The following is a 57,671-nucleotide window of genomic DNA, read 5'->3' on the forward strand; positions in this document are numbered from 1 at the left end:
CGGTCGCGTCGACGTTCTTCCTCGGCCTCTTCCTCGCGATCGTCTTCAACGACATGCGGATGCGCGGACGCAAGTACTACCGAGTGCTCATGATCCTGCCGTACGCGATCCCGTCGTTCCTGTCGGCCCTGATCTGGGCGGGCATGATGAACGAGAGCTTCGGGTTCATCAACCAGGTACTGCTCGGCGGGGCATCCGTGCCGTGGCTCACCGACCCCTGGATGGCCAAGCTCTCGGTGCTCATCGTGAACCTGTGGCTGGGCTTCCCCTACATGTTCCTCGTCTGCATGGGGGCGCTGCAGTCGATCCCCGACGAGCTGCAGGAGGCGGCGACGGTCGACGGCGCGCGGCCGTGGGCGGTGTTCCGGCTGATCAAGCTGCCGCTGCTGCTCGTGACCGTGGCGCCGCTGCTCATCGCGTCGTTCGCGTTCAACTTCAACAACTTCAACACCATCTACATGTTGACCGACGGGGGCCCGCGCGACTCGAACGCGCCGATCCCGGTCGGGTTCACCGACATCCTCATCACGATGGTCTACAAGGTGGCCTTCACCGGCCAGTCGCGTGACTACGGCCTCGCGAGCGCCTACTCGATCATCATCTTCATCATCGTCGCGGTGATCTCGATCATCGCCTTCCGTCGCACCAAGAGCCTCGAGGAGCTGAACTGATGGCCAAGGAGACCCAGCGCGGCGCATGGGCCGAGAACCTCGCCGTCGAAGGCGAGATCCTGGCCGCGGGGATCGACGCCGACGCGCGCGAGCGCGCCATCAAGGATGCGCAGAAGTCGGGCGGCGGCTATGTCGCCCCAAAGCGCCCGTTCGACTTCGGCCGGTGGTTCACGGCGACCGGATGGCGCCACGTCGTCGGCGTCGTCATGCTGCTGTTCGCGCTCTTCCCGATCGTGTTCGTCATCTCCTCGTCGCTGAACCCGCACGGTACGCTCACCGGATCGAACGCCCTGTTCTCGCAGTTCGGCCTCGACAGCTACGTGCGGATCCTCACCGACCCGCAGGTGCCGTTCCCGACGTGGTTCGCGAACACGCTGATCATCGCCGGCATCACGGCCGTCGGCACGGTATTCCTCGGCGCGCTCGCCGCCTACTCGTTCTCGCGCATGCGCTTCACCGGACGGCGGTTCGGGCTCATCTCGATCGTGGTCGTGCAGATGTTCCCGCAGTTGCTCGCCGTCGTCGCGATCTTCCTGCTGATGAGCGCGATCGCGGACTGGTTCCCGGCGATCGGCCTCAACACGCACATCGGCCTGATCATGGTGTACCTCGGCGGCGCGCTCGGCGTGAACACGTTCCTCATGTACGGCTTCTTCAACACGGTCCCCGCGTCGATCGACGAGGCGGCCAAGATCGACGGCGCCGGCCACGCGCGGATCTTCTTCACGATCATCCTGCGGCTCGCCGCGCCGATCCTGGCGGTCGTGGCGCTGCTGTCGTTCATCTTCTCGGTGAACGAGTTCGTCGTGGCATCCGTGCTGCTCATCGACACCGAGAAGCAGACCCTCGCGGTGGGCCTCACGAAGCTCGTGTCGAACCCGCGCTACGCCGACTGGAGCGCGTTCTCGGCGGGCGCGGTGCTGGCCGCGCTGCCCGTCGTGGCGCTGTTCCTGTTCCTGCAGAAGTACATCGTCGGTGGCCTCACGGCGGGCGCCGTGAAGTAGCCGAGCGGATGCCGCGTGGCCGACCTCGTGGTCAGCCGCACAGCTCTCGCGGAGGCAGCCCGCCGGCCACGACGGAGATCGTCACGATGGGGACCCCGTCACCCGCGTTCACTGCAGCGGTCTGGAAGGTGATCGAGCCTGGCGAGCCGTCGAGGGTGTAGTAGTCGACGTACGCCTGAGACGGAAGCAGACCGGGATAGGTGGCCTTCGCCTGAGCGATGGTCGAGCCGTTCCGGATCCCGTCGGCGGTCGCGGGCTTCGGGGTGTCGTGGAGGCTGATGAGCGCGAGGTTGCCGTCATCGCCCGAGGCGAGGGCGAACGACACGTCGGACAGGTCGGGGGAGTCGCTCCGCAGGAAGCGCACAGCCGGGTTCGGGCAGGTGCCGACGACGTAGCCGGGCATCGCCGCGACTGCCGCGTCGAGGGGCATGCCGAGACGCAGCGGTCCGATCCCCCCGGCGTCGATCAGCCAGGTGGACGGATCCGCGGGGTCGGCGCCCCCGCCGGGTGGGGGCGATGCCGGCTCCGTCGGCGTCGGCGTCGGGGTCGGGATGGCTGTCCCGGACGGAGACGGGGTCTTCGTCGGCTTCGCCGCATTGCCGGCCGTCGGCGTGGGCGTCGGGGCATCCGCCGCAACACACCCGGTGAAGGCGAGCACGGCGAGAGCGGCGACGGCGATGCCCGGAATCTTGCGCACGTGCCGAGCATAACCAGCTGCGATCGCACATCCCGTGCAGCCGCGGTCACGGTTCGGAAACGTCCTCCCGCGGGCCGGATCGTCGCTGTGAACAGGAGCCTCCGACGTCGCCCGGATCAGCTCCGCCGTCGATTCGGAGCAGGCCCCGCGAGGTGATATCCTCGTACGGTTGCCGAGTTCGGCACACGCCCCGATAGCTCAGTGGTAGAGCACTTCCATGGTAAGGAAGGGGTCGTCAGTTCAATCCTGACTCGGGGCTCTGGTTCTCCCGGCATCGCCGGCGAAACCTCCCGGCGGGGTAGCTCAGGTGGTTAGAGCACACGGCTCATAATCGTGGTGTCGCGGGTTCGAGTCCCGCCCTCGCTACAACAGCAGAATCTCGCGGACCTCAGACCGTTAGCCAACCGTCGTTCGTTCGAGTCGATCCGGTGGCGGTTCAGGCACCTTCGCCGGCGTCAACTGCCCGTCGCGGGCGAGGCGTCTCTGTTGAAGTGGTTTCGAATGTCCTGCGCGAGGATGTCGGGTTCCTCTACTGCGGCGAAGTGCCCGCCGTGCCGTGCCACCGTCCACTGCTGGATGTTGTAGAGCCGCGCGTACCACTCGCGGGGCGGCTCGCCTTCGGGTACGAACTCGTGGGCGAACACGGATACTGCCGTCGGCACGGTCACGTAGTCAGTGCTCGTCAGCGGCGTGCTGTGCCACCGCGAATCGTAGTAGTCCCGCATCGACGAGGTGATCGAGTTCGTGGACCAGTAGAGCGTGAGAACGGTGAGCAGGAAGTCGGTCCCGAAATGCCGGTCGACGTCGCCGTCGCTGTCGCTCCAGCTGCGCCACTTCTCGATCAACCAGGCCGCCAAGCCCGTGGGTGAGTCCGAGAGGCCGTACCCGAGCGTCTGCGGGCGGGTGGATTGGATGCTGCTGTATCCGCGCTCGGTGGCATCCCAGTGCTCGACGTGCTGAAGGTACGCCCGCTCGGCGTCAGTGAGCGCCGGAGCGTCCGGCGCGAGCGCCGGTCTCATTTCAGGTGTTGTGAGCAGGATTCCGGTCACGCGTTCAGGGGCCGACAGGGCCAGATGCGTCGTGACGGCCGCGCCGAAATCGCCCCCGATCGCGCCGAACCGTTCGTAGCCCAGACGGCTCATCAGCTCCAGCCAGAGACCCGCGGTGTGCACGGCATCGATTCCGACCTCCGCCGGACGGGAGGAGAAGCCGTAACCCGGCAACGACGGAACGACCAGATCGAACTCATCGGACAATCGGTCCACGAGCGGAAGCATCTCCACGAAGCAGCTCGGCCACCCATGCGTCAGCAGCAGCGGAGGTCTTCCGCTTCGTCGGTGGACGAAATGCACACGGGTGCCCGCGATGTCGGCGGTGAATTGCGGGTACGCATTGAGGCGATGCTCCTGCCGGCGCCAATCGAATCCGTCCGCCCAGTCGTCGGTGAGCCGCCGCAAGTAGGCCAGGTCGGTGCCTTGGCTCCACGGTGCCCCCGGCGCGCCATCCGGCCAGCGGGTGCTGCGCAGTCGGGCGCGCAGATCGCTCAAGACGTCGTCCTCGATGGCGATCGTGAACGGTTCGGGATCGACACTCATGCAGGAATCCTTTTCGAGCTCATGATGGTCGGTCGGGTGTCACGGACAACTGCACCGCTAACGGACCAGCGACCGCAACTGTCGGAGGGCGACCGACAGTACGGCGATGTCGGGGTCCGTCACGGCGCTCGCCGCGGCGAGGGAAGCGACCGCGCGCTTCGCGGGGATGCCACCCTCCTCGAGCCACCGTGCGAACCGCTGCTCGAGCTCCACGTCACCCGCGTGCGACTGCACCGAGGCGGTGAGCTCGACGAGCACGGCGTACAGGTCGTCGCGCAGCGAAGCGCGCGCCATCGACTGCCAACGGCCCTCCTGCGGGAGCCCCGAGACGCTGGTCAGCAGGTCGTCGAACCGGATCTCGCCCGAGAGCTGGAAGTATGTGCGGGCGACCTCGTCCAGGTCCCACCCGCGAGCCTGCGCGAGCTCGACGACATCGAGCAGGCGCAGGGCCTCGAGCAGGCGAGCGCCGCGGTGCGCCAGATCCTCGGGAACTCCCGCGGCGTGCAGCGCGGCCTTGCGGTTCGCGAACTGGTCTGCCTCCTCTCCGCGGAAGAACTCGGCGAGCCGGTCCGAGAGGATCGCGACCGGACCCGCGAACCTCGTGATCTCAGCCCCGATGTCCACCCGGTCGGACCGGCGCTGCACGAACCACCGGGCGGCCCGATCGAGTAATCGCCGGAAGTCGAGGTACAGCACGCTCTGCGTGCTCGTGTCGACGAGGGTGTCGGTGGCCTCGACCGCGATCACGAATCCGCGCAGGTCGAAGATCTCGCGCGCAGCGACGTACGCCCGGGCGATCTGCTCGGTGGTGGCTCCTGTCTCGGCGGCGGCGCGGTCGGCGAACGTGATCCCGCCGCGGTTGACCATCGAGTTCGCGACCGCGTTGACGATGATCTCCCGGCGCAGCGGATGCCGGTCGAGGTACTCCGAGAAGCGTTCCCGCAGCTCGGTCGGGAAGTACTCGGCGAGCGTCCCGCCGAACCACGGATCGTCGGCGAGGTCGGTCGCGGCGAGGTCGGACTTGAGCGCGAGCTTCGCATACGCGACCATGACCGCGAACTCCGGGCGGCTCAGCCCGTCGCCCCGCTGGATGCGCTCCGCGACGTCGGTGCGGTCGGGCAGGAACTCGATCTCGCGATCCAACTCCCCGCGCGCCTCGAGGGCCTCCATCAGCCGTTCGTGCACGGGCAGCATGACGGCCGCGTTCGCACGGGAGTTTCCGAGCAGCACGTTCTGCTCGTAGTTGTCGCGCAGCACCTGCGCGGCCACCTCGTCGGTCATCGACGCCAGCAGGGCGTTGCGGTCGTCGATCGTCAGGTCGCCCGCGCGGATGACCTCGCCGAGGAGGATCTTGATGTTCACCTCGCGGTCCGAAATGCCCACGCCGGCGGAGTTGTCGATGGCATCGGTGTTGATCTGCGTGCCGGCGCGCGCCGCTTCGATGCGTCCGCGCTGACTCACCCCGAGGTTGCCGCCCTCGCCGACGACCCGGGCGCGCAGCTGGACGCCGTCGACCCTGATTGCGTCGTTCGCCCGGTCGCCGATTTCGGCATTGGTCTCGGTCGACGCCTTGACGTACGTGCCGATGCCGCCGTTCCACAGCAGATCGACCGGGGCCAGGAGCACGGCCCGCTTCAGCTCGTTCGGCGTGAGCGCCACCACGCGGTCGTCGAGTCCGAGCGCCGCGCGCATCTGCGGCGACACTGCGATCGACTTCGCACTGAGCGGGAACACTCCACCGCCCGTGGAGATGAGCGCCGCGTCGTAGTCGGCCCACGACGACCCCGGCAGGTGGAACAGGCGCGTGCGCTCTCCGAAGGAGGCGGCGGAGTCCGGCTCCGGGTCGACGAACACATGACGGTGGTCGAAGGCGGCGACGAGTCGGATGTGCTCCGAGAGCAGCATCCCGTTTCCGAACACGTCGCCCGACATGTCGCCGATGCCGACGACCGTGAAGTCCTCGGCCTGCGTGTCGAGGCCGAGTTCGCGGAAGTGCCGCTTCACCGACTCCCACGCTCCGCGCGCGGTGATCCCCATCGCCTTGTGGTCGTAGCCCTCCGACCCGCCCGAGGCGAACGCGTCGTCGAGCCAGAAGCCGTACTCCTGCGATACGCCGTTCGCGATGTCGGAGAACGTTGCGGTCCCCTTGTCGGCGGCGACCACGAGGTACGGGTCGTCGCCGTCGTGGCGCACGACTCGCTGCGGCGGCACGATCCCCGCGGCAGTGCGGTTGTCGGTGATGTCGAGGAGCCCGCGGATGAACAGGCGGTACGCGGACGTGCCGGCTTCGAACCAGGCGCTCCGGTCGACCGCGGGGTCGGGCAGCCGCTTGCCGACGAACCCGCCCTTCGAGCCCGTCGGCACGATCACGGCGTTCTTCACCATCTGCGCCTTGACGAGCCCGAGCACTTCGGTGCGGAAGTCCTCGCGTCGGTCGCTCCACCGCAGGCCCCCGCGGGCGACCCTCCCGAAGCGCAGATGCACCCCCTCGACCTCGGGCGAGTAGACCCAGATCTCGGCCATGGGCTGCGGCTTGGGCAGGTTCGGGACGCGCTTGCTCTCGAGCTTCATCGACACCCACGACTTGGGGAGGCCTTCGACGTCGCGCTGGTAGAAGTTCGTGCGCACCGTCGCGTCGATCGTGCCGACGAAGGCGCGGAGGATGCGGTCGTGGTCGAGGCTGGGGACATCGTCCAGCGCACGCAGCAGCTCGTCGCGGACCTGCTCGTAGCCGGTGCCGCCGTCGGCCTTGTCGGGGTCGAACCTGGCCCCGAACACGCGGACGAGGCCCGCCGCGAGCGTCGGGTTCGCGGTGAGCGCCTGGTCGATGTACTCCATCGAGAAGGCGGAGCCGATCTGTCGCAGGTAGGCGCCGATCGCACGCAGGATGACGACGTCACGCCAGTCCACGCCCGCCCGCAGGACGAGCGAGTTGAGGCTGTCATCCTCGGCGGCGCCCGACCAGATCGCGAGGAACGCCTGCTCGAACGCCGCTGCACGGGCGTCGTCGTCCCACATCTCGGCGTCATGCAGGCTCAGGGCGAAGTCGGAGATGTGCCTCGTCGAGCCGTCCATGAGGGTCACATCCTGGGGGCGGTCGTCGAGCACCTGGACGCCGAGCGCGGTGAGCATGGGCAGCACCTCGGTGAGCGGCCGCGAGGCGGTGCTCACGACCCTGAGGAACCGCAGGCGGGGATCGTCGCCCGCGGCGTACAGGTGCACCGCTATTCCGCCGGAGTCGTCCAGCCGCTCGATGCGCCCGACATCCGCGACTGCCTCGTCAGGCGTCGTGGAGTCCTTGTACGACTCCGGGAAGGCGGCGCCGTATCGGGTGAACAGCCCGGCAGCCACCTCTTCGTCGTGCACGCGGTGCAGGGCGTCGACGAACTCGGAGTCCCACGTGCGGATCGCGGCTTCGAGGCCGGCGTTGAGCTCCTCGACGTCGACCGGAGGGATGTCGACGCCCCGCGGCATCCGCAGCGTGCAGTGCAGTTGGGCCAGCGGCGAATCCCCGACCTTCGCGGTGTGCTCGATGAACTCGGCGCCATAGGCCTCGGTGAGCATTGACTCCACGCGCAGTCGGACGGGCGTGTTGTACCGATCGCGCGGCATGAACACGAGTGCCGATACGAAGCGGCCGAACTCGTCACTGCGGACGAACACCTGTGAACCCCGTCGCTCCTGGAGCTTGCTGACCTGCGTCGTGACGTCGAGCAGGTGTTCCGGCGAGTCCTGGAACAGCTCGTCACGCGGATAGTCCTCGAGGATCTGCAGCAGGTTCTTCGCGGAATGCGAACCGCGCGCGTGTCCGGAAGCCTCCAGCACGGCGCTCACCTTGGCCGAGATGACGGGGAGCATCAGGACGGACGACGCGTAGGCCGTCGAGGTGAACAGCCCGATGAGGCGACGCTCGCCGGTGACGTTTCCCACCTCGTCGAACGTGCGGACTCCCACGTAGTCGAGGTACACGGCCCGATGCACCGTCGAGCGGGAGTTCGCCTTCGTGATGGTGAGGAGCCGGGGGGCTCTCGCTGTCGCCCGGGCTTCCGGGCGGAGATGCGCGACCCGGGTGGGCGCATGGCGGAGGATGCCGAGACCGCTGTCAGGAATGGGACGCAGCACGTCCTCGCCGTCGACCAGGTCGAGCGCGTACTCGCGATAGCCGAGGAAGGTGAAGTGGTCGTCGGCGAGCCAGGTGAGGAACTCGACGGTGCTGGCGACCGCTTCCGCGGCCACCGCGGCCGGAGGGGAGGTGCGCAGGTCGGCGACGATGCCGAGGCAGGTGCGCCGAGTGGCGCTCCAGTCGTCCACCGCTGCACGGACGTCGGCGAGAACGGATGCGATGCGCGCCTGCAGGGCCGCACGCCGCTCGTCCGTCGGGATGCGGTCCGTCTCGATGTGCATCCACGACTCGCGCAGGCCGTCCTCGGTGCCGATCCCCAGGAGGCGCCCGTCGGCGTCGCGGCCGGCCGAGAGGATCGGATGCAGCAGCAGGTGGACGGTGAGGCCGGCCTCGGCGATGGCCGCGGTGACCGAGTCCACGAGGAAGGGTGAGTCGTCGGTGCAGATCTGCACGATCGTGCGGCGCGACCTCCACCCGTTCTCGGTGAGTGTCGGCGTGTACACGGCCACGCGAGCCTCGCCGGGACGCCGGTCGTCGGCGAGTGCCGCCAACGCGGTGAGCGCCCCGGTGACGTCACGTGGCTCCCGACCTTCGAAGCCGTCCGATGGGAGCGCCCGACGAAGCTGCTCGGCCAGCACCGCGGTGGTCATGCTCGGCCTTCTGTCGCGGCGCCGGGGACCGCGACCACAGGGACAGGCGCGTACCGGATGATCTTGGTCGCGCTCGATCCGAGGAACACACGAGCCACCGGATGCGTCGCCGACGAGCCGACGGCCAGGATGTCGCCGTCCTCCCAATCGAGCGTCCTGATCGCCCGCGCCCAGTCGGGGCCCTCGGCGATCGCGAACTCGAGCGAGGTCTCGTCGAACCCCTGCGAGTCGAGGTAGGTCTTCGCCTCGCGCTGGGCATTCGCGGCCTGGGCCTTCCAGAGGTCGATCACCTGGGTCTCGGTGTGACTCGAACGGGCCGTGACCGGTCGGCGCGGTGGTGCCACGACGAACGTGGCCACGCGCAGGCGCGCCGAGGCCCGATGTGAGATCTCGGCGACGCGGGCCAGCAGGGACCAGCTCGCGTCATCGTCGCGGAATCCCACGGTCACCCGGGTCACGGGGTGATCGCTGCGATAGCCGCGAGGCGCGATCGCCACCGGGACGGGTGACGAGTGCACCAGGCGGTCGGTCTTGGAGCTGAGTCGGATGCGGCCGGGCTCGGCGTCGCCGCTGGAACCGACGACGAGCATCCAGGCATCGCACCGGCCCACCTCCTCGAGCAGGGCGTGGGGTACCGACCGGTCGCTCACCCAGGCGGCGGAGCCTTCGATGGTCGGGTGTTGGGCCAGATCGTCGCGCGCCTCGGCGGCGCTGAGCTCGCCTTCGCCTGCGGCCCACGCCTCGAACTCGCGGTCGGTTCCGCCCGCCGCCGGTGTTCCCCATCCCTGCGGAACCACGGAGATCGCGCGCACGTCGCCCGGCACTGAGCGGGCGAGCTGGCACGCGAGCTCGATCGCGCTGCGATCGTTGTTGTGCGGGCCGTACCCGACGACGTACGTCACCGCTCCTCCAGCTCGGGATGGATCGGCTCCGAGATCTCCTCTTCGGAGGTGTAGTCGTTCAGCACGGCGTGGCGCCTGCCGTACGCGAGGTAGAAGACGAACACGACGGCGAGCCACGTGAGGCAGATGATCCAGGTGATCGGGCGGAGACTCACGAGCACGTAGATGCACACGGCCACCGTGAGGATGGGCACCACGGGGTAGAGCGGCACCTTGAAGGGGCGCTCGAGTTCAGGATGCCGGCGCCGCAGCACGATGAGCGAGATCGCGACGACGCTGAACGCGACCAGGGTGCCGAACGAGACGCTGTCCCAGAGGTAGTCGGACGGCACGAATCCCGCCACGAGCGCCACCAGGATCGACACGACGACCGTGTTGTAGACCGGCGTGCCGTGCTTGGGGCTGACGGCGAGGAACTTCCTGGAGACCATGCCGTCGCGAGAGATCGAGAACAGGATGCGCGTCTGGCCGTACAGGGTCACCAGCGTGACCGAGAACACCGAGATCACTGCGCCGGCCGAGAGGATCGTCGCCCAGATCGGCGTGCCCGTGACCAGCTCCATGACCTTCGCGAGTCCGGCTTCGCCGGCCTCCGGGGTCGCGAACCACTCCACCGGCATCGCGGCGAGCCCCGCGATGCACACCAGGACGTACACCGTGGTGACGATCAACAGGGCGCCGATGATGGCGCGGGGGATCGCCTTCTGCGGATTGCGCACTTCCTCTCCGGCGGTCGCGACCGCATCGAGTCCGATGAAGGAGAAGAAGATCACTCCGGCCGCTCCACTGATCCCGGCGGCTTGGCCGAAGAAGTTGTCGAAGTGGTCGGCGTTGAAGGCGGAGAGTCCGATCACGATGAACAGGGCCAGCACGCCGAGCTTGATGCACACCATGATCGCGTTGATCGTCGCGGACTCCGAAGCACCGCGGATGAGGAGCAGCATGCAGAGGGCCACCAGCACGATGGCCGGCAGGTTGACGATGCCGCCGGTGGCCACGCCGTCGTCGCCGGGGATGAACGAGATCGAGAGCTCCGTCGGCAGCTGGAACCCGAACAAGAGGCGCAGCAGTTCGTTGAAGTAGCCGCTCCAGCCCACTGCGACTGCCGAGACGGCCAGACCGTATTCGAGCAGCACGCACCCGCCGACGAGGACCGCGACACCTTCGCCGAGTGCGTGGTACGAGAACGAATAGGTCGATCCGCTCACCGGGATCGAGGAGGAGAGCTCGGCGTAGCACAGGGCCGACAAGCCGGCCGCGAGGCCCGCGAGCAGGAACGAGATGATCACCGCCGGCCCGGCCACCGGGATCGCTTCGCTCAGCACGAAGAAGATGCCGGTTCCGACGGTGGCACCGACGCCGAACATCATCAGCTGGAACGTGCCGAGCTTTCGCGGGAGCTCCGTGCCGGGATGGAAATGATGCTGGAAGATGATCGGCTTGCGTCGCAGCAGCTGGGCACCGAGCCCGAGACGTTGATCGGACATGGACGCTCCCCCTTGAACGCTCTTGTCCGAGTTTCTCGCTCGGGAGGCTCGATGTCGAGCCCGGTGTCCCGTCTGTCATCCGGACGCCTCGATCCCATCCGAGACGTTTCCTACTGCTCGAGCGAGTGCTCCGGCGTGACGACGGCGGTGAACTGACGGAAGATGTCGGTCGCCGTCGGTGCGGACTGGTCACCGGCCTGGCTCGCGGTCGTGTAGACGACCATCGTCCAGCCCTCCTCGGGGATGGTGCCGCCGGCGCCGTAGTAGCCCGACAGGCCCGGGTTGAGGAACACCCAGCCATCGAGCTGCAGGAAGCCCATCGCCCAGTACTGCTGATCCGTCCACGGTCCGAGGCCCGCGGTGGTCGGTGCGAACTGCCGGTCATGGAGTTCTGGGCTCAGCAGCGAGCCGTCGCCGAGGGCGTCGAGGAACACGCGCACGTCATCCTGGTCGGCGCCGACCCCGCCGGCCGTGTACGTCCACGTCGGGCTCCAGTTGGTGACGTCCTCCCAGACGCCGCGCTCGTCGCTGTACCCGTGGAGCACGGGTGACGGCCAGTTCGCGTCGAAGGCAGCGGTCGAGTCGTCCATGCCGAGCGCGTCGAAGACGTCCTCCTGCAGCAGTTCGCCGGCGGGACGCCCGGTCACCTCCTCGATCACCTGCTGGAGGATGAGCGTGTTCGTGTCCGAGAACAGCCAGTCGGTGCCGGGGGTGAACACCGGTCCGCCGGCGACGCCGATGTCCACGAGGTCCTGGATTTCCCACTTCTGGAACGGGTTGGCCCACAGCCGATCGAGGAACGACTGGATCTCCGTGTAGTGCGGGTAGCCGCTCGTGTGGTGCAGCAGCATGTCGATCGTGACCTGGTCGGCCGCCGGCAGGTCCGGGAACCAGGTGGAGAGGGGATCGTCGAGCGACAATGCCCCCGCCTCGACCTGCTGCAGCACGACGGTCGTGAACATCGGCGTCGAGAGGTTGCCGAGGAGGTGGTGCATGTCCGCCGTCGCCGGCACGTCGGTCATCGACTCGCCGAGCGCGCCGACGAGCACCGGCTCGCCGTCGTGCCAGACGCCCGCGATGACGGCGTTCAGCTGGGCGTCGGTGAACTGCGAGTGCAGGATGCCACTGAGCTCGTCAGCGGTCGTCGAGTCGGCGAGGCAGAGGTCCTCGCGCGCGCTCGTTCCCGCGGGGCATCCGGCCGCGTCTGGCACCGGGGTCGAACTCGGCGTCGGCGTCGGCGACGGTGTGGGATCGGCCGTGCAGCCGACGAGCAGCAGCGCACCCAGGACGAGAACCCCCGCAAGCCTCATGTGGGAACTGTAGCGCTCGTCCGCCTGCGCGCTGCGGCGCAGTCGAGGCCGATCCGGCCGTCGAGGGCCTTAGGCCACCAGCGAATGCTCGGGGACGGCAGGGCGCTGCAGGATGCCCTGCGTGATGCCGCGGACGACCAGCCATGCCAGTGGCGCGGCCGCGAGCAGGAGGAGCTCGCCTGCGAGGCTTACCCACATCGCGAGACGGAACTGTTCGAGGTCCTCGGCGGCCGTGTAGATGCGGCCCGATATCTGGGTGACGACGTTGCTGACGACCATGAGCAGCCACCAGGCGATCTGCCACGAGGGCGGAGTGCGCCGGGCCGCCCGCCAGAGGTCCGAGACGTTCTGGTACGGGAACCAGAGGCTGATGATCGGCACGAACCAGGATCCGGCGTGCCAGCCCGCTGAACGCCGCGTCTGTCCCGTGACCTGCTTGGCAACCCGGTACTGCCAGGTGGCCCAGAGCACGCCGGCACTGACGAAGGACACAACAGACAGAATGCTGACCACGAACGCGGTCTGGTCGTACGCGTTGATCATGTCGATGGCCGAGTCGTCACCGTTGAGGTAGCCCGTGACCGCGCCGATCCCGAACGTCTCGATTCCGATCGTGGCGACGGACATGACGGCGCAGACGATCAGGAGCACCTGCGTTGCCGTCGCGAGCCCGGCGATGCCCCGCGATGCCGTGGTCGCCGCGAATTGCGGGCTGGGCTGCTGATCCGGCTGCGTCCATCCTGCGCCGTCCCACCACCACGTTCCCGACGATCCGTCTGGCGCTGGGTACCATCCGGCAGGAGGCGGCGTGGGGGTGTTGGTCATCGGCTGGCTTCCTCGGGGGTCGTCTTCGACACGTCGTGCGATCTGGACAGCGCTTTCGCTGGATCGCGTGCAACTCTAGCGATCCGCAGCACCCGTCAGGGCCACGAATCGCGTTCGTGTCGTCGCGGCGATCCGATCAGCTTCGGAGCCATGCGGTGCCGACGGCGTCACTCCTGACGAGGAGTGAGCTGGAAGACCGGGATTCGGCGATCGGTCTTCTGGAGGTAACCCCCGAACTGCGGCTCCTCGGAGGCGATCGCGCCGTACGCCTCCTGCCACGCGTCGCCTACGATCTCGGTCGCCGTCACCGGGACCGTCACGACCTCGCCGTCCACGAGCGCCTCGATCTCGAACGACGGGTTCGCCCGAAGGTTGTAGTACCACGCGGGATGCTCCGGCGCGCCACCCTTCGACGCCACTACCCGCCACCCGAGCTCGTCGCGGAAGCCGACGACGGGATTCAGATGCACGTCGCCCGTCTTCGCTCCGATCGAGTGCAGGACGATCAGCTTCGGACCCCAGTAGTTCTCCGTGCCATTGCTCCTGCGGAACGTCTCCACGACGTCGTCATTCCAGCCCATACAGCCGTCAACGCAGGTGCTCCCCAGAATCTTCCGACGCTCGCACCGAGTCCTCCACGAAACGAGGGCGGCATGCGAACCAGCCCGCGATCACGCCCGGGACGGCGGTCGCGGCGAGGACGAGGAGCGGCGCCGACCATGATCCGGTGGCCTCGTGCAGCAGGCCGAGGCCGATCGGGCCGAAGCACGCCAGCCCGTAGCCGATGCCCTGGACGAAGCCCGAGACCGCCGAGGCCGACTGCGGGGTCCTCGTTCGACGGTTGATGAGGGTCATGCAGAGCGGGAAGGTGCTCACGCCGATTCCGAGCGCGCAGATCCACAGCACGGTGCCCTCGAGGGGGGAGAGGAGCAGGCCGAGGTATCCGGCCACCAGGACGATCGAACACACGACGACGACGACGAACGGGTTCGTCATGCGCGTGGCCACGTGCGGGACCACGAGGGCAGCGACGACGCCCCAGACGGAGTAGAGGGCGACCATCGTGCCGCCCAGGACTGCACTGCCTCCCGCGTCGGTGAGCACGGCGGGGACCCAGGTGATGATCCCGTAGTTCGACAGCGACATCATCGCGAACAGGATCACCAGGCCCCAGACGGTCGATGATCGGCTGATCCTGGGTCTCGCTTCTCCCGTCGTCGGGGCCGCGGGAACGTGTTCGGCGCGCGCAATGAGTGTCAGGACGAGCCAGACCACCGCAGCCACCGCGGCCGGTACCGCCCAGATCCCCACCGAGAGTCGCCAACTCGCCGACTCCGCGACCGGGACCGCGATGAGCGGGGCGATGAACTGACCCGTCTGCATCAGGATGAGGTAGAGCGAGGTCCAGAGAGCGAGTCGATGCGGGAACCAGGCCTTCACGAGCGGCACGATCACGACGTTCGCGGCTCCGATCCCGGCCAGCGCCAACGCCGTCGAGAGCACCAGCACGGCCGGCGTCGGGGAGAAGGCGCGGATCAGGAGTGACAGCGCGGTCAGGCCCAGCGCGACCGCGGCCGTCCGCTCGAGTCCGAACCTGCGTGTCACGACGGGCGCCAGGAACCCGAAGAGGGCGAACGAGGCGGCAGGCACGGTGCCGAGCAGCCCGGCCAACGCGACTCCGAAGCCGAGGTCGGACCCGATGATCTGGAGGAGTGGCGTGAATCCCGTCACGGCGGTTCGCAGGTTGACCGCGGTCAGCGCGATGGCGAGCCCGGCCCACAGGGTGAGGCGTCCGCGGCGCACCGGAACACGCGCTGGGGAAAGTGTCGTCACGGTACACTCCAGTGTGGAATCGACGGATGATGGGATCATGGGATGAATCTTGAGTCTGACACACCCCAGCCGATGCGTCGAGTGGGACTCATCGACCAGGCCGCCGCGCGTTTCCGCGAGGAGGTGGTCACCGGCCGGTGGCCGGTCGGTGAGCGGATACCGACCGAGCCCGCACTGGTGGCGGAGTACGGAATCGGTCGGAACACGGTCCGCGAGGCGCTGCAGTCGCTGGTGCACGCCGGTCTGCTGCGCCGCGAGCAGGGACGCGGCACCTTCGTCATCTCAGATTCCGAGCTCACCGGAACCCTCGAACGCCAACTCGCCGACGGCAGTCGTCGAGACTACCTGGAACTCCGACTCGCCCTCGACAGCACCGCGGCCTCGCTCGCCGCGCTGCGTCGCTCGGCGGCCGATGTCGAGCTGCTGAGCGAGCTGCGCGACCGTCGGGAGGGGGCCTGGTCGACCGGCGATCCAGACGCGCGGGCGGCCGCGGACCTCGCCTTGCACCGCGCGATCGTGGCAGCCACGCACAACCCGCTCTACGTCAAGCTGTACTCGAGCATGCTCGACGTCTTCACCGTCCATATGCGCGACGAGGAGAGCGACGACGAGGACGCGGCGCACCGCCTCCACCACGAGCTCGTCGAGGCGATCGCGGACGAGGACGCGGAGCGTGCTGCCGCGATGGTCGCCGCCATCTTCGATCCCTTCATGCGCTGAATCGTCGATCTGCGAGCACGAGAGAAGCAGCCGGACGGATCGAAGGGGGCGTGAAATGCCGGCGTATCGGATTCCACCTATCTCAGCTCCGACTGTGGGTGCTTCGCGGCGTCTCGCCCGAATCTCGGGATCTCGTGCGGTCCGAATTCGGATGCGATAGGCGCTGGCGATCTGCAGTATTCGCGTTTCGGCCTATTGCGGCGTGTTGTTCGGGCTGCCATCCTGCTCGCAATCGGGGAGTCACTGCAGCTTCCACCATTCGATCTCCTCGGGAGCTGTAGGCGCGCCCCTGAAATGGGGGAGGTTGATCATGGCAGCACATCATCGACGCCAGTGGGCAGCCGCGGCGGTCGCCGCGGGAGTCTTATCCATCGCGGCACCGGGACCGGTATACGCCGTCGATTTCGACATCGTCTTTCCGGCTGACACGGCATGCGAATTCGAACTGGGCGTCAACGTAACCGGCGGGAAACCGATCACGAGGGAATTCTTCGATTCGGACGGGAATACCGTCCGAACGCTCACAGCCGGGCGTGGCAGTGATCTCACGTTCACGAACGTTGACACTGGTGCGACCGTCTCCCTGAAGGGCAACGGTTCGGTTACCAGCACGATCATCCATCCCGATGGATCCTCGTCGGTCAGAAGCACGGGACACAATGTGCTGATCCTGTTCCCCACCGACGTCCCGGCCGGTCCCTCGACCACGCTCTATGTCGGCCAAGTGAGCTACGACGTGGACGCCCAGCAAGTGTTCACGCTCACGAGTGCCTCCGGTCGTACGACGGACATCTGCGACGAGCTGGGTTGAGTCACGCTGCGCCGCAGCTCGGTGCCTGACTGCACATCACGAAGCACGGCGGGGGTCGCGCCGATCGGCGCGATCCCGGCCGTGTAGCTCTGAGATGCGTCAGACGCGTGCCGGGCGCCGCACCACGTCGGCGAGCGTATCGGCGTCGAGCGCGAACAGGTCGCGCGATCCGGCGGTTGCGGCGCCGGCGAGACCGGATGCCGCGGGCAGCAGCTGCTCGGCATAGAACCGGGCGAGCGGCAACTGCGCCGCCGCCACGGTGTCGCCGTTGAGCCCGCGAGCGGCGAGGGCGGACTTCGCGAGCAGCCAGCCGCCGACCACGAGTCCCCAGATGCGGAGGTAGGGGCTGGAGCCCGCGAGCACGGAGTTCGGGTCGGAGACGCCGGTCCGCAGCATCCACCCGGTCGTCTGCTCGAGCACGTCGAGACCCGTGTTCAACTGAGCGCGGATGGACGCGAAGTCGTCGCCGGCGGCCGCCAGTTCGCCGTCGAGTTCGCGCATCGTGGCGATGAACTCGAGGAACGAGGCACCGTTGCGAATGCCGAGCTTGCGGCCGACGAGGTCGGCGGCCTGGATGCCGTTCGTGCCTTCGTAGATCGCGGTGATGCGCACGTCGCGGTAGTGCTGGGCGGCTCCGGTTTCCTCGATGAAGCCCATGCCGCCGTGGATCTGCAGCGCGAGCGACGTGAGCTCGTTGCCGAGGTCGGTGCCGAAGGCCTTGCAGATCGGGGTGAGCAGGCCGACGATCTCGTCGGCGCGGGCGCGGGTCGCGGCATCCGGGTGGTTGGTCGAGATGTCGACGTACACCGCGTTCAGCAGCATCATGCGGCGGAGCGCGGCGATGTAGGACTTCTGCGTCATGAGCATGCGGCGCACATCGGGGAAGTCGATGATGGGGGAGTCCTGCGTGGCGCCGATCGCGCGGCCCTGGATGCGCTCCTTCGCGTAGTCGAGTGACTGCTGGTAGGCGCGCTCGGCGACGGCGAGGCCCTGCATGCCCACGGACAGGCGGGCGCTGTTCATCATGACGAACATGATGCGCATGCCGAAGTTCTCCTCGCCGATGAGGTAGCCGGTCGCGTCCTCGTACGACAGCACGCAGGTGGGCGAGCCGTGAATGCCCATCTTGTGCTCGAGGCCGACGGTGTGCACGCTGTTGCGCTCGCCCAGCGAGCCGTCCTCGTTCACGAGGCGCTTCGGGACGATGAAGCACGAGATGCCCTTCGTGCCGGCGGGCGCGTCGGGCGTGCGGGCGAGCACGAGGTGCACGATCTGGTCGCTCAGGTCGTGGTCGCCGAAGGAGATGAAGATCTTCTGGCCGGTGATGCCGTACGTCCCGTCGGCGCGCTTCACGGCCTTCGTGGTGAGCGCGCCCACGTCGGAGCCGGCGTGGGGCTCGGTGAGGTTCATGGTGCCGGCCCACTCTCCGCTGACCATCTTGGGCAGCCAGGCCTGCTTCTGCTCGTCGCTGCCGTAGTGCAGGAGCGCCTCGATCGCGCCCTGCGTGAGCAGCGGCCCGAGCGCGAACGCGATGTTCGCGGTCGTGGTCAGCTCCTGGATGGCGAGGCCGACGGTCCGCGGGAACCCGCCGCCACCGAACTCCTCGGGCAGGGGAACCGAACCCCAGCCCGCGTCGACGTAGGCGGCGTAGGCATCCTTGAAGCCGGTCGCCGTGGTCACCGTGCCGTCGGCATTCAGCTGAGCGCCCTCGATGTCGCCGGCACGGAGCGTAGGGGCGATGACCTCGGCCGAGAAGTCGCCATACTGATCGAGGATCTCGGAGACCGTTTCGAAGTCGGCGTGCTCGAAGCCCGGGAGCTGCTCGACCTGGTCGTAGCCCACGACGTGCTTGAGCGCATAGACGAGGTCGGCAACGGGCGGACGGAAATCATTCATGTTCGGACTGTAGACCGGGGCATCCGGTCGGGCGCCGTACTCTGTCGCGATCGACGACACGTGTCCGCTGAGACGGCGGCGCGCTTGTGGCATCCGGCAATCGGGTGGTCCGGCTGGTGAATCATCGCGTCATCAGGAAGTCAGAGGTTCGGCCCGGTTCGAGGCGCACGCCACCCGGTCGTGGAAGCATGGCCCCGTGAACCGCAACCCATCGCCGCCGTCGACGCTCGTCCGTGCGATCGTCGCGGTCATCGCCGGAGTCGTGGCCGCCGCGGTGACCGTCCCCTTCCTCGGCTTCGCGGCCGCGCTCCTGGTCGGGTGGGCGGTGCTCGCGCTGACCAGCGTGATCTGGGTGCTCGTGACGGTGTGGCCCATGGATGCCGTGCAGACCCGCGCCCACGCCACGCGAGAGGACCCGGGGCGCCAGCTCGCCCGACTCGTCGCCCTCATCGGCTCGCTGGTGAGCCTCGGCGCGGTCGGCATCGTGCTCATCCAGACGCGGGAGCGGTCGCAGGCCGAGGCGCTGTTGCTCGCGGGGATCGCCCTCGTGAGCGTCGTCTCCTCGTGGGCACTCGTGCAGGTGGACTACATGCTGCGCTATGCCGCCCGCTGGTACGCCGAGCCGGTGGGAGGGATCAACTTCAATCAGGACGAGGATCCCGAGTACACCGACTTCGCGTACTTCGCGGTGGGACTCGGCATGACCTACCAGGTCGCCGACACGAACGTGCGCACCAACGAGATCCGCCGGATCGTCATCGCGCAGACCCTGCTCGCCTACGTGTTCGGGTCGGTCATCCTGGCGAGCATCATCAACCTCGTCGCGGGCATCGCGTGACCCGCCGGTTGCGTTCCGAACACCGGTTGGCGGCACGCCAGTCGTGACGCCGGACGCCCCGGTGCGCCACACTGTGGACATGTTCGGTGGGTACACGGACGCGCAGTGGGCGGGCATCGCCTTCGTGCTGCTCGGCATCGCGCTCATCCTCGCCGTGCTCCTGCGCCGGTTCGTGCCGTTCCTCGCGGCGCTGTACATCCCGGCGAGCGTCATCGCCGGCTTCCTGATCCTCCTGCTCGGGCCGCAGGTCCTCGGGTCGATCACCGGCGGTTGGAGCCTGATCCCGCCCGAAGCGGCATCCGTCATGGCACGACTGCCCGGGCTGATGATCAACATCGTCTTCGCCGGGATCATGATCGGCAAGAATCTGCCGTCGGTGCGACAGATCTGGAACGAGTCCGCGCCGCACGTCATCCTCGGATCGGTCTTCTCGTTCGGGCAGTTCGCGCTCGGGGCCTTCGCGGTCGCCTTCATCCTGACCCCGCTGTTCGGGTTGCCGGATGCCGCGGGGTCGATCCTCGAGCTCTCGTTCGCGGGCGGCCACGGCACGATCGCCGGCATGGGCGGCATCCTCGAGGAGGCCGGTGCGCCCGAGGTCGTGGACATCGGCCTCGGCCTGGCCACGATCAGCATGATCACCGGCGTCATCGGTGGATCGATCCTCGTGAACTGGGCGATCCGGAGTCCGCGAGTGGAGGTCGCTCGCCAGGCACCGACGCACGGCGACGGTCCAGCGAGCCTGCAGCAGGTGCGGCCGAACACCGGCGACCAGGCGTCGCCGGGCGACCTCGGCCTCGGCGCGATGAGCCGGGCGTTCGGGGCGATCGCCGTCGCAATCGCCCTGGCGATCGTCATCCTCGAGGTGCTCCGCTGGATCACCAACGCCTTCGGCTCACACATCTTCGACGCGTTCCCGTTGTTCCCGTTCACGGTCATCGGCGGCTTCCTCGTGCAGTTGGTGCTGACCGCCACCAAGCACGAGTACCTCGTGGAGCGCCGGAATGTGAACGACATCAGCGGGCTCGCGCTGGACGTGCTCATCGCCGCGGCGATCGGCACGATGTCGCTGCAGGCGCTCGGCTCCAACATCCCGAGCCTCGCCATTCTCACGCTCATCGCGCTCGCCTGGAGCGTGGTCGGGATGCTCTGGCTCGGCCACCGGATCCATCGCACGCACTGGTTCGAGCATTCGATCGCGGACTTCGGGCAGTCTCAGGGCAACGTCGCGACCGGGTTCGTGCTGGCCGACATGGCCGATCCCGATCGCACGACCAATGCCGCACGCGCCTACGGCTACAAGCAGCTCATCTACGAGCCGTTCCTCGGCGGAGGCATCCTCACCGCCTTCAGCGTGCCCATCATCCTGCAGATCGGCTCGGTCGCGTTCGGGGTCGTCTCGCTCGCCGCCACGGTGCTGCTGATCCTGTGGGGGACGCTTCGCGGGCGGCGGTCGGGCGACCGCAATCGAATTCCGTGATTCTCCACTGACCGCAGGTCGGTCGGCTGCCGTAGCCCGGCGTCCCGATCCGGAGCCCCGTCCGGCAGCGAGGATCCGTGCAGTGTGGCGGCAGGGCCGCACGCAGTGTGCGTGCCACAATCTGCGCATGGCGAGGGCGCGCGGCGAACTGAAGGGCACGGGCTACGAGATCTTCGTCGGCGTGCTGTCAGTGCTGTCGATCGTGAATCTCGTCCTGATGTACGCGATCCACGATGCGGCACTCGACACGGTGCTCCAGGTCATGAACGTCGTGTTCAGCGCCATCTTCCTCGCCGACTTCGGGTATCGACTGGCGACCGCCCCGCACCGTGGCGCCTACTTCTTCCGGCACTTCGGTTGGGCGGACCTCCTGGCGAGCCTGCCGTTCCCCCAGTTCAAGGTCCTGAGGCTCTTCCGCGTCGTCCGGGTCGTCCGTCTGATGCGCGATGTCGGACCCCGGAAGATCTGGCGCACCCTGGTCAGGGACCGGGCGGGGAGTGCCCTGTACGCACTGCTGCTCATGGGCGTGCTGGTGATGCAGTTCGGAAGCCTGACCATCCTCTACCTGGAAGAGTCCGCGCCGGGGGCGAACATCACCACGGCATCGGACGCACTCTGGTACACGATCGTCACGATCTCGACCGTCGGGTACGGCGATCGCTACCCCGTCACCAACCCCGGCCGGATCACCGGGGCCGTCATCATCGTGGTGGGCGTCGGCATCTTCGGCACCTTCACCGGCTACCTCGCCAACCTCTTCCTGTCGCCGAGGAAGGAGGACGAGGACGAGGCATCCGCTTCCTCGGACGCTGCTGCCGAACTCCCTCCCGCGGTCGAGGCGGCCGAGGACGCGCCCGTCGAGGCCCACCCATCCGGAACGCGGGAGTTCGGAACCGACGCCACGCTCGAGGATGTCCGAGCGCTGCTCACCCGTTCGGAGGAGCACCTCGACTCGATCCGAGTCCTCCTCGGCCGATCGGAGGGCGGGATGAGCAGTGGGGGCGAGGCGCAGCCACCGCCCTGATCCGGCACGCGGCATCCGCTGATCGTTCATCAGCGGAAACGGAACGATCGAAACCTATTGGCAAACGATAGGAACACCGCGACCATCGATGCATGCTGAAGCTCGATCGCGTCATCGTCCCGCTCAAGGTTCTGCTCGTCCTCCTGTTCCTCGGCCTGATCGTCGCCGAGGTGCTGAGCGTGCCCGGCCAGTTCATGGAGTCGGCGCGCGAGGTGCGGCCCGAGTTCGCGCACATCCCGTGGCTGATGCTGGCGTTCTCGCTCCTCGTCCTGGTCGCGGTGCAGGTGATCATCGTGTGCATCTGGCGGCTCCTCGACCTGGTGCGGGGCGAACGCATCTTCAGCGAGCAGGCGTTCGCCTGGGTCGACGCCATCGTATGGACGATCGCCGCCGTGTGGCTGCTGATGCTCCTCGTGTTCGGCTACGTCGCCGGCTTCATCTTCTTCACCCCCGAGCTCCGCGACCCGGGCATCCCGGTCGTGCTGTTCGGCATCGGCCTCGCCACGAGCGTCGTGCTGCTGCTCATGATCGTGATGCGCGCGCTCCTCGGGCAGGCCGCGGCGATCCGCGCCGACCTCGCGGACGTGATCTGATGCCGATCATCGTGCGCATCGACGTCGAGCTCGCGAAGCGCAAGCTGAGCGTCGGCGACTTCGCCGAGCAGGTGGGGCTCACGCCCGCCAACGTCGCCGTCCTGAAGAACGGGCGCGCCAAGGCGGTGCGGTTCAGCACGCTCGAGGCGATGTGCCGGGTGCTCGACTGCCAGCCGGGCGACCTGCTCGAGTGGGTTCCGGGCGACGACGACGACGACGACCGAGCGGATGCCCCGGGCTGAGCGGATCTCACGCGGACGTGAAGTGGCGGGTCGGGCCGCCCGGATCTCCCCAGATCCTCGGGTGGGGGCGCCCGGCCCGCCAAGGTGGCGAGACGAGAATCTCCCCTGTCATCGTTTCGCCGCACTGATTCTCACTGATGACCGGTCGATTCGAGAAATCCTCACCACGGGTCTTGACTCGCGGTATCGCGGTGTGCAGTCGCCGACCGACCGGATGGCTCAGGCGTCGACAGGCTCGCCGGGGAGCGCCTCGGCGGGCGGCGGCTCCTCGGGCTGCGTCTCGCGGCGCTCTTCGGGGTCGGCGCGCTCCTCGCTCGGGTGATGCTCGCCCGGCGGCACGCGCACGGTGAGTCCGCCCGCGTCGATCCACGTGCGCAGGGCGCTCGCCCGGCCGAAGCCGTCTCCGTCGAGCTCGATCTCCTCGGGATGGCTCAGCACGACCTCGAGACGACGGCCCTTCACGTAGCGGAGCGCGTCGACGTCGCGGCCGACGAACTTGCGACCCCACCGCGTGCGGCGCAGCACGCCGTTCTCCCAGATCACCTTGCCCATGATCTGCATCCAGCCCCACGCGCTCTCGGGGCGGAGGAACACCGCCTCGAACCGCCCGTCGTCGATCGCCGCGGTCGGGAGCAGGAGGATGTTGGCCGGCAGCGATCCGCAGTTGCCGATGATGAGCGTGTGCGCCGACAGGGCCCGGATCCGGTGCCGGTCGAGCCGGTACCGCATGCGCATGCGGTTCTCGTCGCGCAGCGCGGTGCGGATGGCGGCCACGTAGGCGAGCCAGCCCATCTTCGCCTTCAGCTCCTCGTCGGTGTTCGAGAGCATCTTCGCATCGAGCCCGAATCCGGCCATGACCAGGTACGCAGCGCGATCCGTCGAGCCGTCCTCCCTGCGCAGCTCCGCCCACGCGAGGTCGATGCGTCGGTCGGCGCCGCCGAAGGCGACGTTGATGGAGTTCGCGAGGTCGTCGAGCGTGAGGTCGAGGTTGCGGGCGAGCAGGTTGCCCGTCCCCGAGGGCAGGAGCGCGAGCGACGTCGAGGTGCCCCCGAGCGCCTCGGCGACCGCGCGGATCGTGCCGTCACCACCGGCCGCGATGACCATGTCGGCACCTGCCTCCAGCGCCGCCGTCGCCTGGCCGCCGCCCGGGTCCTCGACGGAGGTCTCGTACCAGAGCGTCTCGTCCCAGTCGGCCGCGGCAGGCTCGGCGGCGATCGCGCGACGGAGCTCGTCGCCGTCGACCTTCACGGGGTTGTACACCACGGCGGCACGGGAGCGAGAGGGCATGGGCTGAGCCTACGGGCGCACCTTCCGCCGTCACGAGGCCTTGACGACGGATGCCGCGGCATGCTGAAACCGAGCGCCTGGATCGTTTCGATTCACTCTTGACACCCTCATGGGCGAGGCATAGTTTCGAGATTGGAAAGCGTATTCCTGCCATGTCCCTCGACGGCGAGCGATGGCCACCACGACCTGCTCGACGGGCGATCCACCATGCCCGGAATGACGCTGGGCACGGAAACCCAGTCACTTTCGACGAAGAAGGCAGGCATGGTCACCACCTCATCACCCGGATCCACCAGACGAAATCCATGGCGCAAGGCCCTCCCACTCACGGTCTCGGTTGCCGTCGGGCTCTCGCTGTTCGGCGCGAGCGTTCCCGCCCTCGCCGCTCCCAAGTCCGACCTGCGCCCGGTGGAGTACCTCACCCGCGGCCTCGTCGCGGCGCAGTCGGCCAACGGCATCTTCCTGAGCTGGCGTTTCGTCGGCGACGAGCCCGACGGCCTCTCGTGGAACGTCTACCGCAAGGAGGGTGACGCGGCCTTCCAGAAGATCGCGACCATCGCCCCTCGCGACGTGCAGCCCGAGAGCAACTACGACACGAACCCCGGTGTCGTGAAGGAGGACAGCACCCCGTCGAACTACACCGACGCCGACGGCGTGCTCACCTCCGTCTACGAGGTCGCCCCGGTCGTCGACGGCGTCGAGGGCGAGCGTCAGGGCATGAGCGTGCCGATGCTGTCGTCCCTCGCGGGGAGCGCCGGCCAGGCCAACCGCGGTGCCGTGCACTACATCCCGCTGAAGCCCGCGCCGGCCCCCGTGCCGCTCGCGCACTTCACGTACCGCGGCACGGCCAACGAGTTCGGCGGCCCGAACCGCAACCTCAACGCGGCCAGCATGGTCATCCCGGGCACGGGCGGCCAGAACTGGTACGTAGTCGACATGGACCTGCTCAAGGGCTTCCGGTCGGCATACGAGCAGCAGGCGTCGGTCACGCAGGGGCAGCTCGACGGCTGGGTCGCCGCGCTCAACCAGAAGAACACGACCCCCAACGCCCTCGGTGTCGCCACCTACGCATCGGCGCGGCCGGTGGTGAACGGGCTCGTCGACGGCAAGATCACGAAGGCGCTCTACGACGAGCTCGAGGGCGAGTTCATCAAATACGTCGAGAACCTCGACTCGGGCACGAAGCTCCCGTACGCGAAGACCAGCTCGGGCGCGATCTCCACCGCGCAGAGCGGCACGTACTCGACGCACGACATGACGGTCGGCGACTTCGACGGCGACGGCGAGTACGAGATCGTCGTGAAGTGGCGCAGCACGCAGGTCGACCCGATGTACTCGGAGCCGATCTTCGGCGGCGGCAGCACCACGACCGCGCCCGAGTACGTGGACGTGTACAAGCAGGACGGCACCCTGCTGTTCCGCGTCGACATGGGCTACAACGTGCGCGCGGCCAACGACCACGAGACGACGCTGTTCGCCGAGGACTTCGACGGCGACGGGAGGTCGGAGCTGATGCTCAAGACCGCCCTCGGCACCCGGATCGGCAACTGGGACGAGGCCTCGCAGTCCGTCGTCTACCCAGACACGCTGCAGACGGTCGTCGGCGGCGATGACGGTTTGGCCACCACCACGGAGAAGTTCGAGGAGTACTTCGCCTCCGGCAACGATCAGGCGCTCGACACCTACTGGTCGCTCCTGAACAGCTTCAGCATCGCCTACCGCAGCCCGACCTCGGGCGGCGGCAACGACGGGCCCAACGACCCGGCCGTGAAGCGCTGGATCAAGACGTACCACGTCGGTCCGATCGGCCCCGCCAAGGACGACCAGGAGTTCTTCTCGGCGTTCGAGTGGGACCCGGGAGCAGCCAAGGGCGTGCTGGTCGACAGCGAGAAGTACCCCTTCCCGTACCGGGCCAGCGTCGACGGTGAGAACTGGGCCATGACGCCCGCCTCGCAGCGCGGCAACTACTCGTACCTGGCCTTCCCCGGCCCCGGTGCGGGCACCTCGACGAGCGACTACAAGGCGCAGATCCTCGCCCAGTCGGAGGTCTACTGGCTGGAGCACCCGTGGAAGGCCGCCTCGTGGGGCGACGCGCAGGGCAACCGCCCGAACCGCTACGTCGGCGTAGTGGCCGCGCTCGACGGCGTCAACAAGTACGCCGTCTCCCAGCGCGGGTACTACCACCGCACGACCCTCGCCGCCTTCAACATCGTGGACGGCCAGGTCAACCTGCAGGCGAGCTTCGACTCGGCGGATTCGCAGTACTGGTCGCTCGGCGGCAGCGCCTACGACTACCAGAACCGCGGCAACCACTTCACGGCGTCCGCCGACCTCGATGGCGACGGCTGGGAAGAGGTGGTGCTGAAGGCCATGGTCCTCGGCCTCAACGCCGACAAGACCAAGATCCTGCCGAAGGTCCTCAACGGTGACGTCATGCCCACGATCGAGGGACAGGACGGCGTGCCGCCGGTCGCCGGCGCGTTCCAGTTCGCCACCGACGAGGTGCGGAACAACCCGGAGAACGTGTGGGCTCCGCTCCGCCACGGCGACCGCAGCGCCCTGCTGCCGGTCGACAAGCAGAACAACATCCGCGAGTGGTCGGGCATGGAGGAGCACCTCCTGGACGACCTCCGCACCGGTGTGCACAGCGGCTGGATCCCCGGCCCGGCAGGCTACGACCCCATGAAGGGCAAGCGCCTGAACGAGCAGGGGGAGGTCGTCTACGAGAACTCGCTCATCTACGGCACCTACTCGGGCAGTGACGACGAGGGCAGCGTGGCGGGCAACTACTCCAACCGCTGGCCCGGCGCACAGGCCGGATCCGCAGGCGCGACGCGCGAGGTCAGGAGCATGGTCACGGGCGAGATCCTCACGACCACCAACAGCGCTCGCGGCATCGCGCAGGGCCTCAACGCCATCTGGTTCGGTGGCGGCCTCACGCACATGGCCGTCAACGGTGCCACGATCAGCACGGTGAACGACCAGACCTTCGCGGCCTCGTCGTACCTCGCGACGGGGCTGACCTCGACCGGCAACAAGAGCACCCCGACGCTGAAGGCCGACATGTTCGGCGACTGGCGCGAGGAGCTCATCCTCCGGGCGAGCGGCAACCGCCTCGGCATCGTCACCACGCTGGCGCCGACCGAGTACGGCATCCGCACGCTGATGCACGACCCGATGTACCGCGACGGCGTCGCGAACAAGAACACCGGGTACGACCAGGTCGGGTTCGCCAGCTTCTACCTCGGCGACGAGGCGGAGCTGCCGGCGAAGCGGACCGACATCGTCGTCGTCAAGGCCGACACCACGTCGCCTGAGGTCTCGGTGAAGCCGGACTCGAAGGGCGCGGACGGGGTCTACACGAAGGTGTCGTTCCGGGTCTCCGACGACGGCAAGATCGCCAGGGTCACGCTGAACGGCGTGGAGCAGGACCTGGCCGATCGGAAGAACGCCAACATCAACAACATCCGGCCGGGCGCCTCCGGCGCGCAGCTCGGCAGCAATGAGCTGAAGGTGTACGACGTGGCGGGCAACGTCACGACCGTGTCCTTCACGCTGGTCCGCTAGCCGGGCGCAGGCTCAACGGAGAGGCCAGGGAGGGCCGGTCCACTCGGACCGGCCCTCTCGGGTGTCCGCGGCGCCGCGGCATCCGCCGGCTCGGAGGCCCGGTGCACCCCCGAATGCGCGAATTGACAAGCAGTGGGCGATCGCGGATGCTGTGCTGGCCCCCAGCCGCCCCCATTGACACGATGGAGTGCCGATGACCCGCGTTCGACGCCCCCTCGTCGCGCTCTGCACCATGCTCGTCCTCGTCGTCGTCCAGGCGTTCCTCGACCCGACGGGGCTGCTCGCCCTCGTCGGCTGGTCGGGCGCGCTGCCGCGACTCGAGGCCGGGCTCTGGCCGTTCGCCACGATCGCGGTGTTCGTGCCCGTGCTGCTCGCCGTCACCTGGTGGGTGACCGTGCGTGCGGGCGATCGGTACTGGACGCTCGTCCCGGGCATCGTGCTCGCGGTGATGCTGGCGCAGGCCGCCACCTGCCTGGCGATGACGTGGGATGCCGCGACCGCAGCCTGGGCGGCCGGGTACGTCACGGCGAAGGGAGTGCCGGTCGCGCTCGTCGTCGCCGCCGTGGCGCGCTGGTTCGGCGGACCCACGGAGCGACGCGTCGAGGCGCCGGGCTCGGTCTGGGTGCCGGCGATCCTGTTCGCGGCCATCGCGCCGTTCGTCGCCGGCGTGTGGTGGACCGGCGCCGTGTACGCACCGGGCGTGCCGGCCGCGCGCCCCGATCGCGGCGCCGTCTCGGTGATCCTGGGGATGCTGCTGCTCGCCGGCGCCGCCTGGCTCTGCCTGCGCTGGATGCGTCCGCGCGTCCGAGGGGTGCTCGGCGGATGGCTCGCCGCGATCGTCGCAGGCGGACTGGTCGGCGTCGTGCAGGCCCTCGTCGCGTTCGCGGTCGACGGGGGCGTGCGCGGCGACCTCTGGCCGCTGATGTCGGCCTACGTCACCGTCGCCGACGGACTCTCGTTCGGTGCGTGCCTCGGGTGGACGGTCGGCGTCGCGGCCGTCGTCGCCGACCGGCTCGCAGCGGGTCGCGCCGCGCGCGTGCCGCGGATCGTCGCTGCGGCCGCCGCATTGGTGGCGCTCGTCGCCGCGATCGCCCTGCCGTCGTTCAATGCAGCGGTCGCGGCATCCGAGGCACACGCAGCGGCCGCAGCCCCCGCCGACGCCGGCGCCGTGTCCGCCGGCTTCCTCCGCGCCGAGGGCCGCCGCATCACCGACGGCGAGGGCAACCAGGTGCTGCTGCGCGGCGTCAACGTGAACCAGCTCGTCGACTTCTACCAGCCGCAGCCCGACGCCCCGGCCACGCGACCGTTCACGGAGGACGACGTCGCCGTCATCGCGGCGCAGGGGTTCGACGTGATCCGCCTCAACGTGTCGTGGTCGGCGCTCGAGCCCGAGCGCGGCGTGCTCGACGAGGCGTACCTCGACCGGATCCACGAGGCCGTCGATTGGGCCGACGACCACGGCGTGTACGTCGTGCTCGACATGCACCAGGACGGCTGGTGGAACGGCGCGACCCCCGAAGGCGCCGAGTGCCGTGCGGGCACGAGCCCGATGTGGGGCTACGACGGTGCGCCCGAGTGGGCGACGATCACGGATGCCGCGCCGCGATGCCAGTTCGAGGGACGCGACATCTCGCCGGCCGGCAACCGCGCCTTCCAGAACTTCTACTTCGACACCGACGGCGTGCAGGCCGCGCTCGTCGAGACGTGGGGCCGGCTCGCGGCGGAGTTCCGCGACGACCCGATGGTGGCGGGCTTCGACCTGCTCAACGAGCCCGGCTTCGGCGAGACCGCCCCCGTCACTACGTCGTACCAGCTCGGGCGGTTCTACGACCGCGCGATCGCGGAGATCCGTGCGGTCGGTGCGCCGCAGATCGTGTTCGTGGAGCCGAGCATCCTCTGGTCGGGCCTCGGCTTCGACAGCGGTCCGCCGTCCGGCTTCACGGACGACGACAACATCGTGTTCTCGCCGCACCTCTACGCCGAGTCGATCACGATGGACCGCTCGCTCGGGCTGCCGCCGATCGTGGGCATGGAGCGCCAGTTCGAGCTCGCCCAGCGCGTGGCGGACTCGTACGGTGCCCCGCTGTGGTCGGGGGAGTACGGCTACTGGGGCGACGACGCCGACCGCGTCGCCCGGCTCGAGCGCTACGCGGCGACCGAGGACGCCCACGGCCTCGGCAGCGCCTACTGGGTGTGGAAGCAGGCCTGCGGCGACCCGCAGAACGGCATCGGGCCGATCGGCGACGGGCTCATGCGCCAGGACTGCGAGACGGGTGAGGATGCCGCGCCGCGCACCGACCTCCTCGAGATCCTGAGCCGCGCCTACCCGCAGTCCGCCCCGGGCGAGCTCACGGCGCTCTCCGCCGACGGCGCGGAGTTCGAGCTCGCGGGCACGGCCGACGGCGAAGGCTGCGGGCTCCGGGTGTGGGTGCCCGGCTCGGCGAAGCCCGACCTGCGGGCCGAGGGCATCACGGAGGTCGAGCTGACCGAGGTGCCCGGCGGGTGGACGGTCACCGGGTGCGTCGACGGCGAGTACGCGCTCACGGCCGGACGATAGGCGGTTCCGCCGCGCGCGTAGGCTGACGTCTCGTGGACGACCGACCTCCGACCGAGCCGGCGCGCGAGCCGGGGATCGAGGTCGGCCCCGACCACGACCCCGACCTCGCCCTCGCGCCGCTCGGCCTCGGCCTGGCCGCGATCGGCCGCCCCGCGTACATCACCACGGGCCGCGACGCCGACCTCGACGACGACCGCAGCGTCGACGCGATGCGCGGGCGCGCGCAGGACCTGCTCGACGAGGCGTGGGCGCGCGGCATCCGCTTCTTCGATGCGGCGCGGTCGTACGGGCGTGCCGAGGAGTTCCTGGGGTCGTGGCTCGCGGCACACCCGGAGCGTCGCGCGGAGCTGACGATCGAGTCGAAGTGGGGCTACGCCTACGTGGGCGGCTGGCGCATGGACGCCGAGGTGCACGAGCGGAAGGAGCACTCGCTCGGGATGCTCGAGCGGCAGTGGCCCGAGACGCTCGCGGCGCTCGGCGGGCCGCCCGACGTGTACCTCGTGCACTCGCTCACCCCCGACAGCCCGGCGCTCGCCGATGGCGCGCTGCTCGACCGCCTGCGCGAGCTCGCGGCATCCGGCGTGCGCATCGGCGTCTCGACGAGCGGACCCGGGCAGGGCACCGCACTCGACGCGGCGCGAGCGCTGCCCGACTCGCCGTTCACGGCGGTGCAGGCGACCTGGAACCTGCTCGAGCCGTCGGCGGCGCCGGCACTCGCGCGAGCGCACGACGCCGGCTGGCTGGTCGTCGTGAAGGAGGCGGTCGCGAACGGTCGGCTCACGCCGGCGGGCGACGAGCCCCGGGCGGCCGCGCTCGCCGACGCCGACGGGCAGGCGCTCGACGCCTTCGCGATCGGCGTGGCCCGTGCGCAGCCGTGGAGCGATGTCGTGCTCTCTGGTGCGGTCACCGCCGAGCAGCTCGCGTCGAACCTGGCTTCGCGAGCGCCGGTCGCGGCGACGACGGATGCCGCGGAGCTCGCGGCGCTCGCCGAGGACCCGGCCGCCTACTGGACCGCCCGCAGCGTCCGCGCCTGGACGTGATGGCGGACGCGACGACGGGCGCGGACGCGACGACGGCGCCCCGCCGAAGCGGAGCGCCGTCGCCGTGGCACGGTCCGATGCGCGGCAGGGCGCCGGACCGGTCGGGTCACACCTGCGGCAGGATGTCGAAGGCCACGCGGCCGTCCTCATCCACCCGGGCGTCGAGCGTCTTGTCGCCGAGCGCCGCGGTGGCGCTCTCGTCGAGGTAGACGCGGGCGCCGCCCTGCTCGACGATGGCGTCGCGCGGCTTGGGCAGCGGCACGATCGACACGCCGAAGTCCGTGGCATCCGGGTTCTCGGCCTCGATCCGCAGTCCGGCCCGCTCGGTCTCGTCGTTGCGGCGCACGATCTCCTCGACGACGGTGGTGGCGGTGTCGGTCAGGGTGAGCATCGTTCCTCCTTCGATCACGAACCGTCCACCATTCCGGATGCTGCAGCCACCCGCCACCCCTTGCGATCCATGAGCCGATGCCGCACACTGGGCGCCCCTCGGCGGATGATGCCCGCTGGTCAGTGTGCGGCCGCAGGGGAGACTCGACCCCGCCCCGTGACGCCTCCCAGCCGCGCGGACTACCCTGAAGCGTGACTTCAGGCGACGCCCCGGTCGAGGTCGAGGCTCCGGAGGAGCCCGCCACGACGTTCTCCGACCTCGGACTCGAGGGCCCGGTGCTCAAGGCGCTCGACGACGTCGGCTACGAGACGCCGTCCGCGATCCAGGCCGCGACGATCCCGACACTGCTCGACGGGCGCGACGTGGTGGGCCTCGCGCAGACCGGCACGGGCAAGACGGCCGCGTTCGCGCTGCCGATCCTCGCGCGCCTCGACCTGTCCCAGAAGACGCCCCAAGCGCTCGTGCTCGCACCGACCCGCGAGCTCGCCCTGCAGGTCTGCGAGGCGTTCGAGCGGTACGCCGCGCACCTGCGTGACGTGCACATCCTGCCGGTCTACGGCGGGCAGGGCTACGGCGTGCAGCTCTCGGCGCTGCGCCGCGGCGTGCACATCGTCGTCGGCACCCCGGGCCGCATCATGGACCACCTCGACAAAGGCACGCTCGACCTCTCGGAGCTGAAGTACCTCGTGCTCGACGAGGCCGACGAGATGCTGAAGATGGGCTTCGCGGAGGACGTCGAGACGATCCTCGCCGACACGCCCGACGACAAGCAGGTCGCGCTCTTCTCCGCCACGATGCCGGCCGCCATCCGCCGCATGTCGAAGCAGTACCTGCACGACCCCGCCGAGATCACCGTCAAGACCAAGACGCAGACCTCGGCGAACATCACCCAGCGCTACCTCGTCGTCTCGTACGCGCAGAAGGTCGACGCGCTCACGCGCCTCCTCGAGACCGAGAACTTCGAGGGCATGATCGTGTTCGTCCGCACGAAGAACGTGACGGAGGAGCTCGCCGAGCGGCTCCGCGCCCGCGGCTTCTCGGCCGCCGCGATCAACGGCGACATCAACCAGGTGCAGCGCGAGCGCACGGTCAACCAGCTGAAGTCGGGCAAGCTCGACATCCTGGTGGCCACAGATGTCGCGGCGCGCGGCCTCGACGTCGAGCGCATCAGCCACGTGGTGAACTTCGACATCCCCACCGACAGCGAGCCGTACGTGCACCGCATCGGCCGCACCGGACGCGCCGGACGCACCGGCGACGCGATCAGCTTCGTGACCCCTCGCGAGCGCGGACTGCTCGCGCGCATCGAGAAGGCCACGCGCCAGCCGCTCGTGCAGATGCAGCTGCCGAGTGTCGACGAGGTCAACGTCACGCGGCTCGCCCGGTTCGACGACCGCATCACCGAGGCGCTCGCGGCATCCGAGCGCATCGAGGGGTTCCGCGACATCGTCGCCCACTACGTGCGGCACCACGACGTGCCCGAGGTCGACGTGGCCGCCGCGCTCGCCGTGGTCGCACAGGGCGAGACGCCGCTGCTCATGGAGCCCGAGCCCGAGCGTCCGGCCCGCGCCGAGCGCGGGGCGCGAAAGGATCGCGATGATCGCGACGACCGGGACGGCCGCGGACGAGGCGACCGCCGCGACCGCGATGGGCGAGAGGACGACGGCAGTCGCGGTCCGCGCGGACGCCGCGGTGGCGACTCGAACCTGGCGACCTACCGCATCGCGGTCGGACGCCGGCACAAGGTCGAGCCCCGCCAGATCGTCGGCGCGCTCGCGAACGAGGGCGGCCTCAGCCGCGAGGACTTCGGCGCGATCCAGATCCGTCCCGAGTTCTCGCTCGTCGAGCTCCCGGCCGACCTGACGCGCGAGACCCTCGAACGACTCGACGGCACCCGGATCTCCGGCCGGCTCATCGAGCTCCGCCTCGACACCGGCGGGCCGCGCCGACGTCGCGACGGGGACGGTGGGCCGGGGGGTGCCCGGCGCCGCTCCACGGACGCGGGACCGTCGGATCGTCGCCGTCGCGACGACGACGATGCGCCGTCCGACAAGCCGTTTCGGAAGCCGCGGCACCGCTCCTGAGGCGTCGCCTCATTACCACGCGTCCGGCCGGAGTGGAGTCGTCCACGCCGTCCGCCTATCCTCGTATGGGCGCTGCCCCCCGAACGGGGCGGCGTCCTGCACGCAACGCGGGGGAGGTGACGCATGACCGACGGTGAGCACCAGCAACCCGAGGAGCCGATGCGCCGACCCCGCGGACGGCACGCACGACGCCCTGCGCCGGTGGCCGGCGACGGCTGGCGCGCCAAGGTCGCAGCGGCCGCGGCGCCCCTCGTGGCATCCGCTGAACCTCGCATCGCGGCGGCGGCGGAATGGCTGTTCGAGCGGCGCCTGCACGTGCTCGTCATCTCAGCGACGGCGGCGACCGTCATCATGATCGGCGGCGCGGTGGCGCTCATCTCCATCGCGCGCGGCGGCGTGTCGCCCGACGACGAGGTGGCGAGCGTGGTCGAGGGCGTTCGCCCGACCACCACCCAGACGGGCGAGCCGGGCACGTACGTGCCGATCCTGCCGAGCCCCGGGCCCGAGCAGCACCTCGTCCCGGCGACGCCGGACCAGACCACCGGGCCCGAGCCGGGCGTCGGCGACGAGCCCGCAGCCGACGAACCGCCCGTCGAGGACCCGGTCGAGCCGACCGCCGAGCCGGAGCCCGAGCCCGACCAGCCGCGCGGCAACCCCAACGCGCCCGGTCAGACGAAGAAGCCCGTCAAGCCCTGACGCCGGTCGCGCGCCGCCCTGAGCCGACGGTTTCGGCTTCATCACACTCCCCGTTCATGGCGCGTTCAGATTCCCGTGTTCGGGTAGGTTGAGCGCGACGTCCAGCGCTGCGCGTCACCACCGAACGATGGGAACCCCCAAGTGACCATTCGCACGGCCGAGTACCCCCGGCCGGACCACTTTCTCCTCCACATCAGCGACACGCACCTGCTCGCCGGCGGAGGCCGCCTCTACGACCGGGTCGCGAGCGAGCAGCACCTGCGGACGCTCTTCGAGGAGTTCGAGGCATCCGGTGGCCGACCCGAGGCGATCGTGTTCACCGGCGACCTCGCCGACCTCGGGGAGCCCGACGCGTACGACCGGCTGCGCCGCATCGTCGACCCCGTCGCCGAGCGGCTCGGGGCGCAGGTGATCTGGGTCATGGGCAACCACGACGACCGCACGGCGTTCCGTCGCGGCCTGCTCGACGACGACCTCGGCGGTTCACGACCCGTCGACCGGGTCGACGACGTGAACGGGCTGCGGGTCATCACGCTCGACTCGACCGTTCCCGGGCACCACCACGGCGAGGTGACGCCCGACCAGCTCGACTGGCTCGCCGAGGAGCTCTCGATCCCGGCGCCGCACGGCACGATCCTCGCGATGCACCACCCGCCCGTGCCGAGCGTGCTCGACCTCGCGGTGTCGGTGGAGCTGCGCGACCAGGCCGGGCTCGCCGAGGTCGTCGAGGGCAGCGACATCCGCTCTATCATCGCCGGGCACCTGCACTACTCGTCTGCGGCGACCTTCGCGGGCGTGCCCGTGTCGGTCGCGTCGGCGAGCTGCTACACGCAGGACCTCAACGTGCCCGTCGGCGGCACACGCGGACGCGACGGCGCGCGGGCGTTCAACCTCGTGCACGTGTACCCGTCGACCGTGCTGCACTCGGTCGTGCCGCTCGGGTCGTTCCCCGCGCTCGACTGGATCGACGCCGCCGAGAGCGCGCGGCGCCTGGCCGCCGACGGCATCGCGATCCCGGATGCCGCGACGCCCGCGGCTCCGAAGGAGCCGCCGTTCACGATGCCGATCCCGGTGCTGGCGGGCTGACCCCCCCGGTCGTCGAGTAGCGCCCGGCGGAGCCGGACGCTCCCGGTCGTCGAGTAGCGCCCGGCGGAGCCGGACGCGTATCGAGACGCCCCCGTGCAGGATCTCGATACGCGTCGCCTGCGGCGGCGCTACTCGATCACCGGGGCTTCCTGCGTGCGGCGGCGCTACTCGATCACCGGAGGTCCTACGCCGTGAGCTCCGGCACCGCGGCATCCGCCGCCTTCTCCCACGGCGCCGGGAACGGGAAGTAGCGGTCGAGGAAGTCGATGACCGCCGACGTGCGCTCCTCGACCGAGATCTCGGGGAAGCTGCCGTCGTTGAGGCAGAACATGTCCATGTCGCGGCGCTTCAGGAGTCGCCGCATCGCGGGCAGCGCGCGCTTCAGCGTCGTCTCGACGTACTTCACACGCGCGTCCGTCTGCACGACGGCGCGGCCGGTGAGCAGCGCGAAGTAGTGGTACAGCGAGTTCGTGACCGAGATGTCGGTCGCCGCGCGGAACCGGCTCGCGGCCGTGCGCCGGAAGTCCTCGGGGAACGTCGCCTCGAGGTCGGCCATGACGCTGCGACGCAGCGGCGCTGCGCAGTGCTCGAGGTGCCGGGTCGTGACCTTGCCGAACCGCTCGCGCAGCAGCGCCCGGTTCACGCGCGCGGCGTTCTCGAAGCCGCTGCGCGTCGGGTCCGTCTCGCCGAGCCCGATGCGCGTGGTGGCCTCGACGAACTTCGTGATGCCGCCGGGCGAGAAGAACAGGTCGGGCGACACCGGGCGGCCGAAGAACATGTCGTCGTTCGAGTACAGGAAGTGCTCGGCCAGCCCATCGATGCGGTGCAGCTGGCTCTCGACCGCGTGCGAGTTGTGCGTCGGCAGCACCGACGTGTCGCCGAACATCTCCTCGCTGCGCACGATGGTGACCTTCGGATGCCGCGCCAGCCAGCTCGGGGCGGGGGAGTCGGTCGCGATGAAGATGCGTCGCACCCACGGGGCGAACAGGTGCACCGACCGCAGCGCGTACTTGAGCTCGTCGATCTGGCGGTAGCGCGCCTCGGAGTCGTCGCCCTCGCCGACCACGTAGCTCTGCATGCGCTTCGCCCGCTCGCGGATGAACTCGTCGCTCGAGCCGTCGACCCATGAGAAGACCATGTCGATGTCGAAGTCCACGTCGCTCGCGAGCGGCGCGAACATGTGCTCGAGCGTCGGCCAGTCGCGCCCGTGCAGGTGCACGGTGTCGTCGACCGCCTCCGAGCGGGGCATGGTGCGGCGCATGAGCGCGTTCTCGACGGGCGCCTCGATGGTGTCCTCGCCGAAGCGCCAGAGCTCGAGCTGCACGGCGGTCTCGCGGCCGTAGCGCAGGCGGCCGACGGGCTCCACGCGCGGCCGGTACAGGCGCAGGATGCTCGCCTTGCGGTGCGCCGAGAGCTTCCCGTCGGCGAGCAGCACGGGGTCGGCGTCGGCGATGCGTTCGGGGGCGATGGTCGCGGCGTAGAACGGCTCGTTCGCGAATGCCTCGGCGAACGCACGCGCGACCGCCTTCCGGTCGGCCCGGTCGACCGCGATCACGAGCCGCTCGTCGTTGCCGCGCACGAGCAGGTAGCCGATGCCGGCGGCGTCGAGCGCGTCACCGACCGCGCGCAGGTCCTCGACCATCGACTGCCTGGGCGTCGTGTGCCCGTTGCGCAGTGCGTACTGGCCCTTGCGCAGCACCAGGTCGTCGCGGTCGAATCGCGCGATGCGCGGCGACGAGGCCACGAGCACGAGCTCCGAGGCATCCGCCAGCCGGACCTGCGGCGAGGTCGGCTCGCGTCGCGCGAACGAGCTGCCCGGGTGGTCGAGGTGGTCGGCGGATCGATCGCGGTCGGGACTCGTCACGGACGGGTGGCCTCCAGGGGTCGGCTGATCGCACGGAATCGTGCGGGGGAGAACCTCCATCCTATCGAGCGGGCCGCCGGCGGCGACGGCTTGACAAGGCGGTCGTCGAGTGGCGCCCGGCGGAGCCGGACGGCGTATTGAGACGCGGTGCGGGCGGATCTCGATACGCGTCGCGCTGCGCGCGGCGCTACTCGATCACCGGATGTGCGTCGTTTCGTGACGGCGTCCGCCACGGGTGCGGTGACGCCCGGTGACGCAGGGTGTCGGCGTGTGGCACCCGGTTCCGTCGTGTGACGGGTGCCCTCGCGGCATCCGTCGACCCTCCCTAGCGTCGGCCATCGGAGGTCCTCACATGACTCGACTCATCATCGGCGCGATGGTCCGCGCGATCGGCGCGTACCCCTCGGGCTGGCGCTACCCAGGTGCGCACCGCGACCCGCGCGGCGACGCCGCGGTGCTGCGACGCGCGGCCGAGGTCGCCGAGGCGGCGCGGCTCGACTACCTGTTCTTCGGCGACTGGCTCGCGACCGGGCACGACCTGGAGTTCCGCGACCCCTACCTCGTGGCGCGAATCGACCCGATCTCGGCGGTCACGTACCTGGCCGGCGTGACGAGCCGCATCGGGCTCATCGCCACCGCCAACACGACGTACGCCGACCCCTACACGCTGGCGCGCGCCACGGCGTCGATCGACCTGCTCTCGGGCGGACGTGCCGGCCTCAACCTCGTCACCGGCGCCGAGCCGCGCGCCGCCGGCAACCACGGGCGCGACCACCACCAGGCCAACGACACGCGCTACGACCGCGCCGTCGAGTTCGAGTTCGTGCTGCGCCGGCTGTGGGACTCGTTCGAGGACGGTGCGATCGTGGCGGATGCCGCGTCGGGCGTGTACCTCGATCCGTCGCGCCTGCACGCCACCGACTTCCACGGTGCGCACCTCAGCGTGACCGGGCCGCTCAACGTCGCCCGTCCGGTGCAGGGGCACCTCCCGATCGTGCACGCCGGCACGTCGCCGCGCTCCCGCCTGTTCGCCGCGCAGAACGCCGACCTCGCGCTCGTCGCGGTCTCGGGGCTCGAGCACGGCATCGCCATCCGCGAGGAACTTCGCGCCCTCGCGTTCGAGTCCGGGCGCGACGACCGCACGCTCAAGGTCATCGCACCCGTGCTGCCGATCGTCGGCGAGACGCGCGAGCATGCGCAGGCCATCGCCGACGAGCTCAGCGAGCTGCTGCAGATCGCCGAGGACTGGCCCGACGGGCCGCCCGAGGCGTTCCCCGCGAACCGCTCGCTCGCGCAGCTCTCGGTGCTCCTCGGCGTCGACGTGTCGGGGCTCTCGCCCGACCGGGCGGTGACGCCGGCGCTCGTCGCGCAGTTCAGCGCCGCCGGACAGGAGCTCGTCGAGATCGTCGCCGAGCGCACGGGGCGCAGCCCCTCGGGGGAGCGGCCGCCGACCCTGCGGCACCTCGTCGTCGCGGCATCCGTCAACGCGTCGATGGTCGTCGGCACGGCCGCCGAGATCGCCGAGGAGTTCCAGACGTGGGCCGAGGCCGGCGCCGTCGACGGGTTCAACGTGCTGTCCGCCGTGCAGCCCGCGCAGTTCGAGGCATTCGCGCTCGGGGTCGTGCCCGAGCTGCAGCGACGCGGCGTGTTCCCGACCGAGTACGAGGGCTCGACGCTGCGCGAGCACCTCGGACTGCCCCGTCCCGACAACGTGCATGTTGCCCACGGTGACGTGCGGTTGCAGCCCGTGACCGGCCGTGACGGCGCGGGTCATCGGGCGGTTGAGCGCACCGCGCGGCATCCGTAGCTTCGACGACCAACCCCCACCCGGGGCCATCCCCGCACCGTTCCCGACCGAAGGAAAAGATCACCGAGATGTCCACGCCACGCATCACCCGCCTCGCCCTCGCGAGCACGGCCGCGCTCGCCGCGGCGGCCCTGCTCGCCTCGTGCGCCGGCCAGGCCCAGTCGACGGATGCCGCAGCCGGCGACCCCGTCGAGGGCGGCACGCTCACCTACCTCGAGCACCAGGCTTACACCACGCTCTACCCGCCGCAGGCCGGCTTCTACCCGAACGGCGGACTCGTCAACAACCTCACCGCCCGCCTCACGTGGCAGGACCCCGACTCGCTCGAGATCGAGCCCTGGGTCGCCACCGAGTGGACGGTCAACGCGGATGCCACGGAGTACACGTTCGACCTGCGCGACGACGTGACCTTCTCCGACGGCACCCCGCTCGACGCCGCCGCCGTCGCGAAGAACTTCGACACCTACGGCCTGGGGAACAAGGACCTGGGCCTCACCATCTCGGAGGCGATCAACAACTACGCCTCGAGCGAGGTCGTCGACGCCGACACCGTCACGTTCCGGTTCTCGGCGCCGGCGCCCGGCTTCCTGCAGGCGACCTCGACGATCAACTCGGGGCTCGTCTCGCCGGCCACCCTCGACCGCAAGCTCGAGGACTGGGGCGCGGGCAACGCCGCGGCGATCGTCGGCAGCGGCGCGTTCGTCGCGACCGAGGAGGAGATCGGCACCACGCTCCACCTCGAGGCGCGCGAGGACTACGACTGGGCGCCCCCGTCGTTCGAACACCAGGGTCGTGCCTACCTGGACGCGATCGACGTCGTCGTGACGCCCGAGGACAGCGTCCGCATCGGGTCGCTGCTCGCGGGCCAGGCCGACGTCATCCGCTACGTGCAGGCGTTCGACGAGGCGCAGGTCGAGGGCGCCGGCTTCGAGGTGATCGCCGCGCCGACCCGTGGCGTGAACAACTCGCTCGGCCTGCGGTTCACGAACCCGCTGCTCAGCGACCTCCGGGTGCGCCAGGCGCTCGTGCACGGGGTCGACGCGCAGGAGGTCGTCGACACGATCTTCACCGAGAACTACCCGGTCGCCACCTCGGAGCTCGCCGCCACCGCGAAAGGCTACGTCGATGAGTCCGAGGGGCTCGAGTACGACCCCGAGCTGTCGGCCGAGCTCCTCGACGAGGCCGGCTGGACCGAGGGCGCCGACGGCATCCGCGAGAAGGACGGGCAGCGCCTGTCGCTCACCGTCTACGAGGCGAAGCCGCAGCCGCTTTCGAAGCAGACGCTCGAGCTCGTGGCGCAGCAGCTCAAGGAGATCGGCGTCGAGCTCAACGTGAAGGCCGCCGACTCGGGCAGCTACGCCGAGGACATCCTCGACCCGCTGAAGACCCCGCTGTACCACTCGATGGTCGGACGCGCCGACAACGACGTGATCAAGAGCCAGTACCACACGAAGAACCGCAACACGCTGCTCTCGGACGACGCCGAGCTCGACCGCCTGCTCGAGGCCGTGGCCTCCGAGCCCGACCCCGCGAAGCGCGACGAGGCCTCGGCCGCCGTGCAGGACTACCTCACCGAGCAGGCGTACGTGATCCCGCTCTTCGAGGAGCCGCAGGTCTACGGCGCAGCGTCGTACGTGCACGGGTTCCGCACGGAGTCGGTCGCGCGGCCGCTGTTCTACGACACCTGGGTCGAGAAGCAGCAGTAGGCACTTCCGCTGATCGAGTAGCGCCGCCGCAGGCGACGCGTCCCAACCGCTGATCGAGTAGCGCCGCCGCAGGCGACGCGTATCGAGATCCACCACGGGTCTCGATACGCGTCCGGCTCCGCCGGGCGCTACTCGACCACCGGACGCTCGCGTCCGGCTCCGCCGGGCGCTACTCGACCACCGGACCTCCGCACAAGGAAGGAGCACCCCCCATGGCGTACCTCGCCCGCCGCACCGGCCAGGCGCTCATCGTGCTCGCCGTCGCGTTCACGGCGACGTTCGTGCTGCTGCAGGCGCTGCCCGGCGACGCGATCCTCATCAAGTTCGAGAGCCCCGAGCTGGGCCTGAGCCCCGAGCAGATCGCCGACATCAGGGCCTCGTACGGCGCCGACAACACGGTGATCGAGCAGTTCCTGCACACGCTGTCGGGGTTCGTCGTCGGCGACTTCGGCTACTCCGTGCAGTACGGCACCGCGGTGCACGACCTCATCGGCGCGGCCCTGCCGGGCACGATCGCGCTCGCCGGGTTCGGGTTCCTCGTCGCGGTCGTGATCGCCGTGGGGCTCGCGGTGCTCTCGACGCTCGCGCCGTTCGCGTGGCTGCGTTCGTTCCTGCGCAGCCTGCCTGGTCTGTTCGTTTCGGTGCCGGTGTTCTGGCTCGGCATCGTGCTCATCCAGGTGTTCTCGTTCCAGCTCCGGCTCGTGCCCGTGATCGGCGCCGACCCGGTGCAGGGGCTCATCCTCCCCGTGCTCACGCTGGCGATCCCGATCTCCGCTCCGCTCGCGCAGGTGCTCGTGCGCTCGATCGACGACGTGCAGCTCTCGCCGTTCGTCGCCGTCGTGCGCGCCAAGGGCGCGAGCCCGCGCTGGGTGCTGTGGCGGGATGTCGCGCGCAACGCGGTGCTGCCGACGATCACGATCGCCGGCGTGCTCATCGGCGAGCTCATCGGCGGCGCCGTGGTGACCGAGACCGTGTTCGGACGCGCCGGCATCGGCCGCCTCACCGAGGAGGCCGTGCGCAACCAGGACGTCGCCGTGCTCCAGGCGGTGGTCGTCCTCGCCGCGCTCGTGTTCGTGGCGGTGAACCTCGTGGTCGACGTCGTGTATCCGGTGCTCGATCCCCGGCTGAAGCGGAAGGCGGTGGCGGCATGAGCGCGCCGGTGGAGACCCCCCTGGTCGAGGAGCCGATCGCCCTCGGTCGTCGAGTAGCGCCGTCGCGGAGCGGCGACGCGTATCGAGACGCGGCCCCCAGCGCTGGCTCGGAGCGTCTCGATACGCGTCCGCCTTCGGCGGGCGCTACTCGACGAGCGATCCGCGGCATCCGCCCCGACCTGGTGCTCGCGTGGGCCGTCATCGTGCTCGCGATCGCGTGGGCGGTCGTGCCCTGGCTGTTCACGGGCGCCGACCCGCTCGCCGGCGTGCCGGCCGAGAAGCTGCAGGCGCCGAGCGCGGCGCATCCGTTCGGCACCGACGCGATCGGCCGCGACCTGTACGCGCGAGTCGTGTACGGCGCGGTGCACTCGCTCTCGGGAGCGTTCGTCGCGGTGACGGTCGGCCTCGTCGGAGGCACGCTGCTCGGCGTGCTCGCCGGGTCGCTCGGCGGCGCGGTCGACGCCGTGATCGGACGCGTCGTCGACGTGCTCCTCGCGATCCCGGCGCTGCTGCTGTCGCTGAGCATCATCATCCTGCTCGGCTTCGGCACCGTGAACGCCGCCATCGCGGTCGGCATCGGCTCGATCGCCGCCTTCGCGCGGCTCTCCCGATCGGAGGTCGTGCGCGTGCGCCAGGCCGACTTCGTCGAGGCCGCGTTCGGCTCGGGCGCGCGGCTGCCGACGGTGCTGTTCCGGCACGTGCTGCCGAACTCGCTCACGGCGGTCATCGCACTCGCCGCGCTGCAGTTCGGCACGGCGATCCTCGCCATCTCGACGCTCGGCTTCCTCGGCTACGGCGCCCCGCCGCCCACGCCCGAGTGGGGCCTCCTCATCGCCGAGGGACGCAACTACGTCGCGACCTCGTGGTGGCTCACCGTGCTGCCAGGCCTCGTCGTGGTGCTCGTCGTGCTCGCCGCCAACCGCATCAGCCACGCCCTCGGGAGGAACCGATGACCGCGCTCCTGGAGCTCGAGCACCTCGACGTCGCGTACCGCACGTCGGCCGGGCCGAGCCGAGTCGTCCACGACGTGTCGTTCGACGTCGCCCGCGGCGAGGTCGTCGCGCTCGTCGGCGAGTCGGGGTCGGGCAAGACCACGACCGCGAGCGCGGTGCTCGGGCTGCTCCCCGCAGGCGGGACCGTCGAGGGCGGCGGCATCCGGCTCTCGGGGACCGACATCTCGGGCTGGAGCGACCGCCGCCTGCAGGCGGTGCGCGGCGTGCGCATCGGGTACATCCCGCAGGATCCGGTCTCGTCGCTGAATCCCGTGCGCCCGATCGGCGTGCAGCTCGGAGAGGCGTTCCGCATCCACCGTCGCGGCGAGCGGCGCGACGTTCGTCGCCGCGTGCTCGAGCTGCTCGACCGGGTCGGCATCGACGATCCGGCGCTGCGAGCGCGGCAGTACCCGCACGAGCTCTCGGGCGGCATGCGCCAGCGCGTGCTCATCGCCTCGGCCGTCGCACTCGAGCCCGAGCTCGTGATCGCCGACGAGCCGACGAGCGCGCTCGACGTGACGGTGCAGCGCCGCATCCTGGACCTCATCGACGAGCTGCGCCGCGAGCACGGCACCGCGGTGCTGCTCGTGACCCATGACCTCGGCGTCGCCGCCGAGCGTGCCGAGCGCGTGGTCGTCATGCAGCACGGCCGGATTGTCGAGCAGGGCGCGACCGGCGCGCTCCTCGACGAGCCCCGCGAGGCGTACACGCGCCGTCTGCTCGCCGACGCGCTCGGCCTCGAGGAGCCCGAGTTCCGTCGTCCGCGCCCGCCCGTCTACCTGCGCGACGCGAGCGTGGCGGCGGCCGAGAACCCGTTCGTGCTCGAGGCATCCGGGCTCGTGAAGGCCTACGCGACGAAGCGCGGGGCCGAGCCGTTCCGCGCCGTCGACGACGTGTCGTTCAACGTGGTGCGCGGCACGACGCACGCGATCGTGGGCGAGTCGGGGTCGGGCAAGACGACCACGGCGCGCATCGTCACACGATTCGTGTCGCCGGATGCCGGGACGGTGCGGCTGGGCGACACCGACGTCACGGCGCTGACCGGGGCCGCTCGGCGCGAGTTCCGCCGCCGTGTGCAGCTCGTCTACCAGAACCCGTTCGCGTCGCTGGACCCGCGGCACACCGTGGCCGACCTCGTGGCCGAGCCGCTGCGCAACTTCGGGATCGGCGACCGGCGCTCGCGGGCCGAGACTGCGCGACGGCTCATCGACCGGGTCGCCCTGCCGTCGCACCTGGCCGGGCACCGCCCGCGCGAGCTCTCGGGCGGCCAACGGCAGCGGGTCGCGATCGCCCGGGCGCTCGCGCTCGAACCCGACCTGGTCGTGCTCGACGAGGCGGTCTCGGCGCTCGACGTCACGGTGCAGGCCCGCATCCTCGAGCTGCTCGAGCAGCTGCAGGGCGAGCTCGGGCTCAGCTACCTCTTCATCTCCCACGACCTCGCGGTCGTCGCCCGCATCAGCCACTCGGTGTCGGTGATGCGTCGCGGCCGCGTGGTGGAGTCGGGGCCGACCGAGCAGGTGTTCCGGTCGCCCCAGCACGAGTACACCCGGGAGCTGCTCGACGCGGTTCCCCGACGGAAGGTCACGGCATGACGCGCATCGGATTCTTCACCCGGCTCCTCGACGACGCCACGGCGGCCGAGCGCTACCGCATCGCGACGGAGCAGATCGTGCACGCCGAGCGGCACGGCTTCGACTCGGCGTGGGTGGCGCAGCACCACTTCCACGCGGCCGAGGGCGGACTGCCGTCGCCGTTCGTGTTCCTCGCGCACGCGGCGGCGCAGACGAGCCGCATCCGGCTCGGCACGGGTGTCGTGACGCTGCCGCTCGAGGACCCGGTGCGGGTCGCCGAGGACGCGGTCGTGCTCGACCTGCTCTCGGGCGGACGCGTCGAGCTCGGGCTCGGCTCGGGCTCCACGCCCGCGTCGTTCCTCGCGTTCGGCGAGCGCTCCGAGGACCGCGGGCGCGTGTTCGGCGAGAAGGTCGACGCGCTCGTCGCCGCGCTCGCCGGCGGCGAGCTCGGGGACCCTGCCAACCACCTGCAGCCGCCGGGCCGTGACCTGCTCGGCCGGGTCTGGCAGGCGACGTTCTCGTCGTTCGGCGGCACCCGAGCCGGGCGCGCCGGGCACGGGCTCCTCCTCTCGCGCACGCAGCCGAGGCCCGGGGATGCTCCGCGCCGCACGCTCTCCGAGCTGCAGCTGCCCATCATCGACGCCTACCGGGAGGCACTGCCGACGGACGTGCCGCCGCGCATCCTCGCGTCCCGCACCCTGTTCGTCGCGGACTCCCGCGAGGAGGCCCGTCACTGGGCCGAGCTCGGACTCCGCCGCGCCGCCGTCGGATTCGCCCGGGCCGGACAGCCGCCGATCGGCGACACCCTCGACGAGCTCATCGCGACCTACGACACGCACGTCGGCACCCCCGTCGAGGTGATCGAGTCGCTCGCTCGCGACTCCGCCGCCGCGGAGGCGACCGAGGTGGCGTTCCAGGTGCACTCCGTCGATCCGCCGCACGAGCTCGTGCTGCGGTCGATCGAGCTCATCGCGACCGAGGTCGCCCCCGCGCTCGGCTGGGGGACCCGGGCGCTCGCCGCGGCATCCGCTGGCTGAGCGCCCGGCGAAGCACCCCGTGGGTTGGGGAGCGCCCGGCGGAGCCGGACGCGTCTCGAAACCCACCTCCACGAACCGACAGAAAGGAACCCCCATGACCGACATCATCGACCGGCTCGCCGGCGTGCGACCCGGCGGGAGTGTCGACGCCCTGCGCCGCCACCGTCCCGTCACGCGCGACAACGCCCAGGCGAGCTACGACGCCCTGTTCACCGACATCGACGAGGCGCACGCGAGCCTCGCCGAGCGCGCGGCCGTCGCGCAGTTCGTCGCGATCCTGCACGACGACGAGGTGGCCGCCGCCCACTACGGCGCGCTCACCCGCTCCGCCGGCGGGGACGCGCTCGCGGACGCCGTCGCGGACGCCGCGGCGGCATCCCGCACTGAGGGCCCGTACGGCGAGTACCCGGCGGAAGGTCCGCTCGCCGTCGAGAGCGTGACCGGCCTCCGCCTCGAGCTCGACGAACCGGAACGCGCCGCGCTCGGCGAGCGCGTCTCGGCGGCGCTCGAGCACGCCCACCTGCTCGTCTTCCGCCCGCGGGAGTCGTCGGCTGTCGCCCTCGCGACCCTCGCCGACGCCGGCTGGTCGACCGACGGCATCGTCACCCTCTCCCAGCTCGTCTCGTTCCTCGCGTTCCAGCTGCGGGTCGCGGCCGGGCTCCGCCTGCTCACCACGAAGGACGCCGCATGACCGACACGAGCACGACCACGACCGACGCCGCCACGACCACGACGACGGATGCCGCGGGCGACGCGCCCGTGCGCATCCTCGAGCACCCCGGGGCATCCCTTCGACGAGCTCAGGACGGCGCCGTACCCCTCGCCTTCACGCAGGACGAGCTCGGCTGGCTGCCCTGGCTCGAGCCCGCCGACGAGGCGACGCTCACCGAGCGCCAGTACGCCGGACTCGTCGACCGCCCGCGCGCGAAGAGCGACTACTTCCGGCTGCTCGTGCGCGACCCCGACATCCTGCGGGCGCGCACGCTCACCGACAAGGACATCTTCTACAACGCCGCCGACGGACTCGGGCGCGCTGAGCGCGAACTCGCCGCCGCGGCGACGAGCCGCTTCAACGGCTGCATCTTCTGCGCCTCGGTGCACGCGCGGTTCGCGACGCACCACTCGAAGCGCCACGACGACGTGCAGCGGCTGCTCGACCTCGGGGTCGACGCCGAGCAGGACGCCGTCTGGCGCGCCGTCATCGACGCGGCGGTGGCGCTCGCGGCCACGCCCTCGCGGCTCGCGCCCGAGCACCTCGACGCGCTGCGGACGGCCGGGCTCGACGAGCAGGCCGTGTCCGACGTGATCCACTCGGCGGCGTTCTTCAACTGGGCGAACCGGCTGATGCTGTCGCTCGGCGAGCCCGAGGAGCCGCGGGCCGACGAGGTCGGGGCTCGGTGATCGAGTAGGGCCGCGCGGAGCGCGACCCGTATCGAGATCGGTCGCCGCGTCTCGATACGCGTCCGGCTGCACCGGGCGCTTCTCGACGACCGGTGGGCGTCCGGCTCCGCCGGGCGCTACTCGACGACCGGTGGGCGGGGGTCGGTGATCGAGTAGGGCCGCGCGGAGCGCGACCCGTATCGAGATCGGTCGCCGCGTCTCGATACGCGTCCGGCTGCGCCGGGCGCTTCTCGACGACCGGTGGGCGTCCGGCTGCGCCGGGCGCTACTCGACGACCGGTGGCTCCTCGATGACCTCGGCGGCGGCTCCGTTACCGGATGTTGCGCGGCATGACACCGTGCGACGCCGACCGTTGCGGGCCGCCGCCGCCGGCCGTACGTTCGACGCCAACCCACCCCGAGGAGCCCTCCGTGATCGCGACCGAAGTGCGCACGCCTGCGCACACGGCTGCGCCCGCCGGGCCGACGGATGCCGCGGTCGGCCCGCTCGCCGCGCTGGCCGACGCCGGACTCGAGGTGCCCGTGCTCGGCGGACGCACGGTGCGACACGTGAACCTCGACGTCGCGGCGTCCGCGCCCGCATTCGACGCGGTCGCCGCGCACGTCGCGCGCGTGCTGCCGTACTACGCGAGCGTGCACCGCGGCAGCGGCTACCCGTCGCAGGCCTCGACCGCCCTCGTCGAGGACGCCCGCGTCACCGTCGCGCGACATGTCGGCGCACGCGACGACGACCTCGTCGTCTTCACGCGCAACACGACCGACGCGCTCAACCTGCTCGCGAGCGCGGTGCCCGGCGAGACCGTGGTGCTCGACATCGAGCACCACGCCAACCTGCTGCCCTGGCGCGAGCGCCGGGTCGTGGTCGGCCGCGCGACGATCGCCGGGACGCTCGAGGCGCTCGCCGCGGAGCTCGCGGCCCGTCCCACGTCGCTCGTGTCGGTCACCGGCGCCTCCAACGTGACGGGTGAGGTGCTGCCCGTCGAAGCGATCGCCGCCCTCGCGCACGCGCACGGCGCACGACTCGCAGTCGACGCCGCCCAGTTGCTGCCGCACCGCAGGGTCGACCTCGCGGCATCCGGTATCGACTACCTCGCCTTCTCGGGGCACAAGGCGTACGCCCCCTACGGCTCGGGCGCGCTCGTGGGACGCGCCGACTGGCTCGACGCGGCACCCGCCCACCTCGCGGGAGGGGGCGCGGTCGAGTCCGTGCGGCTCGACGCGACCGAGTGGAAGCGCGGGCCCGAGCGGCACGAGGCGGGCACGCCGAACGTCCTCGGCATCGCCGCCATCGCCCGCGCGCTCGACGAGCTCGACCGGCTCGGCGACGACGCCCGGGGCGCCCACGAGGAGGCGCTCACGGCCCGCCTGCACGAGGGCCTCGACCGGCAGCGCGGCATCCGGGTCATCCGCGGCTTCGCCGACGCCGACGATCGCCTCGGCATCGCGACCATCGAGGTCGTGGACGGCTCGGTGGGGCTCGTCGCCGCAGCGCTCGCGGCGGAGCACGGCATCTCGGTGCGCGCGGGCCGCTTCTGTGCGCACCCGTTCTTCGACCGGGTCGCCCGTCGCTCGAACGGCCTGCGCGCCAGCCTCGGCGCCGGCTCCTCGGCCGACGACGTCGACCGGTTCCTCGACGCGCTCGCACGCCTCGTCGCCGACGGACCCGCGCACGCCTACGAGCGCACGCCCGCCGGATGGTGTCCGGCGGTCGACGACCGCCCGCGACTCGCGTTCGACTGAGCGCTGACCCCTGAACGGGCCCATTCCCTCACGGCCCCGGCATGAGCGACACTGTCCGCATGGGATCAGCGTTGACCACCATCGGATTGCCCGTCGCCCTCGGCATCATCATGTTCGGCCTGGGCCTCGCCCTGACGCCGCGCGACTTCGCGCGCGTGGGCCGGCATCCGAAGGCGGTCATCGTCGCGCTGCTCTGCCAGCTGCTCGTGCTGCCCGCGCTCTGCTTCGGCCTCGTGCTGTGGTTCCAGCTGCCGCCCGTGCTCGCGGTGGGCATGCTGCTGCTCGCCGCGTCGCCGGGCGGCACGACCGCCAACCTCTACAGCCACCTGTTCCGCGGCGACGTCGCGCTCAACATCTCGCTCACCGCGCTCAACTCGGTGATCGCCGTCGTCACGCTGCCGCTCATCACGAACCTCGCGATCGCCTACTTCCTGCCGGGCGACGAGGCGCTCGGGCTCCAGCCCGCGAAGGCGATCGAGGTCTTCGCGATCGTGCTCGGCCCGGTGGTGCTCGGCATGCTCGTCCGCTGGTGGAGGCCTCGGTTCGCCGACCGCATGGACCGGCCGGTGCGCATCGCGTCGATCGTGATCCTCGTCGTCGTCATCGCCGGGGCGATCGTGTCGAACCTCGACCTGCTGCTCGAGAACTTCGGCGGGCTCGCGGGCATCACGGTGCTGTTCTGCGTGCTGAGCCTCACCATCGGCTTCGTCGTGCCGCGGATGCTGCGGGTCGACCGCCCGCAGTCGATCGCGAGCTCGTTCGAGATCGGCATCCACAACGCCACGCTGGCGATCGTGATCGCGCAGACCGTGATCGGCAGCGTGGAGATGAGCCTGCCGGCCGCGGTCTACGGCGTGCTCATGTTCTTCGTGGCGCTCGGCTTCGGCTTCCTCATCCGCGGTCGCGGCGGCGACGGCCGCGGCGGCGAGGGGCGGTCGAGGCCGGTCGAGGTCGCCGCCGAGCCGGCGACGGATGCCGCGGGGGTGACGCCGCCCGAACGCTGACCTGCGGCGCACGGGCGCCGCCCCCGGCGGGGAGGCCGGGACACGACATGGGAATCGAGCACGAGGATCCGCTTGAGCGCCGACGCGACGAGCTTCGGCGGATCGTGTACGGCACGCGCGGCGGAGCCGAGAGCGACGCCGCGGTGGAGCTCGCCGAGATCGAGGCCGAGCTCACCGCACGGGCGCGCGCCGCGGCGCCGCCGGAACCCGCGGCATCCGTTCCGACCCCGTCGACCGCTGCGCGGCGTCGGCCCGACACGACTCGAACGACCGGCGCCGCCGGTCGGGATGCCGCCGATGCGTTCGCCGCGGACGCCGCGGACGAGGACGCATCGGAGTCCAGGGAGGTCCGCACCACGACGGCCACCGCGTCGCCCGTCGTCGAGGAGCCCCCGCCGCGCTGGCGGCCCACCCGCACCCAGGCCGTCGTCGCGGCGATCGTGGCGGTCCTCGTCATCGCGACCGCCATCGCGCTCGTCGGCCCGGCGCGCGACGCGCTCTCGCCGCCGCGCGGGCTCGGCGTGTTCGAGCACGAGCTGCTGCCCGACGACCTCGACGTCGTCGACCAGGTCGCCACCGGAGCTCGACTCCAGCCCGACGAGGCGGCCACCCTGCGCTCGCTCGGGCGGGCGTTCGGGTACGAGTTCTGGGTGTTCCGCGCGGGCGAGGGCGTGTGCATGCTGTCGCGGCGGCTGTACTTCTTCGACTGGGAGCGGTCGTGCGCGACGCTGGACGAGTTCCAGGCGAACGGGCTCACCCGCCGCATCGCCGCCGACGACATCCGCGACGGCGCGCGGCCGCGTCGGGTCGGCCCGGGCGACGAGGTCGTGGTGACCTGGGGCCCCGACTCCACCGACATCGAGTGGACGGTGGAGCCCTGACCGCTTCCGCGCGGGGTTCGTACACTGGGAGGGGCGCACGGGAGGGGATGCATGCAGCCGCTGATCGAGAGCGAGATCCGTGAGACGTTCGGCAACGCCAGCGACACGGAACTCGCGCAGCTGTCGCTGCCGCACGACTTCCCCCTCACCGAATGGGCGCACCTCGACGCGTTCGCGTGGCGCGATCCGCGGATCACCGGCCGCGGCTACCTCGTCACGGAGCTCGACGGCGAGCCGGTCGGCGTCGTGCTGCGTGCCGCCGGCCCGAACGGCTCGCGCCACCGCGCCGCGATCTGCAACCTCTGCCACACGGCGCAGCCCGGCGACCAGGTGGAGCTGTTCTCCGCGCGCAAGGCCGGCGCCGCGGGGGAGCGGGGCGACACGATCGGCACCTACATGTGCAGCGACCTGGCCTGCCAGGAGACCGTGCGGCTCGGCCGTCCGCCGGCGCCGTCCGAGGTGATGCCGAGCGTGCGCGAGATCGAGCGCATCGACGGCCTCGCCCGCCGCACGCGCGCGTTCGTCGCCGACGTGCTCGGCCCCGCCTGAGCGAGCGGATGCCGCGGGCGCTCGTCGTTCGAGTGCGTGTCAGCGCACGTCAGTGCGCGGCATCCGGCGTCAAGGGCGCGAGCGTGGGCCGCTTCGCCGTGCGCCCGTCGCCCGACGACCGCCCCGTGAGGCGACGCCCGATCCACGGGAGGACGAACTCGCGATAGTACGCCGCCGTGTTGCGGCTTCGCGGGCCGGCCGGCGCGGCGGCGACCTCGGCGACGCCCCACTCCTCGGGCGTCGCGACGCCGATGGCCGTGAGGACATTGCTCGCGACGCGGGCGTGCCCGAGCGAGTTGAGGTGCAGCTTGTCGGGCGACCAGTAGCGGATGTCGCGGAGCCCGCGGTCGTTGAAGTTGTCGACGAACGTCACGCCGTCGAGCTCGGCGAGGTCGCCGAGCGCCGCCGTGAGCCGCACGCCGCGCGAATCGAACACGCGGCCCATCGGCAGGTGGTCGGTGGGATTCGCGCCGCTCAGCATGAGCACGTGGATGCCCTCCTCGCGGATCCGGTGCACCGCCTGGCGGAAGCGGTCGGCGACGCGCTCCTCGGGCATGCGCGGTCGCAGCATGTCGTTGCCGCCGCCGTTGAAGCTGATGACCTCGGGGTGCAGCGCGATGGCCGCCTCGAGCTGCTCGTCGACGATCGGGCCGAGCTTGCGGCCCCGGATCGCCAGGTTGGCGTAGCCGATCGGCTCGCGCGCGGCGATCGCTAGCCCCATGGCGACGAAGTCGGCCCATCCGCGCACGCTGCCGTCGGGGAGCTCGTCGCCGACCCCCTCGGTGAAGCTGTCGCCGATCGCGGCGTAGGAGTGGAACATGGGCTCAACGGTAGCCGGTGATCGAGGAACGCCCGACGCAGTCGGACGCGTCTCGAAGATCGTTCGTGTGCGTCTCAATACGCGTCGCCTGCGGCGGCGCTACTCGACGAGCGGGAAGATCAGCCGTGCGCCTGGTGCTCGTGCTCGAGCTCGCAGTCCGCGCCGGGGTAGAGCAGCGTCTCGTGCCCGTCGTCGAAGCGGACCATGTAGGGCGGACCGCCGTCCGCGCCGCGGACCTCCAGGATCTCGCCGTGGCGATCGGACTGGCCGACCTGCTTGCCGTGGATGACGAGGCGTTCGCCGACCGCTGCGTGCATCGTTGCTCCCTCCGGTCGTTCCAGCGTACGCCGGGGCCCGTCGGCGCGGAAGGACGCATCTGGTGGTCGAGGAACGCCCGGCGCAGCCGGACCACCGGTGGTCGAGGAGCGCCCGGCGCAGCCGGACGCGTATCGAGACCCTCGCAGCGTCTCGATACGCGTCGCCTCCGGCGGCGCTCCTCGACGACCGGCGACGCCGACGGCTAGTGTGGGCGAAGTGGGACGATCGTCCCACTTTCACGGTCCCACGACGGCGAGGTTCCCATGGTCGACGCGCGCACGCTCTCGTTCCCCGACGGCTTCCGATGGGGCGCGGCCACCGCGGCGTTCCAGGTCGAGGGCTCGACGCGGGCCGACGGGCGCGGGGATTCCATCTGGGACGTCTTCGCGCGCACGCCGGGGCGCATCCTCGACGGCTCGAACGCCGACGTCGCCGCCGACAGCTACCGGCGCTGGCGCGACGACGTCGCCCTGCTCGCCGAGCTCGGGGTCGATGACTACCGCTTCTCGATCGCGTGGCCGCGCATCCAGCCCGACGGCTCAGGCGCCGTGAACCCGGCTGGGCTCGACCATTACGCCCGACTCGTCGACGGACTGCTCGAGGCCGGCATCCGCCCGCTGTCGACGCTCTACCACTGGGACCTTCCGCAGCCCCTCGAGGACGCCGGCGGCTGGCTCGCCCGCGACACCGCCGCCCGTTTCGCCGACTACGTCGAGCTCGTGCTCGCTGGCCTCGGCGACCGCGTCGACCGGTGGATCACCCTCAACGAGCCCGCGATGACGACGCTGCAGGGGTATGCCCTCGGCGCGCTCGCGCCGGGCCACGTGCTCATGGCGGACGCGCTGCCGACCGCGCACCACCAGCTGCTCGCGCACGGGCTGGCCGTGCGGGCGATCCGCGCGGCGGGCGACGCCGAGGTCGGCATCGTGAACAACCACACGCTCGTCGTCCCGGCGAGCGAGGACCCCGTCGACGGGTTCGCCGCCGCGGCGTTCGACGCGGTCTACAACCGCATCTTCGCCGACCCGGTGCTCGCGGGCCGCTACCCCGACCTCTCGGCGCTCGGCCTCGAGCGGATGCCGGGACTCGAGGACGGCGACCTCGATGTGATCGCGCAGCCGCTCGATTTCTACGGCGTGAACTTCTACAACCCGACGCGGGTCGCCGGGGCATCCGCCGACTCGGACTTCGCCGCCGCCGGGCTGCCGTTCGAGCCCGCGGAGTTCGAGGCCGTGCCCGTCACGGGCTTCGGCTGGCCGGTCGTGCCCGAGGCGCTCACCGAACTGCTCGTGTCGCTGCGCACCGACCACGGCGACGCCCTGCCGCCCGTCGTGATCACCGAGAACGGCGCGTCGTATCCCGACGAGGTTGTCGACGGGCGGGTGCAGGACGACGAGCGGATCGCCTACCTCGACGGGCACATCCGGGCCGTGCACGCGGCGATCGGTCGCGGCGTCGACGTGCGCGGCTATCTCGTGTGGTCGCTCATCGACAACTTCGAGTGGGCCGACGGGTACACGCAGCGCTTCGGGCTCGTGCACCTCGACCTCGAGACCGGCGACCGCACGCGCAAGGACTCGTTCGGCTGGTACCGCGAGCTGCTGGCGGCGCAGCGCCGCTGAGCCCGACGATCGAGCGGATGCCGCGGGCGACCCGCGACCGCGGCATCCGCTCAGTCGACCGCGAGGAGCGCCGCCCAGAGGTCGGCGCGCGCGTGGAACCCCGAGAGGTCGCGGCCGAGCAGCTTCTCGGCGAGCGCGACGCGGCTGCGCACGGTGTGGCGGTGGACGCCGAGCGCCTGCGCCGTGGCGTCGAACTGTCCGCCGTGCTCGAGCCACGAGCGCGTCGTCTCGAGGAGCGACGTGCCGTGCGCCTCGTCGTACTCGGTGAGCGGGGCGAGCGTCGCGAGGGCGACGGCACGCGCATCGGTGCGGGCGAGGAACGCGAGCACGCCCTGGCGGCTGATCTCGTCGAACGCGACGACGCCGGCCTTCGTCTCGCGGGCGCGCTCGAGCGCGCGCAGCGCCTGCTCGTGGGCGAGCGCCACGGCGTCGGCGGCGACCGCGTCGGAGAGGCCGACGGGCACTTCGAACTCGGCCGCGATCTCCTCGGCGAGGGCGGCGTCGGCGTCCTCGAGCAGGATCACGACGGTGTCCTCGTCGCGTCCGAAGAAGAGGCGTCCGGCCCGCTCCTCGACACGCAGCTCGAGCAGCTCGATGAGTCGGTCGACGTGCTGGACAGGGGCATCCGCGATCGCGACCCGGAACGGCGCGGACGGCAGTGGGCCCCACATCTCGCTCGCCACGCGCTCGGCGAGGTCGGTGTCGCCCGCGAGGATGCCGCGGAGCAGGCCCGTGCGCAGGTGCCCGCGGGCGCGGTCGAGGTCGCGGTTCTGCTCGAGCGCGAGCCCGGCGAGCGCGATCACCGACGTGACGACCTCGCGGCCGGCCTGGTCGAGCTCGGCCGAGTCGCCGATCGCGAGCACGCCGCGCAGCGCGCCGCCGCCGCCGAGCGTCTGGAGCGTGATGCGCTGCGGAGCGTCGATGGACTCGCCGGCCACGAGCGTGCGGCTCGCGCGCTGTCCGCGGCGCAGCATGGAGCGCGCCTCGCCGACGACCTCGCCGAGCGCGGGCTGCGCGAGCCCGCCGTCGGGCGCCTCGCGGTCGAGCGTGCCGGCGGCGTCGATGAGGCCGACCCATGCGTCGAGGCGGTGCGAGAGCTCGCCGAGCGTGGCCGACAGGCCGTCGGGCCTGAGCGCAGCGAGCGAGATCGCCCGCTGCGCAGCGAGCGCCCACGCCTGTCGGGCGTACGCGTCCTCGGCGAGGAGGTCGGCGACGAGCCGCGCGATGGCGATGAACGGCGTGCGATACGGGACCTCGAAGAGCGGGAGTCCCTGCACGGCGCAGGCGTCGACGAGCGCGTCGGGCGTGCCGGCGCGGATGACCTCGGTGCCGAATCCGAGCGCGGCGATGCCGGTCTCGAGGAGGCGCCGCACGTAGGCGTCGGCGAAGTCGGGCTCGTCGGCCTCGGCCCGCTCGAACTGCGTGCCGGTGGTGAGCAGCACGTGCCCCGCGTCGAGGAACGGCGCCGGGTCGACGAGGTCGGAGGAGTGCGCCCACACGACGGTCGCGTCGAGCGCCTCGGGCGGCAGCGCGTCGGGCGGGGTGAGCAGCTTCAGCCCGAGCTCGGGCCGGTCGAGCAGGGTGCGCACGGTCGGCTGCATGCCAGATCTCTCCTCTGTCCCGGTCGTCGAGTAGCGCCGCGCGAAGCGCGACGCGTATCGAGACGCCTGATCTCGATACGCGTCGGCCTCCGGCCGGCGCTACTCGATCACGGGCACTGTACGCGGTGTCGAACAACGTGCACCTGAGTGTACACGCGGGCGCTGAGGCATCCGTCGCCGCCGACCTAGCATGGGCGGCATCGCCACCGTCGTCACCTTTGCATCGGAGCAGACCATGACCCTCGTCGACACCCCGGCCACCATCGCCGGAGGACCGGCCCTCGCGCAGGAGCGCCGCCTCGTCACCACCATCCCCGGCCCCCGCTCGCAGGAGCTCATGGCCCGCAAGGCGGAGGCCGTCGCCAAGGGCGTCGGCACCACCATCCCCGTCTCGGTCGTCGCCGCGGGCGGCGGGGTCGTCGTCGACGCCGACGGCAACTCGCTCATCGACCTCGGCTCGGGCATCGCCGTCACCGGCGTCGGCAACTCGAACCCGCGCGTGGTCGAGGCCGTCACCGCGCAGCTCGAGGCCTTCACGCACACCTGCTTCACGGTCGCGCCCTACGAGGGCTACGTCGCCGTCGCGGAGAAGCTCAACGAGCTCACCCCGGGCGACTTCGTCAAGCGCTCGGCCCTGTTCAACTCGGGCGCTGAGGCCGTCGAGAACGCCGTGAAGATCGCGCGCCACCACACGAAGCGCCAGGCCGTCGTCGCCTTCGACCACGCCTACCACGGCCGCACCAACCTCACGATGGGCCTCACCGCGAAGAACATCCCGTACAAGAGCGGCTTCGGCCCGTTCGCGTCGGAGGTCTATCGCTCGCCCCTCTCCTACCCGTTCCGCGACGGCGGCCTGTCGGGCGCCGAGGCGGCGGCCCGCGCCATCCTGCAGATCGAGAAGCAGGTCGGCGTCGAGAACCTCGCGGCGATCATCATCGAGCCCATCCAGGGCGAGGGCGGCTTCATCGTGCCGGCCCAGGGCTTCCTGCCCGCGCTCGTGAAGTGGGCGAACGAGAACGACGTCGTGTTCATCGCCGACGAGGTGCAGACCGGCTTCGGCCGCACGGGCGCCTGGTTCGCGAGCGACCACGAGGGCATCGTCCCCGACCTCGTCGTCACGGCGAAGGGCATCGCGGGCGGCCTGCCGCTGTCGGCGGTCACCGGCCGCGCCGAGATCATGGACTCCGCAATGGCCGGCGGCCTCGGCGGCACCTACGGCGGCAACCCGCTCGCCTGCGCCGCCGCGCTCGCCACGATCGAGTCGTACGAGGAGGACGGGCTCATCGAGCGCGCCCGCGAGATCGGCGCCGTACTCCTCGGCCGTCTCAACGCGCTCCGCACGGCCGACCCCCGCATCGGCGACGTCCGCGGCCGTGGTGCCATGGTCGCCATCGAGCTCGTCGACCCCGCCACGGGCGAGCCCGACGCCGCGCTGACCTCGAAGGTCGCCGCGTACGCCCACGCCCACGGTGTCATCGTCCTCACCTGTGGCACCCACGGCAACGTGATCCGCTTCCTGCCCCCGCTCACCATCTCCGACGAACTGCTCATCGACGGCCTCTCGGTCGTCGCGGAAGGACTGAAGAACGCATGACCGACGTGCTCGCGGCGACGACGATGTCGACCGCCCACGTGGATGCCGCGCCGATCCCGGCAAACGCGGTCGATCACATCGCCACCCCGCTCACCGACGCGCGCTCGCAGCTCGCCGAGGCCATCTCGCTGCTCGGCTACGCCGACGGCCTGCACCAGATGCTCGCGACCCCGCGCCGCGAGCTCAGCGTCGCGGTGCCGCTGCGGATGGACTCGGGCGAGAGCCGGCTGTACCTCGGCTACCGCGTGCAGCACAACTTCTCGCGCGGTCCCGCCAAGGGCGGCCTGCGCTACGCGCCCAACGTGAACCTCGACGAGGTGCGGGCGCTCGCGATGTGGATGACCTGGAAGTGCGCCCTGCTCGACGTGCCGTACGGCGGCGCGAAGGGCGGCCTCGCGATCGACCCCCGCGAGCACTCCACGGCCGAGCTCGAGCGCGTGACCCGCCGCTACACGAGCGAGATCCTGCCGATCATCGGCCCGGAGCGCGACATCCCCGCGCCCGACATCGGCACCGACGAGCAGACCATGGCCTGGATCATGGACACCTACTCCGTCAACAGCGGCTACACCGTGCCCGGCATCGTGACCGGCAAGCCCATCTCGCTC

At 70.6% G+C, this 57,671-nt stretch carries 46 protein-coding genes and 2 tRNA genes (2 of these 48 only partly in view); 32 read left to right on the top strand and 16 right to left on the bottom strand.

The window, feature by feature from the left end; translation table 11 throughout:
* Together ACFVN5_RS13475 and ACFVN5_RS13480 are read left to right on the top strand one after the other, a co-directional pair.
* A protein-coding gene (locus ACFVN5_RS13475) for an ABC transporter permease subunit (RefSeq protein WP_376955751.1) crosses the window boundary here: on the top strand, nt 1–671 show its 3' end. Its footprint begins 949 nt before the window's first position; only the last 671 of its 1,620 coding nucleotides appear in the window; its start codon lies off the left edge, out of view; its stop codon occupies nt 669–671.
* On the top strand, nt 671–1,675 hold the full coding sequence (locus ACFVN5_RS13480; protein ID WP_376955752.1) for a sugar ABC transporter permease: 1,005 nt from the start codon (nt 671–673) through the stop codon (nt 1,673–1,675). The genes ACFVN5_RS13475 and ACFVN5_RS13480 overlap by 1 nt, the downstream gene beginning before the upstream one ends.
* 31 nt (nt 1,676–1,706) lie before the next feature.
* On the opposite strand, the gene ACFVN5_RS13485 is transcribed toward ACFVN5_RS13480, so the two are convergent.
* Nucleotides 1,707–2,372: a hypothetical protein gene (locus ACFVN5_RS13485; RefSeq protein ID WP_376955753.1), complete on the bottom strand. Its 666-nt coding sequence runs from the start codon at nt 2,370–2,372 to the stop codon at nt 1,707–1,709.
* A gap of 187 nt (nt 2,373–2,559) precedes the next feature.
* On the opposite strand from ACFVN5_RS13485, the gene ACFVN5_RS13490 reads away from it, so the two are divergent.
* Both ACFVN5_RS13490 and ACFVN5_RS13495 read left to right on the top strand, forming a co-directional pair.
* Nucleotides 2,560–2,631, top strand: a tRNA-Thr gene (locus tag ACFVN5_RS13490).
* A gap of 33 nt (nt 2,632–2,664) precedes the next feature.
* Nucleotides 2,665–2,738 (top strand) — tRNA-Met (locus ACFVN5_RS13495).
* An 89-nt stretch (nt 2,739–2,827) separates the two neighbouring features.
* Here the strand turns inward: ACFVN5_RS13495 and ACFVN5_RS13500 are convergent.
* From ACFVN5_RS13500 to ACFVN5_RS13535, 8 genes are all read right to left on the bottom strand, one after another.
* Nucleotides 2,828–3,967 carry an epoxide hydrolase family protein gene (locus ACFVN5_RS13500; protein ID WP_376955754.1) on the bottom strand — a complete coding sequence of 380 codons (1,140 nt, stop codon included), beginning with the start codon at nt 3,965–3,967 and terminating at the stop codon, nt 2,828–2,830.
* Nucleotides 3,968–4,024: 57 nt separating this feature from the next.
* On the bottom strand, nt 4,025–8,740 hold the full coding sequence (locus tag ACFVN5_RS13505; protein WP_376955755.1) for an NAD-glutamate dehydrogenase: 4,716 nt from the start codon (nt 8,738–8,740) through the stop codon (nt 4,025–4,027).
* Complete coding sequence (locus tag ACFVN5_RS13510) at nt 8,737–9,642, bottom strand: universal stress protein (protein ID WP_376955756.1); 906 nt, start codon at nt 9,640–9,642, stop codon at nt 8,737–8,739. Before ACFVN5_RS13510 ends, ACFVN5_RS13505 begins: the two co-directional genes overlap by 4 nt.
* Nucleotides 9,639–11,129 (bottom strand): APC family permease, encoded by a 1,491-nt coding sequence (locus tag ACFVN5_RS13515; protein WP_376955757.1) that lies wholly within the window; start codon nt 11,127–11,129, stop codon nt 9,639–9,641. Before ACFVN5_RS13515 ends, ACFVN5_RS13510 begins: the two co-directional genes overlap by 4 nt.
* Before the next feature lie 110 nt (nt 11,130–11,239).
* Entirely contained in the window at nt 11,240–12,439 is a 1,200-nt protein-coding gene (locus ACFVN5_RS13520; protein WP_376955758.1) for a serine hydrolase domain-containing protein, read from the bottom strand.
* A 69-nt stretch (nt 12,440–12,508) separates the two neighbouring features.
* Nucleotides 12,509–13,264, bottom strand: a complete 756-nt coding sequence (locus ACFVN5_RS13525) for a DUF4328 domain-containing protein (protein WP_376955759.1) — start codon at nt 13,262–13,264, stop codon at nt 12,509–12,511.
* 167 nt (nt 13,265–13,431) lie between these two features.
* Nucleotides 13,432–13,845 (bottom strand): nitroreductase/quinone reductase family protein, encoded by a 414-nt coding sequence (locus ACFVN5_RS13530; RefSeq protein ID WP_376955760.1) that lies wholly within the window; start codon nt 13,843–13,845, stop codon nt 13,432–13,434.
* A 7-nt stretch (nt 13,846–13,852) separates the two neighbouring features.
* Nucleotides 13,853–15,067: a CynX/NimT family MFS transporter gene (locus tag ACFVN5_RS13535; RefSeq protein WP_376955761.1), complete on the bottom strand. Its 1,215-nt coding sequence runs from the start codon at nt 15,065–15,067 to the stop codon at nt 13,853–13,855.
* Between the two features lie 72 nt (nt 15,068–15,139).
* Between ACFVN5_RS13535 and ACFVN5_RS13540 the strand changes: the two genes are divergently transcribed.
* The gene (locus tag ACFVN5_RS13540) at nt 15,140–15,817 is read left to right on the top strand and encodes a FadR/GntR family transcriptional regulator (protein ID WP_376955762.1); all 678 of its coding nucleotides are present in this window, start codon (nt 15,140–15,142) and stop codon (nt 15,815–15,817) included.
* A gap of 310 nt (nt 15,818–16,127) precedes the next feature.
* Nucleotides 16,128–16,628 (top strand): hypothetical protein, encoded by a 501-nt coding sequence (locus tag ACFVN5_RS13545; protein WP_376955763.1) that lies wholly within the window; start codon nt 16,128–16,130, stop codon nt 16,626–16,628.
* 99 nt (nt 16,629–16,727) lie between these two features.
* Here ACFVN5_RS13545 and ACFVN5_RS13550 read toward each other — a convergent pair whose 3' ends face one another.
* Nucleotides 16,728–18,524 (bottom strand): acyl-CoA dehydrogenase, encoded by a 1,797-nt coding sequence (locus ACFVN5_RS13550; protein WP_376955764.1) that lies wholly within the window; start codon nt 18,522–18,524, stop codon nt 16,728–16,730.
* A 196-nt stretch (nt 18,525–18,720) separates the two neighbouring features.
* Between ACFVN5_RS13550 and ACFVN5_RS13555 the strand changes: the two genes are divergently transcribed.
* The 5 genes from ACFVN5_RS13555 (at nt 18,721) to ACFVN5_RS13575 (ending at nt 22,698) form a co-directional block, all read left to right on the top strand.
* Nucleotides 18,721–19,362, top strand: a complete 642-nt coding sequence (locus tag ACFVN5_RS13555; RefSeq protein ID WP_376955765.1) for a DUF1345 domain-containing protein — start codon at nt 18,721–18,723, stop codon at nt 19,360–19,362.
* 79 nt (nt 19,363–19,441) lie between these two features.
* Nucleotides 19,442–20,839, top strand: a complete 1,398-nt coding sequence (locus tag ACFVN5_RS13560; RefSeq protein ID WP_376955766.1) for a sodium/glutamate symporter — start codon at nt 19,442–19,444, stop codon at nt 20,837–20,839.
* Nucleotides 20,840–20,966: 127 nt separating this feature from the next.
* Complete coding sequence (locus ACFVN5_RS13565; RefSeq protein WP_376955767.1) at nt 20,967–21,863, top strand: potassium channel family protein; 897 nt, start codon at nt 20,967–20,969, stop codon at nt 21,861–21,863.
* Nucleotides 21,864–21,955: 92 nt separating this feature from the next.
* Nucleotides 21,956–22,456, top strand: coding sequence for a DUF2975 domain-containing protein (locus tag ACFVN5_RS13570; RefSeq protein ID WP_376955768.1), 501 nt, complete (start codon nt 21,956–21,958; stop codon nt 22,454–22,456).
* A complete protein-coding gene (locus ACFVN5_RS13575) occupies nt 22,456–22,698 on the top strand; it encodes a helix-turn-helix domain-containing protein (protein ID WP_376955769.1) in 243 nt (80 codons plus the stop codon). The genes ACFVN5_RS13570 and ACFVN5_RS13575 overlap by 1 nt, the downstream gene beginning before the upstream one ends.
* A 219-nt stretch (nt 22,699–22,917) precedes the next feature.
* On the opposite strand, the gene ACFVN5_RS13580 is transcribed toward ACFVN5_RS13575, so the two are convergent.
* Nucleotides 22,918–23,985 carry a diacylglycerol/lipid kinase family protein gene (locus ACFVN5_RS13580; RefSeq protein WP_376955770.1) on the bottom strand — a complete coding sequence of 356 codons (1,068 nt, stop codon included), beginning with the start codon at nt 23,983–23,985 and terminating at the stop codon, nt 22,918–22,920.
* A 264-nt stretch (nt 23,986–24,249) separates the two neighbouring features.
* On the opposite strand from ACFVN5_RS13580, the gene ACFVN5_RS13585 reads away from it, so the two are divergent.
* The 3 genes from ACFVN5_RS13585 (at nt 24,250) to ACFVN5_RS13595 (ending at nt 31,149) form a co-directional block, all read left to right on the top strand.
* Complete coding sequence (locus tag ACFVN5_RS13585) at nt 24,250–27,552, top strand: hypothetical protein (RefSeq protein WP_376955771.1); 3,303 nt, start codon at nt 24,250–24,252, stop codon at nt 27,550–27,552.
* A gap of 193 nt (nt 27,553–27,745) precedes the next feature.
* Entirely contained in the window at nt 27,746–30,109 is a 2,364-nt protein-coding gene (locus ACFVN5_RS13590; RefSeq protein WP_376955772.1) for a cellulase family glycosylhydrolase, read from the top strand.
* A gap of 32 nt (nt 30,110–30,141) precedes the next feature.
* Nucleotides 30,142–31,149: an aldo/keto reductase gene (locus ACFVN5_RS13595; protein WP_376955773.1), complete on the top strand. Its 1,008-nt coding sequence runs from the start codon at nt 30,142–30,144 to the stop codon at nt 31,147–31,149.
* A 106-nt stretch (nt 31,150–31,255) separates the two neighbouring features.
* On the opposite strand, the gene ACFVN5_RS13600 is transcribed toward ACFVN5_RS13595, so the two are convergent.
* Nucleotides 31,256–31,540 (bottom strand): iron-sulfur cluster assembly accessory protein, encoded by a 285-nt coding sequence (locus ACFVN5_RS13600; RefSeq protein ID WP_376955774.1) that lies wholly within the window; start codon nt 31,538–31,540, stop codon nt 31,256–31,258.
* A gap of 191 nt (nt 31,541–31,731) precedes the next feature.
* Here ACFVN5_RS13600 and ACFVN5_RS13605 point away from each other — a divergent pair, with 191 nt between their 5' ends.
* The 3 genes from ACFVN5_RS13605 (at nt 31,732) to ACFVN5_RS13615 (ending at nt 35,406) form a co-directional block, all read left to right on the top strand.
* Nucleotides 31,732–33,624 (top strand): DEAD/DEAH box helicase, encoded by a 1,893-nt coding sequence (locus ACFVN5_RS13605; RefSeq protein WP_376955775.1) that lies wholly within the window; start codon nt 31,732–31,734, stop codon nt 33,622–33,624.
* A 123-nt stretch (nt 33,625–33,747) separates the two neighbouring features.
* Nucleotides 33,748–34,320, top strand: coding sequence for a hypothetical protein (locus ACFVN5_RS13610; protein ID WP_376955776.1), 573 nt, complete (start codon nt 33,748–33,750; stop codon nt 34,318–34,320).
* A gap of 141 nt (nt 34,321–34,461) precedes the next feature.
* The gene (locus tag ACFVN5_RS13615; protein WP_376955777.1) at nt 34,462–35,406 is read left to right on the top strand and encodes a phosphodiesterase; all 945 of its coding nucleotides are present in this window, start codon (nt 34,462–34,464) and stop codon (nt 35,404–35,406) included.
* A 184-nt stretch (nt 35,407–35,590) separates the two neighbouring features.
* Here the strand turns inward: ACFVN5_RS13615 and ACFVN5_RS13620 are convergent, their stop codons facing one another.
* On the bottom strand, nt 35,591–37,156 hold the full coding sequence (locus ACFVN5_RS13620; RefSeq protein WP_376956806.1) for a stealth family protein: 1,566 nt from the start codon (nt 37,154–37,156) through the stop codon (nt 35,591–35,593).
* A gap of 466 nt (nt 37,157–37,622) precedes the next feature.
* On the opposite strand from ACFVN5_RS13620, the gene ACFVN5_RS13625 reads away from it, so the two are divergent.
* The 12 genes from ACFVN5_RS13625 (at nt 37,623) to ACFVN5_RS13680 (ending at nt 51,108) form a co-directional block, all read left to right on the top strand.
* Nucleotides 37,623–39,077 carry an NtaA/DmoA family FMN-dependent monooxygenase gene (locus tag ACFVN5_RS13625; protein WP_376955778.1) on the top strand — a complete coding sequence of 485 codons (1,455 nt, stop codon included), beginning with the start codon at nt 37,623–37,625 and terminating at the stop codon, nt 39,075–39,077.
* A 68-nt stretch (nt 39,078–39,145) separates the two neighbouring features.
* Nucleotides 39,146–40,783, top strand: coding sequence for a TIGR04028 family ABC transporter substrate-binding protein (locus tag ACFVN5_RS13630; protein ID WP_376955779.1), 1,638 nt, complete (start codon nt 39,146–39,148; stop codon nt 40,781–40,783).
* A 212-nt stretch (nt 40,784–40,995) separates the two neighbouring features.
* Nucleotides 40,996–41,934 (top strand): ABC transporter permease, encoded by a 939-nt coding sequence (locus ACFVN5_RS13635; protein ID WP_376955780.1) that lies wholly within the window; start codon nt 40,996–40,998, stop codon nt 41,932–41,934.
* Nucleotides 41,931–42,887 (top strand): ABC transporter permease, encoded by a 957-nt coding sequence (locus ACFVN5_RS13640; protein ID WP_376955781.1) that lies wholly within the window; start codon nt 41,931–41,933, stop codon nt 42,885–42,887. Before ACFVN5_RS13635 ends, ACFVN5_RS13640 begins: the two co-directional genes overlap by 4 nt.
* Nucleotides 42,884–44,518, top strand: coding sequence for a dipeptide ABC transporter ATP-binding protein (locus tag ACFVN5_RS13645; protein ID WP_376955782.1), 1,635 nt, complete (start codon nt 42,884–42,886; stop codon nt 44,516–44,518). The genes ACFVN5_RS13640 and ACFVN5_RS13645 overlap by 4 nt, the downstream gene beginning before the upstream one ends.
* Nucleotides 44,515–45,534, top strand: a complete 1,020-nt coding sequence (locus ACFVN5_RS13650; RefSeq protein WP_376955783.1) for a putative FMN-dependent luciferase-like monooxygenase — start codon at nt 44,515–44,517, stop codon at nt 45,532–45,534. Before ACFVN5_RS13645 ends, ACFVN5_RS13650 begins: the two co-directional genes overlap by 4 nt.
* Before the next feature lie 94 nt (nt 45,535–45,628).
* Nucleotides 45,629–46,225 carry a CMD domain protein gene (locus ACFVN5_RS13655; protein WP_376955784.1) on the top strand — a complete coding sequence of 199 codons (597 nt, stop codon included), beginning with the start codon at nt 45,629–45,631 and terminating at the stop codon, nt 46,223–46,225.
* Nucleotides 46,222–46,935: an alkylhydroperoxidase domain protein gene (locus ACFVN5_RS13660; RefSeq protein WP_376955785.1), complete on the top strand. Its 714-nt coding sequence runs from the start codon at nt 46,222–46,224 to the stop codon at nt 46,933–46,935. The genes ACFVN5_RS13655 and ACFVN5_RS13660 overlap by 4 nt, the downstream gene beginning before the upstream one ends.
* A 410-nt stretch (nt 46,936–47,345) precedes the next feature.
* A complete protein-coding gene (locus tag ACFVN5_RS13665) occupies nt 47,346–48,674 on the top strand; it encodes an aminotransferase class V-fold PLP-dependent enzyme (protein WP_376955786.1) in 1,329 nt (442 codons plus the stop codon).
* A 59-nt stretch (nt 48,675–48,733) separates the two neighbouring features.
* On the top strand, nt 48,734–49,678 hold the full coding sequence (locus tag ACFVN5_RS13670; RefSeq protein WP_376955787.1) for a bile acid:sodium symporter family protein: 945 nt from the start codon (nt 48,734–48,736) through the stop codon (nt 49,676–49,678).
* A 47-nt stretch (nt 49,679–49,725) separates the two neighbouring features.
* Entirely contained in the window at nt 49,726–50,559 is an 834-nt protein-coding gene (locus ACFVN5_RS13675) for a hypothetical protein (RefSeq protein WP_376955788.1), read from the top strand.
* A gap of 51 nt (nt 50,560–50,610) precedes the next feature.
* A complete protein-coding gene (locus tag ACFVN5_RS13680; protein WP_376955789.1) occupies nt 50,611–51,108 on the top strand; it encodes an FBP domain-containing protein in 498 nt (165 codons plus the stop codon).
* 49 nt (nt 51,109–51,157) lie between these two features.
* On the opposite strand, the gene ACFVN5_RS13685 is transcribed toward ACFVN5_RS13680, so the two are convergent.
* Nucleotides 51,158–51,928, bottom strand: coding sequence for an SGNH/GDSL hydrolase family protein (locus ACFVN5_RS13685; protein ID WP_376955790.1), 771 nt, complete (start codon nt 51,926–51,928; stop codon nt 51,158–51,160).
* A 119-nt stretch (nt 51,929–52,047) separates the two neighbouring features.
* Nucleotides 52,048–52,245 carry a DUF1918 domain-containing protein gene (locus tag ACFVN5_RS13690; protein WP_376955791.1) on the bottom strand — a complete coding sequence of 66 codons (198 nt, stop codon included), beginning with the start codon at nt 52,243–52,245 and terminating at the stop codon, nt 52,048–52,050.
* Between the two features lie 264 nt (nt 52,246–52,509).
* On the opposite strand from ACFVN5_RS13690, the gene ACFVN5_RS13695 reads away from it, so the two are divergent.
* Entirely contained in the window at nt 52,510–53,868 is a 1,359-nt protein-coding gene (locus tag ACFVN5_RS13695; protein ID WP_376955792.1) for a GH1 family beta-glucosidase, read from the top strand.
* Nucleotides 53,869–53,918: 50 nt separating this feature from the next.
* Here the strand turns inward: ACFVN5_RS13695 and ACFVN5_RS13700 are convergent, their stop codons facing one another.
* Complete coding sequence (locus ACFVN5_RS13700) at nt 53,919–55,469, bottom strand: PucR family transcriptional regulator (protein ID WP_376955793.1); 1,551 nt, start codon at nt 55,467–55,469, stop codon at nt 53,919–53,921.
* A gap of 235 nt (nt 55,470–55,704) precedes the next feature.
* Here ACFVN5_RS13700 and gabT point away from each other — a divergent pair, with 235 nt between their 5' ends.
* On the top strand, nt 55,705–57,063 hold the full coding sequence (gene gabT / locus ACFVN5_RS13705) for a 4-aminobutyrate--2-oxoglutarate transaminase (protein ID WP_376955794.1): 1,359 nt from the start codon (nt 55,705–55,707) through the stop codon (nt 57,061–57,063).
* Between the two features lie 23 nt (nt 57,064–57,086).
* Nucleotides 57,087–57,671, top strand: partial view of a Glu/Leu/Phe/Val dehydrogenase gene (locus ACFVN5_RS13710; RefSeq protein WP_376956808.1) — the start only. It continues 711 nt past the right edge of the window; the window shows 585 of its 1,296 coding nt (coding positions 1–585); it begins with the start codon at nt 57,087–57,089; its stop codon lies beyond the right edge, outside the window.

Origin of the sequence: Agromyces sp. NPDC057865 (assembly GCF_042796995.1) — a bacterium.
In the GTDB taxonomy this organism is placed as follows: domain Bacteria; phylum Actinomycetota; class Actinomycetes; order Actinomycetales; family Microbacteriaceae; genus Agromyces.

What these genes read in the sequence shown, in the direction of transcription:
- ACFVN5_RS13630 (WP_376955779.1), top strand. Translation starts at nt 39,146, where the DNA reads ATGTCCACGCCACGCATCACCCGCCTCGCCCTCGCGAGCACGGCCGCG.
- ACFVN5_RS13540 (WP_376955762.1), top strand. Translation starts at nt 15,140, where the DNA reads ATGAATCTTGAGTCTGACACACCCCAGCCGATGCGTCGAGTGGGACTC.
- ACFVN5_RS13525 (WP_376955759.1), bottom strand. Translation starts at nt 13,264, where the DNA reads ATGACCAACACCCCCACGCCGCCTCCTGCCGGATGGTACCCAGCGCCA.
- ACFVN5_RS13660 (WP_376955785.1), top strand. Translation starts at nt 46,222, where the DNA reads ATGACCGACACGAGCACGACCACGACCGACGCCGCCACGACCACGACG.
- ACFVN5_RS13505 (WP_376955755.1), bottom strand. Translation starts at nt 8,740, where the DNA reads ATGACCACCGCGGTGCTGGCCGAGCAGCTTCGTCGGGCGCTCCCATCG.
- ACFVN5_RS13690 (WP_376955791.1), bottom strand. Translation starts at nt 52,245, where the DNA reads ATGCACGCAGCGGTCGGCGAACGCCTCGTCATCCACGGCAAGCAGGTC.
- ACFVN5_RS13560 (WP_376955766.1), top strand. Translation starts at nt 19,442, where the DNA reads ATGTTCGGTGGGTACACGGACGCGCAGTGGGCGGGCATCGCCTTCGTG.
- ACFVN5_RS13565 (WP_376955767.1), top strand. Translation starts at nt 20,967, where the DNA reads ATGGCGAGGGCGCGCGGCGAACTGAAGGGCACGGGCTACGAGATCTTC.
- ACFVN5_RS13580 (WP_376955770.1), bottom strand. Translation starts at nt 23,985, where the DNA reads ATGCCCTCTCGCTCCCGTGCCGCCGTGGTGTACAACCCCGTGAAGGTC.
- ACFVN5_RS13675 (WP_376955788.1), top strand. Translation starts at nt 49,726, where the DNA reads ATGGGAATCGAGCACGAGGATCCGCTTGAGCGCCGACGCGACGAGCTT.
- ACFVN5_RS13500 (WP_376955754.1), bottom strand. Translation starts at nt 3,967, where the DNA reads ATGAGTGTCGATCCCGAACCGTTCACGATCGCCATCGAGGACGACGTC.
- ACFVN5_RS13545 (WP_376955763.1), top strand. Translation starts at nt 16,128, where the DNA reads ATGGCAGCACATCATCGACGCCAGTGGGCAGCCGCGGCGGTCGCCGCG.
- ACFVN5_RS13600 (WP_376955774.1), bottom strand. Translation starts at nt 31,540, where the DNA reads ATGCTCACCCTGACCGACACCGCCACCACCGTCGTCGAGGAGATCGTG.
- ACFVN5_RS13480 (WP_376955752.1), top strand. Translation starts at nt 671, where the DNA reads ATGGCCAAGGAGACCCAGCGCGGCGCATGGGCCGAGAACCTCGCCGTC.
- ACFVN5_RS13530 (WP_376955760.1), bottom strand. Translation starts at nt 13,845, where the DNA reads ATGGGCTGGAATGACGACGTCGTGGAGACGTTCCGCAGGAGCAATGGC.
- ACFVN5_RS13645 (WP_376955782.1), top strand. Translation starts at nt 42,884, where the DNA reads ATGACCGCGCTCCTGGAGCTCGAGCACCTCGACGTCGCGTACCGCACG.
- ACFVN5_RS13655 (WP_376955784.1), top strand. Translation starts at nt 45,629, where the DNA reads ATGACCGACATCATCGACCGGCTCGCCGGCGTGCGACCCGGCGGGAGT.
- ACFVN5_RS13515 (WP_376955757.1), bottom strand. Translation starts at nt 11,129, where the DNA reads ATGTCCGATCAACGTCTCGGGCTCGGTGCCCAGCTGCTGCGACGCAAG.
- ACFVN5_RS13640 (WP_376955781.1), top strand. Translation starts at nt 41,931, where the DNA reads ATGAGCGCGCCGGTGGAGACCCCCCTGGTCGAGGAGCCGATCGCCCTC.
- ACFVN5_RS13700 (WP_376955793.1), bottom strand. Translation starts at nt 55,469, where the DNA reads ATGCAGCCGACCGTGCGCACCCTGCTCGACCGGCCCGAGCTCGGGCTG.
- ACFVN5_RS13570 (WP_376955768.1), top strand. Translation starts at nt 21,956, where the DNA reads ATGCTGAAGCTCGATCGCGTCATCGTCCCGCTCAAGGTTCTGCTCGTC.
- ACFVN5_RS13590 (WP_376955772.1), top strand. Translation starts at nt 27,746, where the DNA reads ATGACCCGCGTTCGACGCCCCCTCGTCGCGCTCTGCACCATGCTCGTC.
- ACFVN5_RS13575 (WP_376955769.1), top strand. Translation starts at nt 22,456, where the DNA reads ATGCCGATCATCGTGCGCATCGACGTCGAGCTCGCGAAGCGCAAGCTG.
- ACFVN5_RS13625 (WP_376955778.1), top strand. Translation starts at nt 37,623, where the DNA reads ATGACTCGACTCATCATCGGCGCGATGGTCCGCGCGATCGGCGCGTAC.
- ACFVN5_RS13585 (WP_376955771.1), top strand. Translation starts at nt 24,250, where the DNA reads ATGGTCACCACCTCATCACCCGGATCCACCAGACGAAATCCATGGCGC.
- ACFVN5_RS13670 (WP_376955787.1), top strand. Translation starts at nt 48,734, where the DNA reads ATGGGATCAGCGTTGACCACCATCGGATTGCCCGTCGCCCTCGGCATC.
- ACFVN5_RS13550 (WP_376955764.1), bottom strand. Translation starts at nt 18,524, where the DNA reads ATGAATGATTTCCGTCCGCCCGTTGCCGACCTCGTCTATGCGCTCAAG.
- ACFVN5_RS13650 (WP_376955783.1), top strand. Translation starts at nt 44,515, where the DNA reads ATGACGCGCATCGGATTCTTCACCCGGCTCCTCGACGACGCCACGGCG.
- gabT (WP_376955794.1), top strand. Translation starts at nt 55,705, where the DNA reads ATGACCCTCGTCGACACCCCGGCCACCATCGCCGGAGGACCGGCCCTC.
- ACFVN5_RS13610 (WP_376955776.1), top strand. Translation starts at nt 33,748, where the DNA reads ATGACCGACGGTGAGCACCAGCAACCCGAGGAGCCGATGCGCCGACCC.
- ACFVN5_RS13635 (WP_376955780.1), top strand. Translation starts at nt 40,996, where the DNA reads ATGGCGTACCTCGCCCGCCGCACCGGCCAGGCGCTCATCGTGCTCGCC.
- ACFVN5_RS13520 (WP_376955758.1), bottom strand. Translation starts at nt 12,439, where the DNA reads ATGAGGCTTGCGGGGGTTCTCGTCCTGGGTGCGCTGCTGCTCGTCGGC.
- ACFVN5_RS13695 (WP_376955792.1), top strand. Translation starts at nt 52,510, where the DNA reads ATGGTCGACGCGCGCACGCTCTCGTTCCCCGACGGCTTCCGATGGGGC.
- ACFVN5_RS13680 (WP_376955789.1), top strand. Translation starts at nt 50,611, where the DNA reads ATGCAGCCGCTGATCGAGAGCGAGATCCGTGAGACGTTCGGCAACGCC.
- ACFVN5_RS13685 (WP_376955790.1), bottom strand. Translation starts at nt 51,928, where the DNA reads ATGTTCCACTCCTACGCCGCGATCGGCGACAGCTTCACCGAGGGGGTC.